Here is a 54,526-nt window from a genome sequence, read left to right as displayed (position 1 = left end):
TACCCGGACCTCGGCGGCTTCATCGGCACCTCCGTCTCGGCCGGCGCGAACTTCGCCGCAGTGCTCAAGGAGAAGAATCTGACCAAGATCGCCACCTCGATGCTCAGCCTGCCGTCCGTTGCCGGCCCGTACCTCGAAGAGGGCGTTGTGGGCTCCGCTCAGGCCTGGAACCCCGCCGGCGCTGGCTACGCGGCCAACGCGGTTGCGCTCAGCGTGCTGCAGAAGAAGGCGCTCAAGACCGGGGCGGACCTCAGCTTCGAGGGGTACGACAGCGTGACGGTCGACGGAAAGCTCATCACCGGTTCGGCGATCCTCATGATCGCGAAGGGGACCTTCCCCGCGGACAACTACCCGTTCTAACCGGATGTCCGGTGGTGGCGTCGTCAGCGATGGCGCCACCACCGGTTCGGTGACCTCGGGGTCACCCCTCCACAGAGCGACCATGGCCGCTCGACTTTTTCACTACTCACGAATAGAGCGATCATGGGAAAACCGATTCTCGTAGCGGAGAACCTCTCCATTGCATTCGGAGGGGTCACCGCCCTCGAAAACATCAACCTCACCATCGGTGAGGGAGAGATCCTCTGCCTGGCCGGGGAGAACGGCTGCGGCAAGTCAACGTTCGTCAAGATCGTCTCCGGCGTGTACGTCCCCGGGTCGGGCACCGTGACGATCGACGGAACCCGCGTCGATCACCAGGGCCCGCGGGCGGCGATCGGCGCCGGGGTGCAGGTGATCTACCAGGATCTCTCCCTCTTCGACCATTTGACCGTCGCAGAGAACATCGCCATGAACCGGATGATGCACGACGGATCCCGGTTCGTTAATGCCAGGGCCATGCGGGCCATTGCAGCGGAGCAGCTCGCCCGGGTGGGCGTGGAACTCCCCCTTGACGATCGGGTCTCCACCCTTTCCGTGGCCAACAAGCAGCTCGTTGCCATCGCCCGCGCGCTCAGCATGGACGCGCGCATCCTTTTCATGGACGAGCCGACGACGTCGTTGACGACGAACGAGGTCAAGCGCCTTCTCGAGATCGTGCTCGAGTTGAAGAAGAGGGGCCTCTCCATCGTCTTCATCAGCCACAAACTCGACGAGGTCTTTGCGATCGCGGACAACATCACGATCTTCCGTGACGGCCGCAAGGTGGGCGACTTCACCGCCGCCGAACTCGATGAGGAGTCGCTGAGCTTCCACATGACCGGCCGCCGCGTTTCCTACGCCCGCTACCACCGGCAGGAGAGCGACAACGCGCCGCTGCTCGAGGTGAAGGGTCTGGGCCGCACCGGCAACTACGCCGATGTGAGCTTCGACGTGCGCAAGGGCGACATCCTCGGTCTGACCGGCCTCCTCGGCGCGGGCCGCACCGAGATCGCGCTCTCGCTCTTCGGGTTGAATCCTCCCGACTCCGGCCAGGTGTTGGTCGGTGGCCGACTCGTGACGATCGGTTCCCCGTGGGAGGCAATGGATCTCGGCATCGCACTGGTGCCAGAGGACCGCAAGACCCAGGGGCTGTTCGGCGCCCAGTCCATCCGCACCAACGTCTCCTCCAACGGCCTCGAATCGGTGCGCACCCGCGCCGGGCTGATCGACGGCACCGCCGAGCGGGCGCTCGCCCAGGCGACCGTGAACGAAATGAACGTCAATAACAAGAACATCGACACTCTCGTCGAGAACCTCTCCGGCGGCAACCAGCAGAAGGTGGTCATCGGCAAGTGGATCGCCCGTAAGCCGACGGTCTTCATTCTCGACAGCCCGACGGTGGGCATCGACATCGGATCCAAGCAGGAGATCTACGACCGCATCCACGCCCTCGCGGCCAGTGGCATCGGCGTCATCCTCATCTCCGACGAGCCGGAAGAGATCATCGCGAACTGCAACCGGGTCATCGTGATGCACGAGGGTGCGGTTCTCGACAGCTTTGAGGAGAACGATCTGCGGGCGCCCGAGTTCAAGGAGCGTCTCGCCACGATCATCGGCGATCCGACCGCCCACGTGAAACACGCCCCAGCCGCCCTCGCGACCGCGGCAACCGGAGGAGAACAGCGATGAAGAAGTCACCATTCCGCGCGGTCTTCAACCGGCCGTCCACCGCGATGGAAAAATACCTGCTCGCCATCATCGTCGCCTACATCGTGATCGTGGCGATCAAGAACCCGCTGTTCTTCAGCGTGGAGACCTTGTTCGACATGCTGCGGAGCGGCTCAGGCGTGATGTTGCTGGCGATCGGCGTGCTGATCGTGCTGGTCTCCGGCGGGATCGACGTCTCGTTCACGGCGATCGCCGTCGTCTCGGGGTACAGCTCGGTGCGGCTGATGATGGCACTCGGCATCGACAACATCCTGTTCGCCTTCGTCGTTGCCGTGGTGGTCGGCTGTCTCCTCGGCGCAATCAATGCCCTGATCATCTACTTCTTCAGCCTTCCGACACTGATCGTGACCCTGGGAACGGCCAGCGCATACCACGGGCTGATGGCCACGGTGCTCGGCACCAAGTCCTTTCCCACTGCCGCGATGCCGAAGTCGCTTGTCGCCTTCGGGTCGAACGACCTCCTGGTCATCGACTCGGACTCCGGCCGCTACGGACTGACCGTGTTCCTGCCGATCGTGATCGCGGTCCTGGTCATCACGTGGTTCATCCTCTACCGCACGATGCTCGGGCGTCAGGTCTTCGCCGTCGGCAGCAATGAGGAATCGGCTTCCCGCCTCGGAATCAACATCTTCCGCACCAAGCTCTTCGTCTACTCCTACTCGGGGGCGCTCTCAGGCCTGATGGGAATCATCTACTTCAGCGAACTGAAGTATGTGAACCCCGTCTCCCTGGTCGGCACGGAACTCATGATCATCGCCGCGGTCGTCATCGGTGGCGCGAAGCTCACCGGCGGCGAGGGAACCCTCCTCGGCACCATCCTGGGCGTCGCCGTCGTGCAGCTGTTCCAGTCGACGCTCGTGTTCCTGGGTCTCGGCTCATCCTGGAACGACCTCTTCTTCGGAGGTGTGCTGCTGGTGAGCCTCGGCGTCATGTACTACCGCCAACGTCTGCAAGACAAGAAGAACCTCGTCTTTGCGACGAGCTAACGACCGCAGGGAAGAGAAATCATGAACGCAATCGCTCGCCTTGTCGAGAAGGACAAGAACCTCTCCGTGCTGATCCTGATGACCGTCGCGACCCTGCTGGTGCTCGTGTCGCTGCTCGGCGGGCGGTTTCTCTCCGCCGGAAACCTGCAGTCGATGTCGTCGCAGGTCAGCGAGTTCGGCTTCCTCGCGCTGGCCATGGGTATCGCCATGCTCACGGCCGGAATCGATCTCTCGATCGTCGCCGCGGCGGTGCTGGCCGGGATCATGGGGGCGCAGGTCATGAGCGGCCAGCTCGTGCCGGTTACCGCCGCCAATGCGCCCGTCCTAATGGTCGTCGGCATCGTCGTCTCGCTCGTCACCGGTCTGCTCTGCGGACTGCTGAACGGCATCCTGATCGCCAAGCTGTCCGTCCCGCCGATCCTCGCGACGCTCGGCACCATGATCTTGTTCACGGGTGTCAGCATGGTCGTCACCAACGGGCAGAGTGTCCCGGTCGCCGTGACCGCCTTCTCCAACCTCGGGGCGTCCACAGTAGCGAACGTGCCGCTCATCTTCATCCTGATGGTCGCGGCCTACCTCGTCGTCGGCTTCGTGCTGAAGCGCACGCGGTTCGGTCGCCAGGTCTACCTCTTCGGAGAGAACAGCGCTGCGCTGCGTTTCTCCGGGGTCAGGAACGACCGCGTCATCATCATGACGTACATGCTGATCGGCCTTCTGGTCGGTATCGCTGCGATCATCATGGTCTCGCGGGTCAACTCGGCCCGGGTCGGGTTCGGCGAGTCCTATCTGTTGCAAGCGATCCTGGTGGTCGTGCTCGCCGGCTTCAACCCCTACGGCGGCCGGGGTCGCGTCATCAGTGTCGCGCTTGGACTTGTCCTCCTGCAGTCGTTGCAGAGCGCCTTCACGATCCTGCAGTTCAACCCCTATGTCAAGAACCTCATCTGGGGCTCGATGCTGCTCCTGGTGATGATCGTCAACTACTACGTGGCGCGCTGGAATCCGCGGAAGGCCGGCGCGCGAGCCGCCTTGCCCGGCGCGGGAACCGCCGGTGGCACAGGCAGCCCAGACGCAACCGGCGCCATGCCCGCCGTGGCGTCCCCGGCCGGTGAGCGGGCCCCCGACCCCGTCTCCATGGGCGGCACGCGATGAACTCGTTCCCCGGGAACATCGCGACCATCACCACCGAGCTGGCCGACACTCTCGCCCGGGTGGACCCGCATCAGGTCGACCGCGCCGTCGACGCGATCCTCTCCGCGGGAAGCGTCTTCGTCATCGGCGTCGGCCGCGAGGGACTCGCGGCCAGGGGGTTCGCGATGCGACTGGCGCACCTCGGCCTGCGGGTGCACTGGGGCTGGGACGACACGACGCCCGCCGTCACGGCGGATGACACGATGATCATGGTGAACGGATCCGGCTCGATCGGCCACCTCGATTACGTCTTCGCCCGCGTTCGCGCTGTCCGGGCGACCACGGTCGTCGTCACAGCGATCGCCGAGGCCGAGACTCCCCGCGCCGCCGATGTCGCGCTGGTCGTGCCGGCCACCGTGTATCGCGGGGACGGCGACCTCGTCGCATCCATCCAGCCGATGGGAAGCTTGTTCGAGCAGTGCACCCAGCTCGTCTTCGACGCGGCGGTGCTGCAACTGACCGACCGACTGGGCCTCGGCTTCGCCGATCTCGCCGCCCGGCACCGCAATTTCGAGTGATGACTCGATGAGGAGTACAACGTCATGACCAGGATCCACAACGACCCAGCCGACTTCGCCGAGGAGGCACTGGCCGGCTTCGCACTGCTTCACCAGCGCTACGTGCGCCAGGTTCCAGGCGGCGTGGTGCGTCGCCGCCCCGGCGCGAGCGGGAAGACCGCCGTGATCTTCGGCGGTGGGAGTGGCCACTATCCCGCCTTCGCCGGACTGGTCGGGCCGGGCTTCGGAGACGGAGCGGTCGTCGGCAACATCTTCACCTCGCCCTCGGCCCAGTACGCCTACTCCGTCGGGCGCCAGGCGAATCGCGGGGGCGGCGTCATCTTCAGCTTCGGCAACTACGCCGGGGACGTGATGAATTTCGGAATCGCCTGCGAACAGCTCCGCGCTGAGGGAATCGACGCGCGCACAGTGATCGTCACCGACGATGTGCTGAGCGCCTCCGTCGACGAAGCGCACAAGCGCCGCGGCATCGCCGGCGACTTCGCGGTGTTCAAGGTTCTCGCGGCGGCGGCGGAAACCGGCGCGGGCATCGACGATGTCGAGCGTCTCGGCGTCAAGGCCAACCAACGCACCCGCACGGCGGGGATCGCCTTCTCCGGCTGCACCTTCCCCGGTGCAACCCAGCCGCTCTTCACGGTCGACGCCGGGTCGATGGCCGTCGGCCTCGGCATCCACGGCGAACCGGGGCTCGAAACCGTGCCGCTTCGCTCCGCGCGGGAGATCGCCGAGCTTCTGGTTCGTACCGTCCTCGCCGAATGCCCCGACCAGCACGACGGACGGGTCGGTGTCATCCTGAACGGCCTCGGGTCCACCAAATATGAAGAGCTGTTCCTGCTCTGGGGGGAAGTGGCACCGCTCCTGGCCGCGGCCGGGCTGGAGCTGGTCGACCCGGAGGTCGGGGAGCTCGTGACGAGCCTCGACATGGCCGGCGTCTCGCTCAGCCTGGTCTGGCTCGACGAGGAGCTCGAAGAACTCTGGCGTGCACCCGTCGACACGCCCGCGTATCGAAAGGGGTCCACGCTCACCCCGGTCGGCGACGCGGATGACGACGGGCTCCAGGTGGATGGTGCGGCGGACCTCGTGCAGCCCGGCAGCGAGCTCTCGCGCGAAGCCGCGGCGGCCGTCGTCGATCTGGTCGCGGTGGCGCTGGCCACCGTGCGCGAGCACGAGGAGACGCTCGCCCAGATGGATGCCATCGCCGGCGATGGTGACCACGGGCGCGGCATGGTCCGCGGCCTCGACGCGGCCTTCTCGGCCGCGGCCGGCACCGCGGAACGAGGTGCCGGCGCCGGAACGACGCTGGCCCGGGCGGGCGATGCCTGGGCGGAGCACGCCGGCGGCACCTCAGGGGTGCTGTGGGGGTCGGCGTTGCGGGCGGCAGGCCAGCGCCTCGGCGACGTGGACGCCGTCGACGCGAAATCGCTCGTGGCGGCCTTCGACGCATTCTCAGCCACCTTGACCCGGCTCGGCAAAGCGACCGTGGGCGATAAGACCATGGTCGACGCGGTCCAGCCGTTCGGCGACGTCCTGCGCGGAGCCGTGGACCGCGGCCTTGGCGCTGAACCGGCGCTCGAACTGGCCGCGCTGGCCGCCTCCAACGCGGCTGCCGGCACTGCGGGCATCCTCCCGAAGCTTGGCCGAGCCCGGCCTCACGCCCAGAAGAGCCTCGGGACACCGGACCCCGGCGCCACCTCGTTCGCGCTCATCATGACCGCCCTCGCCGCCTCCGCGGCCCCAGACAAATAGGATCGGCTACCCATGACCACCCAACCCCTCAGAATCATCATCGGCGCCGATGACGCCGGCTTCGCCTACAAGGAGGCGCTGAAACGCGATCTCGAAGCCAGCCCGCTCGTTGCATCAGTCGTGGACATCGGCGTTGACGAGAACAGCCACACCCCCTACCCGAGCGTCGCCATCGAAGCGGCGACCCTCGTGGCCGACGGCGCCGCCGATCGTGCCCTGCTCATCTGCGGCACCGGTCTCGGCATGGCGATCGCCGCCAACAAGGTCCCGTCGATCCGCGCTGTCACGGCCCACGACGGCTACTCGGTCGAACGTGCGGTGATGAGCAACAATGCCCAGGTGCTCGCCTTCGGCCAGCGCGTCGTCGGACTGGAGGTCGCCCGCCGACTGACCCAGGAATGGCTGGGATACCGTTTCGACGAGTCCTCGGCTTCGGCAGGCAAGGTGCAGCTCATCACCGATTTCGACTCCGCGACCGCTTGATCCGAGGCGGCCTTTCCGGCGATGCGGTCGTGAAGGCGTCCGAATGAAACTGGCCGGCTGAGACGCTTCACACCGCCCGCCGCTGGGCAGTAGCGTGGACCTGAACCAGCGTCGGCGTGAATCGTCGACTCCGTCCCCCTCTCGCCCGGTGAGGCGCCGTGACCACTTCCCCCGACCGAACCGAGGGCCGACGTGCGCCACGGTTTCCCCGGCTGAACCGCTTCCTCCCCCGGCGCAGCGGCATCGCCGAGTCGGAGAAGGCCTCGGCAGCGCTGCTGCTGGCCTTCACGGTCGCCGCGGTCGCCTGGGCCAACTCCCCGTTGGCCTCCGGCTATGTCGAGTTCTGGGACTCCCTCATCCGGCTGCGCGTCGCGGACGCCAGCATTGAACTCACCTTCCGCGCCCTGGTCAACGACGGCCTGATGGCGTTCTTCTTCTTCACCGTCGGGCTCGAGGTCAAGCGCGAGGTCACGATCGGCGAGCTCACCGACCGGTCACGGGCCCTCGTCCCCGTGGTCGCGGCAGTTGCCGGCCTCCTCATTCCGGCCGGCATCTTCCTGCTGATCAACCAGAACACCGAAAGCGCGCATGCCTGGGGTGTGGTCATCTCCACCGACACCGCGTTCCTGGTCGGTGCCCTCGCCGTGGTCGGCCCGAGGTTTCCCGCCCGGCTCCGAATCTTCCTGCTCACCCTTGCTGTCGTCGATGACATTGGCGCGCTCACTGTCATCGCCGTCTTCTACACGGATGACCTGGTCGTCGGGCCACTGCTTGTCGCCCTGGTCCTCCTGGTCGCGGTTGCGTTCGTCCGGCACCTCCGTGCCGGACGGGGGCCGGCCTATGCGGTCCTCGCGGTGGCCGTCTGGGTCTCGCTCTACGCGGCCCACGTGCACCCGACGCTGGCCGGCGTCGCCATCGCCCTGCTGGTCCCGGTGTTCCCGCCGAAACGAGTGGCGGTGGAACGGGCGTTGGAGCTCACCCAGGTGTTCCGGCAGTCGCCGAGCCCGGTCTACGCCCGCGCCGCAACGCGAGGCCTCCGGGATTCGATCTCAATCAACGAGCGCCTCCAGACCGCCTACGGCCCCTACACCCGGTTCCTGGTCCTGCCGCTCTTCGCGCTGGCCAACGCGGGTGTTCCGTTGGACGGCCCGACGCTCACCGCCGCGCTGGCTTCCCCCCTGGCCTGGGGAATCGTTGCCGGCCTGGTGATCGGCAAGCTCGTCGGCATCACCGGCGCCACGGCCATCGTGCGTGCGACGCGCCTCGGCGCACTCGCCCCCGGCCTCACCATGGGGCGAATCGCCGGCGGTGCTGCGCTCTCGGGCATCGGATTCACGATCGCGTTGTTCATCGCCGACATCGCCCTCCCCGACCCGCAAGTGCGTGATGAGGCAAAGGTGGGCGTGCTCGCGGCATCCGCTCTGGCCTTCGTCCTGGGGTGGGCGATCTTCCGGCTCGTCGACTACCTCAGGCCGCCGGTGGCGATCGGCGCAACGCTGCTGCGGCCCATCGACCCGGTGCGGGACCACATCGGCGGCAACCCGGATGCCCCGCTGACGCTCGTGGAATACGGCGACTTCGAATGCCCCTTCTGCAGTCGCGCGACGGGGTCGATCGACGAGGTGCGTGCCTACTTCGGTACCGAATTGCGCTACATCTGGCGGCATCTGCCGCTCGAGCGGGTGCACCCGCACGCCCGGGAAGCCGCGGAGGCCAGCGAGGCGGCAGCGCTGCAGGGCAAATTCTTTGAATTCATGCCGGTGCTCTTCGACAACCAGGACGAACTCGGCACCGACGACGTCATCGAATACGCCGTGCTGATCGGGCTCGACATCGAACGCTTCACCCGCGACCTCCGATCGGCGAACGTGATCAACCGGGTCAACGACGATGTGCTCGATGCGCAGGTGATGGACCTGCACTCCACGCCGACCTTCTTCATCGGTCAGAAGCGCCACATCGGCCCCTACGATTCGCCGAGCCTGATTCGGGCGCTGGCCGCTTCCCGCCCGGACCCGACTCCGCCGGGGGCATGATGCGCCTGCTCCTGATCAGGCACGGCCAGACTCCGTCGAACGTCCGCGGCGCGCTGGACACCCTCGTGCCCGGTCCCCGGTTGACCCGCCTCGGCCGCCGCCAGGCCGCTGCCATTCCGAAAGCCCTGGCCGATGAACAGGTCGGCGCCGTTTACGCGTCGGTGCAGACCCGCGCCCAGCTGACGGCCGCACCGCTCGCCCGTGCACTCGGCCTGCCCGTGCTGGTGCGCGCGGGCCTCCGTGAGATCAGTGCGGGAACCCTGGAGATGAACACCGACGCCGCGTCGGTCCAGCAGTATCACTCGATCTCGTTCGGCTGGTCGACCGGTCAGCTCGAGCAGCGGATGCCGGGAGGCGAGAACGGTGCGGAGGTGTTCGGCCGGTTCGACGAGGTGATCGAGGAGATCGCGTCTGCCGGCGCCCCGACCGTGGCCTGTGTGGCGCATGGCCAGATCATCCGGGCCTGGGTCGCCGCCCGTTCGGCCAATGTCGACGCCGAGTTCGCCCTGAGGCACGTGCTGCACAACACCGGCGTCGTGGTGGTGGAAGGCTCACCGGCCGCCGGGTGGACGACCGTCTCCTGGACGGGCATCGCCCTCGGCGGCGCCCCGGTCGACGAGGGGGCGACGACCGGGCCGGGCGGCGCCACCGACTAGTTGACACCACCCGAAGGTGAGGTATCCTTACGTATTCTGTGCCGCGAGACCCCCGCCACAGGCATGTTCGGGTGCCTGGACGGGAAAGGCCTTCCCGAGAGGGATTGCCTCGGTGGGGCGGGGGGTAGGGCCCTCGTCCCATCGCACGATGCTCCGTTCTAGCGGGATCCGGTGCGCAGTCGGTCGCAGAGATCGGTCAGTTGCTTGAGTTCCTCGTCGCTGAGAGCCTCGCCGATGCGGTCGGTGATGGAGACCATGTGCAGCAGCGCGACCCTGCGGAACAGCGCGTAACCGGCATCCGTCAACCCGATGATCGCGCCCCGCCCGTCGGCCGGGTCGGTCTCTTTTTCGACATAACCGCGTGAAACCAGCCGGTCGACCAGCCGGCTCACGCTCGGCTGGGTGAGGAGCACGTGCTGGTTGAGGTCGCGGAGACGGATGCGGCGATCAGGCTGGCGGGACAGGTTGAACAAGACGTCGTACTCGTTCAGCGAGATCTCTCGTGACGGAAAGTTGGCGGCGAGGCTGCGCATTACGGCGACCTGGGCGCGGAACAGCGACTCCCAGGCGTCGACGGCCACTTGTCGATTCGACACCCGCGCTCCTTCCACTGATTTCCTAGGATAGGACTTCTGAGCCCGAGAGTAACCCATGCGGAAGTATGAATCTCGCTGACTCGGCAGTGTGGTACTCGCCGCGACCGCGGCTTCTCTGACGCGGTGTGGAAAACTCGTTGGAAAAATAACGATCAGATAACTAGCGCCCGTTACCTCTTCGTTATATATTCGTAGTGCGTCAACCGTTTGCTGTGGCGGAAGGCGTGAATGTGATTGCAGGACACTCTTGGTGCAAGGGAAGAGGGTCGGTCGTTAGCCTCTACGACCGGCCCTCAATCACGTTAAGCGGATGGCCACGTTAAACGGATGTCCACGTTGAGCGGCCGTCCGCGTCGAGCGGATGGCGGGGTTCCGCAGCGGCGCGAATAGAGTTGGGCACATGGGCACTGAACCGAACGAGACCACCGGAAAGACCAAGGACGCGGGCTGGGAAGTCGGCGTCCGGAAGACGGTGTCCGCCCCGGTGTCGGCGGTCTGGGAGTTCCTGGTCGGGGACGGGCTGCCGCTCTGGCTGGGGGAAGGCGCCCTTCCCACGGAGAAGGGCGCGTCATACCAGACGGCGGATGGTGTTCGCGGCCAGGTGCGCGGGTACACCGCCGGGGTGCGGGTGCGGCTGACCTGGCAGCCGGAAGACTGGCCCCACGACACCACCCTGCAGGTGACGGTGAAGGAGGCGGCCGGCGGGACCACGATCGGCTTCCACCACGATCAACTCGCGGACCGCGACGAGCGCCGCATGATGCTCGGTCACTGGAAGAACGTGGTCGCCGACCTGGCCGAGGCGCTCGCGCGCCGCTAAGCGTTCACGACGGGTCAGTACAGGTCGGGGCTCGGCGTCGACGCCTGGCGGATCGACACATCGGCGTGCCGGTCGAACCGGTAGCCGATGCCGCGCACCGTGCGCACGATGTCCTCATAGCGGCCGAGCTTGGCGCGCAGGCGGCGCACGTGCACGTCGATGGTGCGCTCGTTCGGCGCGTCATCCTCGTCGGCGGAGCTCCACAGCGACGAAATCAGCTCCGAGCGGTCGATCGTGCGGCCTTCGCGCAGCACGAGGTACTGCAGCAACTCGAATTCCTTGTAGGTCAGGGCCGCGGTCTCGTTGTCGAGGATGACGCGCTTGCGCGAGATGTCCACCACCACGCCGCCGGCAGCCTTGTCGGGGTCGTCCTCGACAGCGCGGTGCTTGGCCAGGGCCGAGGGGTCCTGGAGGGCCAGGCGCACGACGTCGACGTCGCGGCCGCCGGCTCCCTCGGGGGCGAGGGCGACCGCGGCGTAGGTCTCCGCGCTCGGGGCGATGTCGGCGGCGAGGGACTTCAGCGCCTCGACCAGGCGGTGCAGGTTGGTGCCGGCCGCCGCGGCCTTGGCCTCGTCGATGCCGACGTAGAGCACGAAACCGCGGGCTTCCGTGCCTTCCGGGACGGCGCGAATCCGGGGGGCCGGAGCGGAAGGGGCCGGGGCGAAGTCCGGCCGCACGTTGCGGGTGTGGCGAGCGGTGTCGATGTGTGCCAGGGACATGGGACGAATCCTTTGCGAAGATGATGCGGTGAACCCGACGCGTGGTCGCCTCAAGGGTTCGATGAGGGGTGGCCGGTGAGGCCGTGCTGCGGATGCTGGCATCCGGGAGGGCCAGGCGGCTGATTATCAGCGGCTGTGGCGCTCGGCGATGGTGTCTGGGGTTAGCGACACATTCGGCAACACATGGCCGCGCGCATGCCGGGCATCATCATGCCGGCATTCCCAGGAGCCTCGAGGGAGGTCGGGGTGTGCGCGTAGTCGGTCATAACAGTGAGTAAAGCCGAGTGTTACGTGGCATGTCAATTCAGTGCCAGCGGATGACGCGGTGTGACGCGCACCACGTCCCGGAGCCCGGCGCAGTTGTTGCAGCATCCGCGCCAAAAACCGCATCCGTCAAATATTCCGTGACCAAAGTGGAATCCATCAAAGATCATCGAAATTCTGGCGGGCTGGCGTGTCGTCGCTCGCAGAAGCTGCGCCCAGGAAGCTCGGGGTCAGACCAACCCATAGAGGCGGTCACCGGCGTCGCCGAGACCGGGCACGATGTACCCGAGCTCGTTCAGGCGTTCGTCCACGGCACCGAGCACGATCGTCACCTCTCGACCGGCCAGCGCCTTCTCGACCGCCGCGAGGCCCTCGGGCGCGGCCAGGATGCAGATCGCCGTGACGTCAACAGCACCCCGCTGGAACAGGAACTCGATGGCGGCGATCAGGGAACCGCCGGTCGCCAGCATCGGGTCGAGCACGAAGCACTGTCGATCCGAGAGGTCCTCCGGCAGCCGCTCGGCGTACGTGGTGGGCTGGAGCGTCTCCTCGTTGCGGGCCATGCCGAGGAACCCGACCTCCGCGGTGGGCAGCAGCTTCACCATGCCCTCCAGCATCCCGAGCCCGGCGCGCAGGATCGGGACCACGAGCGGCTTCGGGTCGCTGATCTTCACGCCACGGGCCTGGGCCACCGGGGTGTCAACGGTGACTTCCTCCACCCGCACGCCGCGGGTTCCTTCGTACGCGAGAAGCGTCATCAGCTCTTCGACCAGGGCGCGGAACATCGGCGACGAGGTGGTCTTGTCGCGGAGCACCGTGAGCTTGTGGGTGATGAGCGGGTGGTCGGCAACGTGGACTCGCATAGGCTCAATACTACGAGGCGGGAGGTAGTGGCGTGGGTCTGGACGGTGGCCGGCGCGAAGCCTGGATGCGGCTCGCTCTCGACGAGGCTCGTGCCGCCCTGGCCACAGCGGATGTGCCGGTGGGGGCCGTGGTCGTGGATGCCGCCGGCCGGGTGATCGGCCGGGGGAGGAACGAGCGGGAACTCAGCCACGACCCGACCGCCCATGCCGAGATCGTCGCGATGCGGCAGGCCGCCGCGGCAACCGCGGACTGGCACCTCACCGGCTGCACGCTCGTGGTCACCCTGGAGCCGTGCGTCATGTGCGCCGGCGCCATCGTCGCCGCCCGGGTCCCGGTCGTGGTGTTCGGGGCGTGGGACGAGAAGGCGGGCGCGTCGGGTTCGGTCTACGACGTTCTGCGCGACCGCAGGCTCAACCACCGGGCGGAGGTTATCGCCGGGGTGCTCGAGGTCGAGTGCGGGGAGATGCTCAGGGAGTTCTTCGAGGACCCAGCCCGTCGAGCCATTCGCTGAACATCAGCCTGGACGCTTCCTGCATTCCCCTCGAGTACCGCTCCCGGTCCGCTCGGAGCCGGTCCACGTCGAGGCCTTCGGCTTCCAACTCGCTCGCCGACGACGCCATCCAGTCCTCGTGCATCTCGTCGGTGACCTCCGGGTGGAATTGCACGGCGAGGGCCCAGTTGCCGATGCCGAAGGCCTCATTGCCGTACTCCGGCGACCCGGCCAGGCGGGTCACGCCCTCCGGCAGGTCGAAGGTGTCGCTGTGCCACTGCATGACCGGGACCCCGGAGACATGCCGCACCGGCGACGAGGCGCCGGCATCCGTCGGTTCAACGGACCGGTAGCCGATCTCGTTGCTCGGACCGCGGTAGACCGGTGAGCCGAGGGCGCTGGCCATCAGCTGCGCGCCCAGGCACACGCCGAACACCGGGCGTTCGGCGGCAAGGCGCCGGCGGAGCAACTCGATCTCCTGGAGGAGCGACGGATACCGGTCTGCCTCGTACACGCCCATCTCACCGCCGAGGACGACCACGAGGTCGGCCTCCACCGGGTCGAGCGTGCCCACGTCGCCCAGCTCGGTGTCGACGATGGTGAGTTCGAAACCGTGTTCGCGCAGCACCGGTTCGAGGTTGCCGAGGTGGATCTTGGCGTCGTGCCGCAGGACGAGCGCGGTGCGGCTCACTCGAGGCCCTTGATGACGATGGCGTCGGTGGGCGGGTTGGCCGTGTTCGGGTCGACGTACACGTCGGGCTCGATGTAGACGGTGCGTGCCAGCGGGACTGCCGCTCGGATGCGGGTCTCGACGCTGTTGATGGCGGCGGCGATGTCGGAGAACCGGCTGGACGAGTCAAACGCGAGCTTGGTGGCGACAAGGAGCTCGTCCGGGCCGAGGTACAGCGTCTTCATGTGGATGATGCGCCGGGTCTCCGGGCCGTCGAGGATGGCCGCGGTGATGGCGTTCAGGTCGGCTTCGCTGGCCCCCTCGCCAACCAGGAGGCTCTTGGTCTCGATGCCGAGGATGACCGCGACGGCCACCAGCAGCACGCCGATGCCGAGCGTCCCGATGCCGTCCCAGAGCGGGTTGCCGGTGACGATGGTGAGGCCGACGCCGAGGAACGCCAGCACCAGGCCGATCAGCGCGGCGACGTCCTCGAGCAGGACGACGGGGAGCTCAGGGGCCTTGGCCCGGCGCACGAACTGCACCCAGGTCTGGGTGCCGCGCAGCGGGTTCGATTCCTTGATGGCGGTGCGGAGCGAGTACGACTCGAGCACGATGGCGATCACCAGGACCGCGATCGGCAGCCACGGAACCTCCAGCGGATGCGGGTGTTGCACCTTGTCGATGCCCTCGTAGATGGAGAATATGCCGCCGACCGAGAACAGGATGATCGACACCACAAACGCGTACACGTACCGTTCACGGCCGTAACCGAACGGATGCTCGGCATCCGCTTTCTTCCTGGCTTTCCGTCCGCCGAGCAGCAGCAACAACTGGTTGCCGGAGTCGGCGATCGAGTGCACGCCCTCGGCCAGCATCGAGGAGGAGCCGGAGAATGCCCATGCGATCAACTTGGTGATGGCGATGCCGAGGTTGGCCGAGAATGCCGCGATGATTGCCTTGTTTCCACCCGATGCGCTCATGCTGTAATCCTAGAGCCGCACCAGACCGGCCATCCGGCGCGAAACTAGACTGGCGCCATGACCTCCAGCGCACCCGTGTCCCTGCCCGCGATCGCCTTCCTCGGGGCAGGCTCGATGGCCAGGGCGATCCTCTCCGGCCTCCTCGCACCGGGAGTGACGGTGGACGGCGGCATCCGCGCCACCAACCGGTCGGCTGCCAAAGCCGGAGAGCTCAGCGGCCTCGACGGCATCACCGCCTGGGCGACCGAGGTCGACGCCGACGCCAACCACCGGGCGGTGACCGGCGCGCGCATCGTCGTGGTCGCGGTCAAGCCGGCGATGGTCCCCGACCTGCTGCGGGAGATCGGCGACAGCCTGGAGCCCGGCACGCTCGTGGTCAGCGTGGCGGCCGGCGTGACCATTTCAACGTTCGAGTCGCTGCTGCCCAGCTCGGTGGCCGTCATCCGCTCCATGCCGAACACCCCCGCGACAGTGGGCAAGGGCGTCACCGGGCTGAGCGCGGGCACTCGCTCCACCGCGCGGGACCTGGACCTTGCCACCGCCCTCTTCGAGACGGTCGGCGAGGTGCTGGTGGTGCCGGAGGAGAAGCTCGACGCACTGAGCTCGATTTCCGGCTCCGGCCCCGCATACGTGTTCTACCTCATCGAACAGCTGACCGCATCGGCGGTGTCGAAGGGCTTCTCGCCGGAGGAAGCGGCGACACTGGTCAACGGCACCTTCCTCGGCGCGAGCACCCTGCTGGTGTCCTCCGGCGAAGCCCCGGCCGAACTGCGGCGCCGGGTGACCAGCCCTAATGGCACCACGGAGCGCGCCGTGCAGGTGCTCGAGTCGGCCGGCCTGAAGGCGCTGTTCGACACCGCGACGGATGCTGCGCTCGCCCGCTCGCGCGAGCTCGCTGCCGGCAAATAGGTTCGGTCGCGGTCGTCTCCGGGGGCCCGTTGAACGGTGCCGGCATCCGTCGTCGATTCGCGCAACTCGACGAGATCTAGGAGCCGAGCGCCGCGAACCGTTCGATGTCGCCCTCGGTGCCGGACACGATGATGAGGTCGTGGTTGGAGACCACGGTGTCGGCCGTCGCGTAGGTGAACGGCTTGCCGGGGCTCTTCACGCCGACCACGGTGATGTGGTACTTCACCCGCACCCCCGACTCGGTCAGGGTCTTGCCGCGGATCGGTTTCGGCGGGTACATCTTGACCAGGGCGAAGTCGTCGTCGAACTCGATGAAATCGAGCATCCGCCCGGAAACAAGGTGGGCCGTGCGTTCGCCGGCTTCTGCTTCCGGGTAGATCACGTGGTTCGCACCGATGCGTTCGAGGATCTTGCCGTGGGACTGCGAAATCGCCTTGGCCCAGATCTGCGGCACCTTGAGGTCGACCAGGTTGGCGACGATCAGGACGCTGGCCTCAACGGATGACCCCACGGCGCAGACGGCGATGGAGAAGTCCTGCGCGCCGACCTGGCGCAGGGCGTCGATCGACCGGGCATCGGCCTGGACGGCGTGGGTGACCCGCTCTGACCACTTCTGCACCAGGGCTTCGCTGTCGTCGACGACGAGCACCTCACGGCCCAGCCGGTCGAGCTGCCCGGCCGTCGCCGCGCCGAACCGGCCGAGGCCGATCACCAGGACGGGGGCATCATGCTTGATCCGGTCAACCAACGATGGGCCTCTCTTCAGGACGTTTGAACAGTTGCCTGCTCTGGCTTGCTGCCAGTGCTGCGGCGAGAGTCACTGTACCAATGCGGCCCATGAACATGATCGCCGACATGACGTAGACGCCCTCCGGCGGAAGGCTGGCTGTGAGCCCGGTGGACAGTCCGCAGGTGGCGAACGCGCTGATCACGTCGAAGAGCACCAGGTCGAGCGGTGCCTTGGAGATCTGCAGCAGCAGGATGCTTCCCACCGCGACGGTGGTCGCACCCCACAGCACGACGCTGACCGCGAGGCGGAGCATGTCGCGCGGGATCCGGCGGCCGAACGCCTCCATGCTCTGCTTTCCGCGCGCTTCGGCGAACGCGGCCAGGAACAGCACCGCGAGGGTGGTGACCTTGATGCCGCCCGCTGTGGAGGCCGAGCCGCCGCCAATGAACATCAGCATGTCGGTCACCAGCAGGCTGGAACCGTTCAGGCTGTTCATATCCACGGTGGCGAAGCCGCCGGAACGGGTCATCACCGACATGAACAGCGATTGGAAGACGGTATCCCCGGCGCCGAGTTTGCCGAACGTGTCGGGATTGTTGAACTCGAGCACGATGAACATCAGCATGCCGAGGATCATGAGCACGATCGTGGTGAGCAGGGTCAGCTTCACGTGCACCGACCAGCGGTGCGGGTTCCGCCAGCCGCGCGCGAACGCATAGATCACGGGAAAGCCGAGGCTGCCGAGGAAGACGCCGATCATCAGCGCGCCGAGGAACCAGTAGTCGCCCTCGAACTGGCCGATCCCGAGTTCGTTGGGGTTGAAGCCGGTGTTGGTGAACGCCATCGCCGAGTAGTAGAGACTGTGCCAGATGGCGTCGCCCGGTGGGACGCCGTCGATCAGCATCCGTGGGAACAACAGCGCGGCCACCGCGGCCTCGATGACGAGGGCGCTCACGGCGACGGTGAGGAGCAGGTTGCCCACCTCCCCGAGTCGTACCGCCTGCCCCTCGTTGACCGGGCCGACGTGCAGCCGCGACGGGTTGGAGTCGCTGGCGGCCATGAGCTTGGCCCGCAAGCCGAGCCGGCGGGAGATGACCATGCCCATGATCGAGGCCAGTGTGAGCACGCCGACTCCGCCGATGTTCACCCCGATATAGACCAGGGTGTTGCCGAAGACCGACCAGTGGGTGGCCATGTCGACGGTCGCAAGGCCGGTCACGCAGATCACCGAGACCGCGGTGAACAAGGCGTCGTGGAGTGGGGTGACGATCCTCTCGGCCGAGGAGATCGGAAGCGAGAACAGCAGGGTGAACAGCATGATCAACGCCACGAAGACGAGGATGGCGAAGCGAGACGGCGACGAGCGCACCAGGGCATCGATCAGGTCGCGGATGCGGCCGTACCAGGTTGTCGAATGGGCGACAGCGCGGGTGTTGCTGGCCTTGCTCGGCACTTGCACCCCCGTGTTGTAGCGACCCGTGACGAGTTGTCATGGTACTCCTCATCCGGAGTGACTAGCCTTGAGCCCATGGCAGACATCTTTGACGTGATCGCGGACGCCACGCGGCGCGACATCCTTCACATTCTTCTGGAGCGATATAACCAGGCCAGGGATGCCGGCGGGGAGATCAGCGTCTCGGATATCGTCATCCAGCTCGCCCTCAGCCAGCCGACCGTCTCCAAGCACCTCAAGGTCTTGCGCGAAGCGGGCCTGGTAGCGGTGCGCGAGGAGGGCCAACATCGGTACTACCGGTTGGACTACGCCCCCCTCGAGGAGATCGAGGACTGGCTGATCCCCTTCCTCAGTGTCGACTTCGACGTCGAGGCGGAGCGGGCGGCCGCGGAGTTTGAAGCCGGCCTCAAAGACGAGCAGCGTGCGTTCGCGGCATCCATCGGCAAGGCCCTCGCCGACACTTCATTCCAAATGGCGCATGCAGTCAAGGACGCGACGAGCCGGAAGTGGCGCAAGAGCGACTAGACGGGCACCGGCGTTGCCCCTAGAGTTACCAACAAATGACACGGAATCTTTCGGAAGTACGTTTTCTCACGGTCGCCGAGGTGGCTGAGATGATGCGCGTCTCCAAGATGACCGTCTACCGGCTGGTGCACTCCGGTGAGCTCCCGGCGATCCGTTTCGGACGCTCGTTCCGGGTGCCTGAGTCGGCCGTCGCAGAGGTCATCGACCAGCATGTCGCCGACTCCGCGTAGGGCGGGCAAGTTTTTCCGGTAGAATGGGGCTTTCGTGTGAGCCGCGAATTACGCGGCTCAACCAATTTCTTGTGAGGTCTGTGTGGGTTCTGTAATTAAGAAGCGACGCAAGCGCATGGCGAAGAAGAAGCACCGCAAGTTGCTTCGCAAGACTCGCCACCAGCGTCGCAATAAGAAGTAGCCGGTCTGCCGGTTTACATGGCGTGAGCGTTAGGCCGTTGGCCTAGCGCTTTTTGCTTGCCCGCACCGCTGCCTTGATGCTGGCCGGCCGCATGAGCATGACCGGCCAGTGCCGTTCCGTCGCGTACCGGCGGAGCACCGTATCGGGGTTCACCACGACCGGGTGTCCGACCAGGCTGAGCAGCGGAATGTCGTTGTGGGAGTCGGAATAGGCCCAACAGTCGGCGAGATCGGCGTCGGCGGCGCGCGCCAACCCTGCAGCGGCTTCAGCCTTGTGTGCGCCGTGCATCACCGGCCCGGACAGGGCGCCGGTGAAGACGCCGTCGACGCACTCCAGCACTGTTCCGATCGCGCCGGTGAGCCCGAGGCGCTCGGCGATGACGTCGGCGACCTCCTGTGCGGTGGCGGTGACGAGCCACACCTCCCGGCCCTCCGCCAGGTGCCGTGCGGCGACGGCGACGGTCTCCGGCCAGAGTCGGCGCATCAGGCGGCTGTCGAAGATCTGGTGGCTCAGCGCCACGAGTTCGTCACGGCTGCGCCCGACGACGACGTCGAGGGCGCGCCGCCTGGCCTGCTCGATATGGGATCGGTTCTCGCCCACCGCGACGAAGCGGGCCTGCTTCCAGACGAATCCGGCGATGTCGCGACCCGAGATGTACCGGCTCCGCCAGGCGCCGATTCCCACGTGGTACAGGCTGGCCCCGCGCAGGAGCGTGTTGTCGACGTCGAAGAACGCGATTGCGGGTCCGTGGGGCGCATCAGGCATGTTCTGACTGAGTCTATTGTCGAGTCCCACCCAGCCGTGCGCGTTTAGGCTGGACTAATGCCTACCGCACACCTCACCCTGATCGGCAAGCCCGGCTGCCACCTTTGCGACGATGCCCGCGACGTGGTCGCGAGCGTGATCGGCAAGGTCCGGGACGAGCCCGGCGCTCCCGAGATCCTGCTCGAGGAGCGCTCCATCCTCGACGACGCGGCGCTCGCCGAGTTGTATGTCGAAGACATCCCGGTTCTGCTGCTGAACGGAACCGTGCACAATTACTGGCGCATCGACCCGCTGCAGCTGCGCACGGCGCTGCTGGACGTCTCATGATCCGCCACGTGGTGTCCTGGCAGCTGGCGGCGACCGACCCCGACGAGAGGGCCGCCCACGCCACCCGCATCGCGGCCGGCCTGAGCGGCCTCGTCGGTGTGGTGGACGACATCCGCTCGCTCGAGGTCGGAGCGGATGTTGTCGGTGGCGGCAACTGGGACGTCGCCCTGGTCGCCGACTTCGATGACGTGGATGCGCTGGAGCGCTACGCGGCGCACCCTGAGCACCAGAAGCTGGTCGGCTTCATCCGCTCGGTCACGGCACAGCGGATGGCCGTCGACTTCGAGCTCTGACCCCTCCGCAGCCCCACAGCAGGCACGCCTTGCTTCGCTGAACCCGCAGTTGTTGGGCTTAAGACGCGCTCATAACCCCAACAAGTGCGGGTTCGCGGGGAAGGGAGGCGGACTCGGGTGGCGGGACAGGGCGCGAAAACAGCAGGTAACCCGCACGAGGACGCGATCCATGATGTTTTCGCGTCGAATCAGCGGATTACTGATGTTTTGGCGTTTCAGCCGCCCGACCGCCCCACAGCAGGCACGCCTTGCTTCGCCGAACCCGCAGTTGTTGGGCTTAAGACGCGCTCATAACCCCAACAAGTGCGGTTTCGCGGCGGAAGGGAGGCGGACGGGCGGGGCTAGGGGAGCAGGCGGGTCGGGCCGCGGAACAGGTAGGTGACCTCGCGGATGGACGCCTGGTGCAGCATCAGCATCAGCACCCGGGCCAGGCCCATGCCGAAACCGCCGTGCGACGGCACGCCGTAGCGGAAGAAGTCGAGGTAGAAGTCGAGCTCCTCCGGCTCCAGCCCCTTCTCCTTCGCCTGCTCCACCAGCACGTCGATGCGGTGCTCGCGCTGGGCGCCGGTGGAGATCTCGGTGCCGTTGTAGATCAGGTCGTAGCTGTTGGTGAGGCCAGCGTCGCCGTCGTGGCGCATGTGGTAGAACGGGCGGATGCTCGACGCGTAGTCGGTGAGGAACACGAATTCGTGGCCGTACTTCTCCAGGACGTAGGCGGCGATCTGGCGCTCGCCCTCCGGGTCCATGTCGTCGTCGTCGCGCGGCACCTCGTAGCCGCGCTCCTTGACGATCTCCTTGGCCTCGGCCAACGGGATGCGCGGGAACGGCGTGGTCGGCACGGTCACCTCGACGTCGAACAACGCCTTCACCTCGTCGCCGTGCTTCTCCTTCACCGCGCTGAAGCCGGCGACCATGAGCTCTTCGTGCAGCTTCATCACGTCTTCGTGGCTGTCGATCCAGCTGATCTCAGAGTCGATGCTGGTGAACTCGGTGGAGTGGCGGCTGGTGAACGACGGGTCGGCGCGGAATGCCGGGCCCACCTCGAAGATCTTGCCGAAACCGGCCGACTGGGCCATCTGCTTGAAGAACTGCGGGCTCTGCGCCAGGTACGCCTTGGTGTCGAAGTACTCCACCTCGAACAGTTCGGCGCGGGACTCGCTGGCGCTGGCCATGAGCTTCGGGGTGTGGATCTCGATGAAGTCGTGTTCGATCCAGTAGGTCCGCAGTGCGTGCTCGAACGTGGTCTGGATGCGGAAGATCAGGTTCTGCTTCGGGTTGCGGAGGTCCAGGAACCGCCAGTCCATCCGCTTGTCGAGGCTGGAGTCGGCGGCGATCGGCGTCTCCGGGATGGCGTGGCTGAGAACGTCCACAGTGGCGAGCTTCACCTCGATCCCGCCGAGTTTCACCCGCTCGTCATGCTTGAGGTCACCGGTCACGGTGATGAAGCTGCCCTGCGAGAGTCCGGAGATGGTGGTCGCGGGCTCGTCGGCGATCACCACACCGTCGTCACCCGTGGTGCGGGGGTTGACCAGCTGCACGGCGCCCGACTCGTCACGGAGCACGACGAACTGCACCTTCTTCTGGTCGCGCACAGTGTCGACCCAGCCCGACACCGAAACGGGGCCGTCGTCGAGGGCGGAAAGGTCTTTGATTAATACGCGTCCAGTCACCCGCCAAGTTTAGCCGCAGCCACTCTCGGCGAATTCGCGGCTCTACGCTACGTAGACTGGGTGCCGTGGTAGCTAGCCAGGTGCATCTCGTGCGTCACGGCGAGGTCTTTAACCCCGAGCGGGTGCTCTACGGGCGACTCTCCGGCTACGGCCTCTCCGCACTGGGCGTCCAGATGGCAGGGGCCGCGGCAGCCGATCTCCTCCAACGGGGACGCCCGGTGGTGCGCATCGTCGCCTCCCCGCTGCAACGGGCGCAGGAGTCCGCCGAACCCATCGCATCCGCTTTCAACCTGCCGGTGTCCATCGACGAACGCCTCATCGAACCGACGAACAGGTTCGAGGGCAAGCGGATGCGCGGCCCGCAGGGCGCGCTCCGCGATGCCCGCAATTGGCCGGCGCTGGCCAACCCGCTGCGGCCCAGCTGGGGAGAGCCATACCGGCTGATCGCCGAGCGGATGCTCGCCGCGATCGACGACGCGTTCCAGTCTGTCGGCGACGAGGAGCACGGCGATGTCGTGCTGGTGAGCCACCAGCTGCCGATCTGGATGGTGCACTGTGCCCTGGCCGGCACCCGGTTCGCCCACGATCCGCGGAAACGCCGCTGCGCCCTGTCGAGCGTCACCACCCTGTCCCTCCGCGGGAGCGGCGTCGCCGAAATCGGCTACGCGGACCCGGCGGCGCCGCTCAGCGTCGGTGCGACGGATGTGGGCGCGGTATGAGACGCCGCATCGGCCCGGCGCTCATTGCCGGGCTCTTCATCTCCGCCGTGGTGCTCTCCGGCTGTAGCGCGGACCCGCTGGCCGAGCAGTACCGGGAAGGCAGCAACAAGGGCTACATCGCCGGTGACGGCAGCGTCACGGAGATCGCCGCCGGCCAGCGCGGACCGGCGGTCGAGTTCAGCGGCACCACGGAGGACGGCGACACGGTGACGTCCGCCGACTTCGCCGGCCGGGTGCTGGTGGTCAACTTCTGGTACGCCGGATGCGCGCCGTGCCGCGCCGAAGCACCCGACCTGCAGAAGCTGAACCAGGAGTTCGACGGTAAGGGCGCCAGTTTCCTCGGTGTCAACGTGCGCGACCAGGCCGCCAATGCGATCTCGTTCAACGAGGGCTACGGCATCACCTACCCGTCGGTGATGGACGTGAACGACGGCAGCATGCAGCTGGCGTTCAGCGGCAGCATCCCGCCGAACGCGGTGCCGACCACGCTGGTGCTCGACGCCGAGGGCCGCGTCGCGGCGCGCATCCTCGGCCAGGTCACGGCGCCGTCCATCCTGGAAACCCTGGTCAGGGACACGATTGCCGAGGCCGGGTAGCCGTGGGCAATCCCTTCGGCGAAATCGTCTTTTCCGGCCAGCTCCTCCTCGCGATTCCCGTCGCGATCCTGGCCGGACTGGTGTCGTTCGCCTCCCCGTGCATCCTGCCGCTGGTACCCGGCTATCTCGCCTACATCGGCGGCTTCACCGACGGCAGTTCCACTGCACGCCGCGGCGACAAGCGCGGCCAGCGGCGATTGCTGGCCGGGGTCGGATTGTTCGTGCTCGGCTTCGCACTGGTGTTCGTGCTCACCGGCGTCGTGTTCGGGTTCGCCGGATTCTGGCTGAACCAATACCGGGACCTGATCACCCGGCTGGCCGGCGTGCTGGTGATGCTGATGGGCCTGGTCTTCGTCGGCGCGTTCGGCTTCTCCCAGCGCACCGTGAAGACGCAGTGGCGCCCGCGGATGGGCCTGGCCGGTGCCCCGCTCCTCGGAGCGGTCTTCGCTGTCGGCTGGACCCCGTGCACCGGTCCTACCCTCACCGCCATCAACTCGCTCAGCCTCAGCACCGGCTCACCCTGGCAGGGCGGCCTGCTGGCGCTGTTCTATGCGCTCGGCCTCGGCATCCCGTTCCTGCTGATCGCACTCGGGTTCGGCTGGGCCACCGGCGCCGTCGCATTCTTGAAGCGGCATGTTCGCGCGATCAACCTACTCGGAGGGCTGCTGCTCATTGTCATCGGTCTGCTCATGGTCAGTGGCGTCTGGAACGCCTGGATGCTCGACCTGCAGGGGGTGATCGGCGGTTATGTCCCGGCCATCTGACCACATCGACTCCCGGCCGATGGTCGCCGAACCTCAAGGTGACGGCGTCACCCAGCCCAAACTCGGCTTCGTCGGCTGGCTCCGCTTCCTCTGGCGCCAGCTCACCAGCATGCGCACCGCGCTGTTCCTGCTCCTCCTGCTCGCCATCGCCGCCGTGCCCGGCTCGCTGGTGCCGCAACGGAGTTCAGACCCCAACGGTGTCGCCCAGTACTTCACCGACAACCCGGACCTGGCGCCGGTGCTCGACAAGGTGCAGGCGTTCGACGTGTATTCGTCAGCCTGGTTCTCGGCCATCTATCTGTTGTTGTTCGTGTCCCTGATCGGATGCGTCGTGCCGCGAACCAAGCACCACCTGGCGGCATTACGCGCCAAGCCCCCGAAGACGCCGGCCCGACTGGCCCGGCTGGCCGGCTTCACCACGCGCGACGCCGCGGAAGGCACCGACGCGCAGGCCGCGATCGTAGAGGCCCGCACCCTGCTGAAGAGCAGCGGCTACCGGGTCGCCAGCTTCGACAACGCCACCGGCGGCAACCGCGAGTTCTCGGTGTCCGCCGAACGGGGCTACCTGCGCGAAACCGGCAACCTGGTCTTCCACTCCGCCCTGGTCGGAGTGCTGATCACGGTCGGCTTCGGCAGCGGCTTCGGGTTCGCCGGCCAGCGCGTGCTGGTGGAGGGCCAGGCGTTCGTCAACACGATCAGCGCCTACGACTCGTTCAACCCCGGCCGGTTCTTCGACGACGCCAGCCTCGACCCGTACAAACTCGCCCTCGACGACTTCACGGTGAAGTACGAGACCAAGAACCTGAAGGCATACGGCCAGCCGCTCGACTTCGGCGCGCATGTCACCGTCACCCATCGCGGCGAGAAGCCCGAAACCGGCGAGGTCAAGGTGAACGGCCCACTGCGCACCGGCGGCACCGACATCTACCTGCTCGGCAACGGATACGCTCCGACCATCACGGTGAAAGACCCGAACGGCAACGTCGTCTTCACGGACTCCATTCCCTTCCTGCCGCAGGACGCGAACCTCACCTCCCTCGGCATCGTCAAGGTGCCGGACGGCCTCGCCAAACAGCTCGGCATGGTGGGATTCTTCTACCCGACCCAGGCCACCGCGGCCTCCGGCGCCTACTACTCCACCTACCCGGACCTCGAGTTCCCGCTGCTCACCCTGAACGTCTACACCGGAGACCTCGGCCTGAACGCCGGCGTGCCGACATCCGTCTACGCGCTCGACACCGACAAGATGACACAGCTGACCGGGGGGACCACCGGCCAGGAGTCGCTCGAGCTGAAGCCGGGTGAGTCGCAGCAACTGCCGAACGGGCTCGGTTCGGTGACGTTCGAGAACGCCGACCCGACCGCGGCGGCGGGTGACTTCTCCGGTTCGGTGCTGCGGTTCGCCTCGTTCGACATCCACCACGACCCCACCCAGGGCTGGGTGCTGTTGTTCGCGGTCCTCGTGCTGCTGGGGCTGCTCACCTCACTGTTCGTGCCCCGCCGCCGGGTATGGGTGAAGGCCGTCGAACGGGCCGACGGCACGGTGCGGTTCGAGTACGCCGGCCTCGCCCGCGGTGAGGACCCCGCCCTCGAAGACGCCGTTTCCGCCCTCGCCGACCGCCATAGTGCCGCACTCTCCCCGCAGAACCTCGCCGCCACACCCCGACAGACTTAGGCTTACACCGTGAATCCCAACGACCTTTCCGTCCTCAGCCTGTACTCGGCCATGGCGGTGTACGCGCTCGCGTTCATCGCATTCGCCATCGACCTGGCCCGGCGGTCGTCGACCGTGAAGGCCGTGAGCGAGCTCGGGGCGGATGCCGCGGGTGCGGCGGTCGCCACGGCATCCGCCGGAATGACGGCCGGGTCCGGCGGCACGACCACCCTTACCCGGCTGAGCGCCAGGATCGCGAACGACGCGGTGACCCCCTACGGGCGCTCGAAGAGCCTGCGGGTGGGTGTGTCGCTCACCGTGCTGGCGTGGCTGCTGCACCTCGCCGCCGATGTGTTGCGCGGCATTGCCGCGGGCCGGGTGCCGTGGGCCAACATGTACGAATTCGCGATGACCGGCACGTTGATCATCATGACCGTGTTCCTGGTCGTGCTGACCCGGGTGGACCTGCGCTTCCTCGGCACCTTCGTCACCGGCCTGGTCCTGGTGCTGCTCGGCATCGCCTCGCTCAACTATTACGTCGACGTGTCGCCGCTCCCGCCGGCGCTGCAGTCGGTCTGGCTGGTCATCCACGTGTTCGTGGCCACGCTCGGCACCGGCTTCTTCGCGCTCGGTTTCGCGCTCTCCGTGGTGCAATTGCTGCAGTTCAAGCGAGAGAGCGTGGCCGCCGGGTTCACGGCAACGAAACTCCGGCTGCTCTCCACCCTCCCGTCGTCGGCAACACTGGAGAACCTGGCCTACCGGGTGAGCATCGTCGGCTTCATTCTCTGGACCTTCACCCTGATGGCCGGTTCAATCTGGGCCGAGAAAGCCTGGGGCCGGTACTGGGGCTGGGACACCAAGGAAGTGTGGACCTTCATCATCTGGGTGATCTACGCCGGTTACATCCATGCCAGGGCCACCCGCGGCTGGCGTGGATCGCGGTCGGCGTGGTTGGCGATCATCGGTTTCGTCGCCGTGATGTTCAACTTCGGCATCGTCAACGTCTTCTTCAAGGGACTACACGCCTACTCCGGGCTCTGACGGGTCTGGACAGGCTCGACCACCGGGTCTCGACAGGCTCGACCACCAGGTCTCGACAGGCTCGACCACCGGGTCTCGACAGGCTCGACCACCGGGTCTGGACAGGCTCGACCACCGGGTCTGGACAGGCTCGACCACCGGGTCTGGACAGGCTCGACCACCGGTGATCGGCTTGTCGAGATCAGCCGGCAAGCAGCGCATGGCTGCGTGTGAGCCGCGCCAGCCACCAGTCACGACGGTCCACGGATGCCCGGTGTCGCTCGAGCAGGCCGGCATCCGCTGTGACCCGGCGCACCGGGATCGCGCCGTCCTGTGGGACCAGCGGCGACGATGTCACGTCTGCCGCCAGCAGGGAGGCCGTTCCGAGGCCACAGTCGAATTGGAGCTCGGGGATCGCGGCAGCCAGGTGCGCCCCCATCGCGATGCCAACGGAGGTCTCGAGCGCGCTGGAGACGACAACCGGCAACCCGGCCTGCCCGACGATGTCCAATGCCGCCCTGATGCCGCCGAGCGGTTGCGCCTTGATCACGAGGAGGTCGGCGGCGCCGGCCCTTGCCACCGCGAGCGGGTCACTCGCTTTGCGCACGCTTTCGTCGGCGGCGATCGGCACATCCAGGTACCGGGTGCGCCGCCGGATCTCTGCCAGGTCCTCGATCGACTCCACCGGCTGCTCGACGTATTCGAGGTCGAACCCGGCCAGGGCGTGGATTGCGTGCTCCGCCTCGTCGAGGGTCCAGAGTCCGTTGGCGTCGAGACGGATTCGGCCGGTCGGGCCGAGCGCGTCGCGCACGGCCCGCACGCGGCCCACGTCGTCGGCGAGGGTCTGGTCGCCGGCGGCCACCTTCACCTTCGCGGTTCGGCAGCCGGGGAAACGGTCCAGGACGCCCTGCACCGCCTCCGCCGGGACGGCCGGGACGGTGGCGTTGACCGGGATCTCGTCACGATACCCCGGCGGGGTCGCATTCCAGCCGAAATCGATCGCGGCTGACAGCCAGGATGACGCCTCGGCGTCGCCGTATTCGATGAACGGGGAGAATTCGGTCCAGCCGTGCGGCCCTTCCAGCAGCAACGCCTCGCGGGTGTCGATGCCGCGGAAGCGGGTCGCCATCGGGAGGGAGACCACGCGGGCCGTGGCGAGCAGGTCAGCCAGGGAAGGGAACATGACGCCAGTCTGGCACCGTTGGCGGTTCGAGGCCGTGGAGAGTGCTGTGCCTACAGGCCGCTGCCGACGTCGAGGCCGATCGTCTCGGTGGCATCGAGTTCGGTCACGTTGCCCTTCTCCGCTTCGACGTCCACCAGGACCACCGGAACCCCCTCGGCGAGCAGCAGGTACGCGCTTTCCGCCCGGCCCTCGCCGCTGTTCACCTTCAACCACTTCGGCGCGCCGGACGCCACACCGGCGCTGATCTCTGACTGCACGTCATCCAGGGTGCGTCCGCCGATCGAGTACGGTTTTCCGGCGTACACGATGTCGATTCGGTTCATCATTCCTCCTGCGATCTGGCCGGCGCCGAGCCGGCGTGGCCTGCCTGCGGTTCGGGCACGATGCGCAGCCCGCTGGACGAGTTCGCCGTGTCCATCAGCGCTTCGATCCACTCCCGATTGAGCGTCGGCGTGCGCCCGCCGAAGTACTTGAAGGCCACCGGTATCCCCGGATGCAACCAGATCGTGCTGCGGCCATTACCCGACGCCGGGTCGTCTCGCCAGGAGAAATAAAAGGATTCCCCTCGTCGCAGCTTTGCGCCGATGACCACCTGGACGTGGGCGAGCACACGGTCGTCAAAGTCCGCCGTCATTGTGGAATCGTAGGTCAGCTTGCCCATCGCACCTCTCCGATCGCCGTCTGGGTCTGCGAGCCGTTGGCAGCCACGCGGGCCTTCGTCACGCCTGTCGCTACGTCCGTGATGCGCTGCGGGCTCGTGACCCGACGCGCGACCTGTCAGTGGACGACCGGCGCAACTGCGCTCCGGCTGCCACGCCGGCGCGTTCCTTGGCTGCAACCTTATCGCTGGCGCGTGTGTCGCGCGGGGGCAACTGCACGGTGCTCTCTGCCGGGATGCCTCCCTGCAGTTCGCGCCCGCGTTCCAGCTCCGAGTTGAATTCCGCTCCGAACAGCAGCGCCAGGTTGACGATCCACAGCCACAACAGGAAGACGATGACCCCGCCAAGCGAGCCGTAGGTGCGATCGTAGTTGCCGAAGTTCGCGACGTAGAAGCCGAAACCGACCGTTGCGATCCCGAGGACGAGTACGGCGAGGGCGCCACCCACGCTGATCCAGCGGAATCGTGGTTGGCGGATGTTCGGTGTCGCGTAGTAGAGCACGGCAACGATGATGATGACGATGATGGCCAGCACGGGCCACTTCGCGATCGACCAGATCAGCACTGCGGTGTCACCGAGTCCGACGACATTGCCGATCGCCTGGGCGACCGGGCCGGATACGACGAGGATGATCGCGCTGGCGACGACCAGGACGAGGGTGATGAGCGTGACGAGCAGTTGCACCGGGCGGAGCTTCCAGACCGGGCGACCCTCGTCCACTTCGTACATCCGGTTCAATGCGCGGCCGAAAGCGCCCACGTATCCCGAAGCCGACCAGACGGCGCCGACGATGCCGATCACGAGGCCCCAGCCGACGGCCGGTGAGCTGGTGAACCCCTGGATGCTGTCACGGAGGAAACCGACCGATCCACCCGGCGCAAGCTGCTCGACCACGCCGAGCAAGGCATCCGTGCCCTTCTTCGCCTGGCCGACGAGCCCCAGGAGGGAGACCAGGGCGAGCAGCCCGGGGAAGATGGAGAGCACCAGGTAGTAGGTGAGCGCCGCCGCCAGGTCGGTGCACTGGTCCGCGCTGAACTCGCGCAGGGTGCGTTTGGCCAGGTAGCCCCAGGTGGGTTTCTTCAGGTCGGTCGGACTCTTCGGCTTGAGTGGGCTGTCCGGCTGCCGCTCAACCTGGAGTTGCGCGGCCTTGCTTGCTGCCTGGTCCCGTTCCCGGGCCTGGATGAAACTGGTCGCGCCCATCGCGGCGATGACGGCAGCCGGGATGACAGCAACGATTCCGTGCGCCGCGACGCGTCGGGGAGAGGATCGCGTTCGCGGGGAGGGGGATGGTTTGGGCATGGGGTGGTCGGCGTCAGCCGTGGCCACCGCTCGAGGAGCCCGGGGTGGAGTCGGCACCCGGGGAATTCGTGTCCGGGGCGGAATCAGGGCTCGGCGGCGTACTCGTGCCGTCAGCACCGACCGTTGCCGCGGTCGACGGGGCAGACGGGGAATCGGACTTCGAGGCGTCCTCCATCGCATCCGACGCGTGATCCATCGCGTGTGACACCTTGCTCTGGGCGAGGTTGGCGGCATCCTTTGCGACCTGGCCGGCCTGCGACACCGTCTTCTGCACCGGCGGGCTGCCCCACACCTCGCGCGCCTTGGTCCGGATCTGTTCGTAGGCCTGACGTCCGGCCTTGGAACCGAGCACGTAGCCGGCCGCTGCACCTGCCAGGAAGAGAAGTTTTCCCCTCATGACCGCACCTCCTGTTGTCGAATCGAGTGTGGACTGATCTTGACCCTATGCCCCCTTGGCAGGGGACAAAAGGGGGTTAGCATGGCGGAAACAGACTGTCACGAGAGAAAGGAAGGCCTGCGATGAGCGGTGCTGACAAGATCCAGAACGCAGCTGAAGAAGCAATGGGAAAGGGCAAGGAAGCAGTCGGGGACGCCACCGATAACGAAAAGCTCCAAGCCGAGGGCAAGGGTGACCAGGCAAAGGCCAACCTGAAGCAAGCCGGCGAGAAGGTCAAGGACGCCTTCAAGGATTAGTCCCGCATGACGCGAGAGCCCCGCCTGCACGCAGGCGGGGCTTTCGCATGCGGGGCTTTCGCATGCGGCGCGCTCGCACGGTCACGCGCTGGCACGGCGATGCGCCCCGCGTAGGCTGGAGCGATGACTGATCAGGTGTCCGAGATATTCGATCCCAGCCAATGGCGGCAGGCCCCGGGCTTCGATGCCATCACCGACATCACCTACCACCACGACCTCACCGGTCGCATCGCACGCATCGCGTTCAATCGCCCCGAGGTGCGGAACGCCTTCCGCCCGCACACCGTCGACGAGCTCTACGCCGCCCTCGAGGACGCGCGCACCAACCCCCGCATCGGTGTCGTGCTGCTGACCGGCAACGGGCCGAGCGCCAAAGACGGCGGCTGGGCCTTCTGCTCCGGCGGCGACCAGCGCATCCGGGGCCGCGACGGCTACAAGTACGCCGACGGTGAGACCGCGACCGGCATCGACGCCGCGCGAGGTGGACGCCTGCACATCCTCGAGGTGCAGCGCCTGATCCGGTTCATGCCCAAAGTCGTCATCGCGGTCATCCCCGGCTGGGCGGCCGGCGGCGGGCACTCGCTGCACGTGGTCTGCGACCTCAGCATCGCCAGCGCAGAGCACGGGAAGTTCAAGCAGACGGATGCCGACGTCGGCTCCTTCGACGGAGGTTACGGCAGCGCTTACTTCGCCCGCCAGATCGGCCAGAAGTTCGCCCGCGAGGTGTTCTTCCTCGCCCGCGAGTACTCCGCCCGGCGCGCCTACGAGATGGGAGCGGTCAACGCCGTGGTGCCGCACCAGGACCTCGAGGCGACGGCACTTGATTGGGCCCGGGACATTCTGACCAAGTCGCCCACCGCCATCCGGATGCTCAAATTCTCCTTCAACGCGCTCGATGACGGGCTGGTCGGGCAGCAGGTGTTCGCCGGTGAGGCGACGCGCCTGGCCTACGGCACCGATGAGGCCGTCGAGGGCCGCGATGCCTTCCTCGAGAAGCGTGAACCGGACTGGGCGCCGTACCCCTGGCAGTACTGATGCCGCCGCCCTCGGGTGCGAACGCGCGGCATCCGCTTGCGCGGTATCCGCTCACGCTGAGGAAACCTGCTCGCGCGCATGGCAGGCCCGCCGCGCGTGGCGAAATCGTCAGCGCGACCGGGCCGGGAAGTCGGATCAGGGCGGGAGCACCGCGGTGACCCGACCGCTCCGCATCCTGCCCGCTGGCGACCCGGCACTCGTCCTGGCCGCCCTGCGCGAGGCGCTGGCCGGTGACGGTCCGGCCATCCTGCCGGTCACCGGGACCCTCCCCGGCGCCGAGTACGGGCCGGTGCCGCGAAGCGTCGCCGTGGTGATCGAAACCTCGGGATCGACGGATGCGCCCAAACGCGTGATGCTCAGCACCGACGCGCTGCTCGCGGGCGCGGCGGCATCGAGCGTGGCCCTCGGCGGACCCGGCCAGTGGCTGCTCTGCCTGCCCGCGCACTACATCGCGGGCGTGCAGGTACTGGTTCGGTCGATCGCTGCGGAAACCAAGCCCGTGCTCATGCCGGCTGGTCATTTCGACCCGGAGCGCTTCATCGAGTGCGCGGAGCAGCTCGCCGAGCCGCTCCGCTATACGTCCCTGGTTCCGGTGCAGTTCGCGCGGCTGTTGGAACACGCCGACTCGGATCCGCGCACGCTCGCGGTGCTGCAGCGGTTCACCGGCATCCTGGTGGGAGGGCAGGCGATCCGGCCGCAGCTTGTCGAGCGTGCGGGCGAGCAGGGCGTCACGCTGGTGCGCACCTACGGGTCCTCCGAGACGGCCGGCGGATGCGTCTACAACGGCGTGCCGATCGGCAACACCCGGGTGCGGGCCACCGCCGGGCAGCTGGAGCTCTCCGGGTCGGTGCTGGCGGAGGGCTACCTCGGCGACCCGGCCCGGACCGCCGACCGTTTCATCACCGAACACGGGGTGCGCTGGTACCGCACCGGCGACCTCGGCGAGGTCGACGCATCCGTCGGACTGGTGCGGGTGCTCGGCCGTGCGGACAACGTGATCATCTCCGGCGGCGAGAAGGTGTCGCTAGACGCCGTCGAACGCGTGGTGCGCTCGCTGCCCGGGCTCGCCGAGGCCGTGGTGGTAGCCGGCGCCGACCGCGCGTGGGGGCAGGTGCCGATCGTCGTGGCGGTGGGCGGGAGTGCTCCCGACCGCGACGCGGTGCGGGCGGCCGTCGCATCCGCCCTGGGCAACGCGGCGCGTCCGGCGCGCATCGCCATGGTCGAGCGGATGCCGCTGCTCCCCTCGGGCAAGCCCGACCGGCAGGCGTTGCGCGGCCTGTAGCCCGACCGGGAGGCTCTGCGCGGCCTGTAGCCCGAACGGGAGGCTCTGCGCGGCCTGTAGCCCGAACGGGAGGCTCTGCGCGGCCTGTAGCCCGTGCTGGGCCTCGTGCCGGCCCCGCGCCGCCTGTGTCCCGCTGGCCCTGCGCTGCCTGTAGCCACGCTGCTCTCGCGCGGCCCGTGCCCCACGCCGGGCTTGCTTCGCGCTGAGGATTCTGCCACGCGCGGCGGGCCTGCCATCCGCGCGTGGCAAAATCCTCAGCGTGAACGGACGGACGGACGGGGGCTGGCGGACCGACGGGTGGACGGACGGGGCGGGCCGGACGGACGTGGCGGGCCGGACCGACGGGCAGACGGACGGGGCGGGCCGGACCGACGGACGGGCCGACCGGCGAACGGGCCAGCCGACGGGCGAAACGGGTCGCGGCGGATAGCATGAAGGCGTGGCACAGGGAGCACGGCCGGCACGGCCGAAACAGCAGCGGATGAATCCAGCCGAGAAGCTCGGCACGGTGAAGAAGCCGGCGACCGGCAACGGCGACGCGAAACGGCCCACCGGCAACGGCACGTCGAAGAGCACGTCGAAGAACACGTCGCCGAACGGGTCGAAGAAATCGGGCAACCCGGCCGCCCGGGCCGGCGTCCGCCGTACCGGGCCGGGAAAGGTCAAGCCGGCCACCTTCGCCGACTGGGTCTCCGGTGCACGCCTTCGCACCCTGCCCCTTGCGATCGCCCCCGTCGTGCTCGGCACCGCCGCTGCCATTGTGGCCAGTGGCCCCGGGGTCTACCACTGGGTGCGCGCCGTGCTGGCGCTCGTGGTCGCCGTCGGCCTCCAGATCGGTGTCAACTACGCCAACGACTACTCCGACGGCATCCGCGGGACCGACGCGCACCGGGTCGGCCCGGCGCGGCTCACCGGATCCGGCAAGGCCAGCCCGCGCTCGGTTCTCATCGTCGCCCTGGTGTTCTTCGGCCTCGCCGCCGTGGCCGGACTGGTGCTGGTGATCCTCACCCAGCAGTGGTGGTTGCTCGTTGTGGGGGCAGTGGCGATCGTTGCAGCGTGGTTCTACACCGGCGGCGACAAGCCCTACGGGTACTTCGGGCTCGGCGAGCTGTTCGTCTTCGTGTTCTTCGGGCTGGTGGCCACCCTCGGCACCACGTTCGTGCAGGTGGGCCGGGTCAACACCGAGAGCTGGTTCTCCGGCGTCGGGATCGGCCTGATTTCCTGCGCGGTCCTGATGGTTAACAACCTGCGCGACCTCGAGCCCGACAAGGCGGCCGGCAAGCGCACCCTCGCGGTGCTCATCGGGCGCACGGCCTCACGCGTGGTGTTCTGCGTGTTCGTGCTGGTGCCGTTCCTGATCGTCGGGTTCTTCAACTTGTTCTACCCGGCGGCGTACCTGACCTACTTCGTCCTGCTGCTGGCGTTGCCGGCCTGCCTGATCACGGTGACGGCGAAGACCTCACGGGAGCTGATCCTGGCCCTGAAGCTCACCAGTTTCGCCGGCCTCGGCTACGGGATCCTGCTGGCCCTGGCCTTCGTGCTCTAAACCAGGCCGTCCCGCTCCGCGCGGTCCACGGCGGCGTCCTCGGTGTCAGCATCGGAGGCAGCGGATGCCGCCGGTGCGGCAGTGCGGTTCCGCGCCGCGTACAGGTTCCGGGCCACACTCTCCCGCGGCTTCCGAAGGAAGATGTAGGACAGGCAGAGACCGATGACAGCAGCGACCAGCGTGGCCACCCAGGGCTCAATTCCCAGCACCAGCAGCACGACGAGCGGCACCACGAACATCAGCACTCTGAGCACCGAGAAATACACCCACACGGGAACAGCCTTCATGCACTCAGCTTAGGTCGCCCGCCTGAACGGTTGCACACCGCAACCCCGGTTACCGTGCCTACAATGAGGGCATGGCTCGGCTCTGGTTCGTACTCGGTTTGGTGGTCGTCATCCTGACCATCTATACACTCGTGGAGTGCGCCATGTTCGACCGTGGTCGCATCCGTGGGCTTCCCCGCTGGGTCTGGTTGTTCGTGATCGTGCTGGTCCCGGTCATCGGCCCGCTCCTCTGGCTGGTCGTGGGACGCGGACGTCGCGAGACGCCGGGCCTCCGCGCGAGCCGTTCGTTCGCGCCGGACGACGATCCTGACTTCCTCAAACAGCTCGATCGCGAGAAGAACCAGGCCGAACGCATCCGCCAGATGGAGCGGGAACTGGCCGACCTCGACTCGGACAGCCCGCTCGGCGGCACGCCGCCGGGTTCCTCGGGCGGCAAGACCGCCGGCACCCCTGGTGGCAAGGCCTCCGGCACCGCCGGTGGCGGCGCGGCCGGAGCCGCCGGCATCCCGCCGCAGAAGAACGACCCCGGTGAGGGCGACCTGCCGGGCCGCCGGGATGCCTGACGCCGGACTGCCTGAAGCCGGACTGCCCGTAGCGGGGACCACTGTCGGCACGGCCGGAACCGCCTCCGCGACGCGCGACGCCGGCACCACCCCGGCCACCGCTGCCATCGCTGCCATCGCTGTCGGCGAGCCCGGAACTGCCGCTTCGGCCGAAAGCGGCAGCCCGGCCACTGATTTCAGCGTCGCCCTGCTCCGGGAGCTCGTGCGGCTCGGCTTGCGGGACGTGGTACTCGCACCCGGCTCCCGGTCGCAGGCCCTCGCCCTTGCCGCCGCCGAACTGGAACGGCTGGGCGAGATCCGCCTGCACGTGCGGATCGACGAGCGCGGCGCCGGCTTCCTCGCGCTCGGGCTCGCCGTCGAGTCCGGGCTGCCGGCCCTGGTCGTCACCACCTCCGGCACGGCCGTGGCCAACCTGCATCCCGCGGTGCTGGAGGCGCACCACTCCGGTGTTCCGCTGATCCTGCTGACGGCCGACCGACCGGCGGAGCTCCGCGGCATCCGCTCCAACCAGACCACCGTGCAGCCGGGGATCTTCGGCGGCGCGGTCCGCTTCAGCGACGACGTCCCGGCTCCTGTCGGGGCGCCAGGTGAGGCCGGCCAGGCCGCCGTACTGGCCCGCCGGGCAGCGGATGCCGCCCGCGGCAGCACAACCCCGGATCCCGGCCCGGTGCACCTGAACCTGGCGTTCCGGGAACCGCTGTCTGCTGCCGTGGTTCTCGAGCCGGTCGAAGAGACCCGCCCCGGGCTGGAGTCCCTTCACGGGCTGGAGGCCCAGGCCAGCGCCCTGCCGTCTGTGGCAGGCGCCGTCGAAGCCGGGGACACGGCGGACGGCCCTGCCGGTTCCGGGGCACCGCGGGTGGCCGACCGATCCGAGAGCCGCGAGCCGGCCGACGCGCATCCGCTGTTCTTCCTCACGCACGGCCCACGCACCATCGTCATCGCCGGCCACGGTGCCGGCCCGGCAGCCGAGGAGCTCGCCCGCACCGCCGGCTGGCCGCTGATCGCCGAGGTCTCCAGCGGCTCGCATTTCGGCCCGAACCTCGTCGTCTCCTACCGCGAATTGCTGGCCGAACCGGAGTGGGGCGGCCGCGTCGAACGCGCCGTCGTGTTCGGGCACCCGACCCTCAGCCGGGAGGTGCCGCAGCTCGTCCAACGCGACGACGTGGACGCCATCGTCGTGTCGCCGACGGGAAGCGAGTGGTACAACCCCGGCCGGCACGTACGTGTCTTCGCCCGCGCGGTCGCCGCGGATGCGGCATCCGTTGCCGATGCCGGAAGCCGGGTGTCACGGGAGTGGGTCGGTCGGTGGGTCGCTGCCAGCCGGCTGGTGCGCGACGCGCTCGACGAGGCCGACACGCCCCCCGACGTTGAAGCGGCCGCCTCCACGGACTACCGGGTTCGCGGCGGCTTCGCGAAGTCCGAGCTGGCCGCACTGCGGGCGCCGGTGACCCGGGGAATGCTCGTCGACTTCGTCTGGCGGGCCACCTGGCCGCACGACCGGCTGGTGTTCGGGGCGTCGCGCCTGATCCGTGACGCCGACCGGCGCGTGCCGGGCAAGAAGATCGCCGTGCACTCCAACCGCGGCCTGGCCGGTATCGACGGCACCATCGCGACGGCCCTCGGCATCGCACTGGCGAGCCAGGCGCCGACAACGGATGCCGCCGGCCGCGAGGTCCCGCCGCGCGGGGCCGGCACCACCCGGCTCCTGGTCGGCGACCTCACCCTGCTTCACGACGTCGGCTCGCTGCTGATCCCGCCAGGGGAGACGCGGCCCCGGCTGCAGGTGATCGTGGGCAACGACGGTGGCGGCACCATCTTCGACGGACTCGAGGTGGCATCCGTTGCCCCGGCCTCGGCGATGGACCGGGTTTTGTTCACCCCGCAGCGGGTTGACTTCGCGGCGCTGGCAGCCGCGTACGGCTGGGAGTACAGCCGGGCGTCCACGCGCAGCGAATTGGAGACTGCCCTGACCGCGCCGCCCGCGGGGCCGTCGATTCTCGAAGTTCCGCTGGGTCGCTGAGCCGGCGCCGCGCCGACCGCCCTTCAGGCACCGGAAAACGCGCTGGGCACCCATGCTCTCGAGGGGACCTTCTCCGGCGCGCAAGAATGCGCTGGGCACCCGATATCGCGCGCGCCCAGCGCGTTTTCGCACGCCCGGCCGCTCGGCTACAGCCCGTGCCGCTCGAGCGCCGGCCGCTCCGCTACAGCGCCGGCGCGCTCACCGCGCCACCCAGGCGACCAGCAGCATCGTCACCACGAATCCGCTGAAGAAGTTGAGCCAGAGGAACTTCTTCCAGCCCGCATTCGCTGCCTCCGAGTCCGCGTCGCTCACCGACCGCCACGGCCAGGCGGCGGCGATGTAGGGCAGCGCGAGCAGCCCGGCCAGCGCGCCCGGCCAGCCGGCCACGAGCATCAGCAGCCCGCTGAGCGCCCACACCATGATCGCCAGCCGGACGGTTCGTGCCGCGCCCAGCACGGTTGCGATCGACTCGATGCCGCCCTCCCGGTCTGGCCCGACATCCTGCACGGCACCGAACGCGTGGCTCGCCATCCCCCAGAGGAAGAACGCCGCCAGCAGTGCCACCAGGCCCGGCGTGAACGCTGCGCCGGCCAGGACCAGGCCGAACACGGCGGGGCTCACGAAATGGGTGCTCGAAGTGATCGAGTCCAGCACCGGCCGTTCCTTGAACCGCAGTCCGGGCACGGAGTACGCCACCACCGCGAACAGGCTCACCGCCAGCACCAGCCAGGCCGGCGGATGCGACGCGCCGGTGAGGAATAGTAGCGCGACCAGGAAGGGAATCGCGGCGACGACCCCGGACACCAGGACGGTACGGTGCAGCGCCGGGTCGAGCATCGCTCCCTCCGCCCCGCCCTTGCGCGGGTTGTGAAGGTCGGACTCGTAGTCGAAGACGTCGTTGACCCCGTACATCAGGAGGTTGTATGGCACCAGGAAGAACACCGTGCCCACCACGAGGACGGCATCCACCCGGCCGGTGGTGACGAGGTAGGCGGCAGCGAACGGGAAGGCGGTGTTGATCCAGCTCAAGGGGCGGGAAGAGAGCAGCACCTGCCGGACAGTCCACGACGCGGTGCGCCGGCCGGTGTGAGAACGGATGCCGGTCATGACGCCCTGCCGTCGGCGTCGGGAGGGGCCGGTGCGTCCGCGGCGGAGGAAGCTGCAGGCGCGACCGACCGCTGCGGCTGGCGTGGTGCCAGCAGCGCCCACAGGGCCGGCAGCCCGATCACCGCCGCGAGCGGGTAGCCGAAGTCTTCGAGGGGGGCCAGTCCGATTTTCACACCGAGGATCCGATCCGGGTCATAGCTGAACAATCCCACGGCGATCATGACGTTGTCGAAGACCGCCGTCAACAGCAGAACCGCAACCAGGGCGATTCCGGCGGCCGAGAGCATCCGTCGGTCGATGCGGCCTCGCAGCCAGGCAAGACCGGCCGTCGCGAGGGCGACCGCCAGGAACACCGTGTTGAGGGCGAGGTAGGTCATCAGTGGCGCCGCCGACCCGGGGCACGGCCCGGTGCGCGACGCGGTGCACGACCCAGTGCACGACCCAGTGCGCGGTACACCCCGGTGACCAGGTTCATGGTCAGGTAGCAGAGGAAGACGAGGAAGAAAAGCTCCTCCAGCGGCAGCTCAGGGGCCAGGTGCAGGCCGGTCATGAATTCGGTCTCGCCGCGGCGGAAGATGCCCAGCCCGATTCCGAACAGGTCCCAGGCCAGGAAGAACACCAGCCCGACGCCGAGCACGACGACCGCGCGGCCCGGACCGGCCCAGAAGAACAACCGGTACCGCCGGTCGAGCAGGACCATCGCCCCGAGGGAGGCCAGCAATGCGCCGAGGTAGAGGAAATTCATAGCGGCTCCGGCAGCGGGCCGGTGCTGGTGTCGCCGCGCAGGCGTTTCAGGAGGATCTCGGCGCTGATCAGGCACATCGGCAGGCCGATGCCGGGGATGGTGGTGCCACCGGCGTAGTGCAGGCCGTTCACCCGCGCCGAGGCGTTAGAGCCGCGGAAGAAGGCGCTCTGGCGCAGCGTGTGCGCCGGGCCCAGGGCGCTTCCCCGCCAGGAGTTGAGGTCGTCGGCGAAGTCGGCGGGCCCGACCGTGCGCCGCAGCACGATGCGCCCGGCGAGGTCTGGCACTCCCGCCCAGTCCGCCAGCTGCGCGATGGTGGCGTCGGCGATGGCCTCGACAGCGGCCGATCCGGCGCCGTCGACCCCGCCGTGCCCGATCGAGGGGTCAGCCGGGATCGGCACCAACAGGAACAGGTTGGAGAAACCCGGCGGGGCGACGGATGCGTCGGTGGCGCTGGGCATGCAGGCGTAGAACGACGCCGGTGAGGGAACCGTCGGTCTCCTGGCGAAGATGCGGCGGAAATTCTGCTTCCAGTCGGTAGTGAAGAACAGGGTGTGGTGCCGAAGCTCGGGCAGGTCGCCCCTGACTCCGAGCATCACCAGCACCGCGCCCGGCCCGGCGACCCGGTGGCGCCACCACGCCTCCGGGTAGCTTCGACGATCCTCCGGCAGCAGTTCGGTCTCGGTGTGGTGCAGGTCGGCGGCCGACACCACCTCGTCGGCGTCGAGATCGACCAGCGCGCCGTCGACGGTGCGGTACTGGATGCCGCTGACGACGCTTGCTGAGCCGGAGGTGCTCCGGATCGCGGTGACCGTCGCCCCGGTCATGATGGTCACCCCCTCGGCTCGCGCGAGAGACGCGATGCTCTCGATCACCCGGCCGAATCCGCCCTGCGGGTACAGCACGCCGTCGGCCAGGTCCAGGTGGCTCATCAGGTGATACATCGACGGGGTCTGGTCGGGGGAGGAGCCGAGGAACACCGCGGGGTAGCCGAGGATCTGCCGGAGGCGCGGATCGCGGACGAAACCGGCGACGAAACGGTCCAGCGGCTGCAGCAGGAGCCGGCCCAGCCGGCCCAGGCGCCGGGTGATCTCCGGCACCAGCAGCGGCCGGAACGATTCGAAACTCGTGTAGAGGAAGCGGCTGACGGCCATGCGGTAGGTATCCTCGGCGGAGTCGAGGTAACGGTCCAGCGCCGGTCCGGCCCCCGGCTCGAGGGATTCGAACGTGGCCAGGTTGACCTCCCGGTCGGCCGCAATGTCGACGGGCAGCGGGTCGGATTCGAAGTAGACGCGGTAGCCGGGGTCGAGCCGCACGAGGTCGAGCTGCTCGGCCGCGCTGCTGCCCAGCAGCCGGTAGAAGTGGTCGAAGACGTCGGGCATCAGGTACCACGACGGCCCGGTGTCGAACCGGAAACCCTGGCACTCCCAGCTGCCGGCACGCCCGCCGAGTTCATCGCGGGCCTCGACAAGGGTCACCGTGTGGCCGTCGCGTGCCAGCAGGGCTGCGCTGGCGAGGCCCGCGATACCCCCGCCGATGACGACCGTACGCCGGGATGCGGCGGTGTCGCTCACCTGGTGCGTACCCGGGAGGCGAGTGTCGCGCTCAGCAGGACCCCCAGCTTTTCGGCCGTTGGCACGCTGGTGCGGCGGGCCAGGAGTTGTTCAGCCGGGGTCTGCCGCAATCGGTCCGATAGCCGTGCGAAGAGGTGATGCGCGGTCGTGACCGCAGTGCGGCATCCGCTGGGCAACCGGGGCAGGGCCCGGGCGGCGGCATCGAGGTCGGAATCGATGTCATCGAGGATCCGGTGTTTGTCGGACTCGGTGAGGTGGGCGGGATCGTAGGCCGGAAAATAGTTGCGCCCGAGGTCCTGGCTGTCCCCCGCGAGATCGCGCAGGAAGTTGATCTTCTGGAAGGCGGCGCCCAGGCGCCGGGCTCCGTCCTCGAGGTCGGCGTCGGCCTCCTGGGTGGAGTGGCAGAGGAACGCGCGCAGGCACATCAGCCCGATGACCTCAGCCGATCCGTAGATGTACTCCGCCACCCCGGCCACGGTGAACGGTGCCGGGTCGAGGTCACGCCGCATCGATGCGAAGAACGGCGCGGTCAGGGCGCTGTCGATTCCCGCCTGCCGGGCGGTCACGGCGAAGGCGTGCACGACCAGGTTGGTGCTGTACCCGCGTTCCACGGCCCGCTCGGCCTCGTCTTCGAGCTCGTCCAGCAGTTCGCGCTGCACCCGGGCGTCCAGCCCGGCTCCGGCGGCAGCGCCGTCGACGATTTCATCGGCGATGCGCACGAGCGCGTAGATCGCCCGGACTTGCACCCGGACCCGCGGCTCCAGCAGGCGGGCGGCCAGGCCGAAGGAGGTGGAGTAGTTCTCGATCACGACGGCCGCGCTGGCCTCCGCGGCCTGGGTGTACAACTCGATTCCGGTGGCGCTCGCCGCGGAAGTGCGATTCGTACCCTGCCTCAGCGACATCGGGACACCGCCGCCTCGGCGAGCACGGTGAGCGACTGGCGGAGGCCGGCGGGCACGACGGGGGCCTCGAGCGCCTCGAGCGCCTGCGCCGCGTAGGCGCGGGTGAGGTCGTCGGCCGCCTGGGGGGCCCCACAGGCCCGCAGGTGCGCGCGCACCAGTTCCGCGCCGGTCTCGTCGAGGTCGGCGTCCCCGATGAACGGTTCGATCGTGGGCCAGCAGTCAGTGGTCCGGGCGTGCGCGATCAGCGCGGTCAGCTTGCCCTCGCGCAGGTCGGCGAGGGCGCTCTTGCCTGTTTCCTCCGGGTCCCCGAACACGCCGAGGGTGTCGTCGGTGAGCTGGAAGGCGACCCCGATCAGCCGGCCGAAGCATCCCACCACATTCAGAGCCTCCGGGGTCGCGCCGGCGAGGATGGCACCGGCAAGCAGGGGCGCCTCGAACGAATAGATCGCCGTCTTCTGTTCCAGGGTCGCCAGCACCGCCTCAAGCGATGCCGGCGCACCGCCGCTCGAGTTCGTGACGTCGGCGAGTTCGCCCGCGGCCGAGACGAAGATCGAGCGGTCGAGCAGGTCGAGCAATCGCGCGCGAGTGGTCGAGTCGACGTCAAGTGTGCCGAGAGTACGGTGCGCTTCGCTGAGGGCGAGGTCCCCGGCGAGGATGCCGGCGGCGGCGGCCCAGCTGCCCGACCGTCGGTCGTCGCCGCCGTGGGCGCGCCCACGGGCCTGGAATGCGCCGGCGACGTTCGGGATGCCGCGCCGGGTGAGGTCGCCGTCGATCAGGTCGTCATGGATGATGAACGCGGTGTGCAGCAGCTCGAAGGCGACGCCGACCCGGATGGCCGCAACGCTGTTGCGGCCCCCGAAACCCGCATAGGCGGCCAGTACCAGGGCCGGCCGCATCCGCTTCCCGCCGGCCGCCGCCAGCGCGAGGCTGTCCCAGAGCGCGACGTAGTGTTCACCGTAGTCGCTCGCGCGGAGCCGGGAGGCAGCGAAGAAGCGCTCCAGTTCGGTTTCGACGGTGGCAACCGTGGTTTCAATCACGGAAGGCCTCCAGCTGTTCGACTTGCAGCACCATCCACGGGCTGAACGCCCACGGCGTCGCCCGCACCATGGCTCCCAGGGTGGACGTGGCCACCCAGGCGTGATCGCCGACCTCGCGTGGGTTGGGGTCGGGTTCGCCGCTCGCCATGGCGAGGTACACCGGGCAGATCTCGTTCTCCACGATCCCGTTCGCATCCGTTGCGCGATACCGGAACAGGGGCAGCGCGACGTCGATGTCGCGGATGTCGATGCCCAGTTCGTAGCGGGCACGTCGTTTCACCGCGTCGGGGAGGGACTCTGCCGGCAACGGGTGGCCGCAGAACGAGTTGGTCCAGACCCCGGGCCAGGTCTTCTTGGTGCCGGCGCGGCGAGTGAGGAGGACCTCCCCGGCCGGGTTGAAGAGGTAACACGAGAACGCGAGATGCAGCGAGGTGTCAGCGCCGTGCACGCTCGCCTTGGGGGCCGTGCCGATGGGATCTCCCGCCTCGTCAACCAGGACAACGAGTTCCTCGGCCGACGCCGGCGCCGCCTGTCGCGTCGTGTCGCTGGGAGCCGCTTCGGTGAGATCCGCTTCGACGAGATCCATGCGCACGATCATATCCTTTCCGTGATTAAAATTACCTAACTAAGTTAGCTTTATTCACGGTATCATTGCACCATGGCATTGTCGATACGGCATTTTGGTTGTTCGCTGTGAGGTATTGGTACCCCGCAGACGATGAAGAGACCGGCCGCGCCGTCGAGGTGCTGCAGGCGTTGCGGCGATTCCACGCGGCGGATTTCGACATGCGCCAGCGCCTGCGGACTGACATGGACATGAACGAGACGGACCTCCGAGCCCTCCGGCACCTGATCAGGGCCGAGCAGGCCGGCGAGTCCATCGGGCCGACCGACCTCACCCGGCTGCTGGGGGTCTCGTCGGCGGCCACGGCGAAGCTGCTCGCGCGGATGGTGGCCTCCGGCCACATCCGTCGGGTGCCCAACCCCTCAGACCACCGCGCCCAGCATTTGTACGCGACCCATGCGGCACACCACGAGGTGCGGGCGACGCTGAATGCCATGCACGCCCGGATGCTCGGGGTGGCGGAGTCGCTCACCCCGGCGGAGCAGACCACGGTCATCCGCTTCCTGGATTTATTGAGCGCCACCGTGGGCGTTCCCCCAGAGGTCGCAGGGCCCCGTGCCCTGCTCCCAGCCGTGCCCATCGGCCCGGAATCACCGAATCGAAAGGAATCTGACCATGGCCCGAGTAATTGAGACTGTCGATGTCGACGTTCCCGTGCGCGCCGCGTACAACCAGTGGACCCAGTTCGAGTCATTCCCGCATTTCCTCGACTTCGTCGAGTCGATTACCCAGACCGACGACACCCACACCCACTGGAAGGTGAAGATCGCCGGGGTCGAGCGTGAATTCGACGCCGAGATCACGGAACAGCACCCCGACGAGCGGGTGGCCTGGAACAGCACCGGGGGAGACGAGAACCACGCCGGGGTCGTCACATTCCACAAACTGTCAGACGCGCAGACCCGCGTGACGGTGCAACTCGACTGGACGGCCGAGGGGTTCCTGGAGAAAGTCGGGGCCGTCTTCGGCGTCGACGACCACGTCATCAAGAAGGACCTCGCCGAATTCAAGAAATTCATCGAGAACCCGGCCAACCAGAATGAGGGATGGCGCGGAAACGTCGGCTGACCGGCTCACCCCGAAATGGAACTGACTATGGACCAGAATTCCGCGAGGCCCGCCGGCGAAACCGGCGCTCACACCGGCGCTCACACCGGCGCCCGGACCGTCACTGGCGCCACGCGCGGCGACCTGGTGCGCCAGGTCGTCGTGGTCCTGACCGCGGTGCTGGCCATAGTCGGTTCCTTCATCGGTTCAGGAGCTGCCGGCGGCACCCCGATCCAGGATGCGTCGGACGGCGCGCTCGCCGCTGACGCGACGCTCATCGCGCCCGGGGGTCCGGCCTTCTCCATCTGGAGCGTCATCTATGCCGGCCTGGTCGCCTACGCGATCTGGCAGGCGCTGCCCGCCCAGCGAGCGGATGCCCGACAGCGCCGGCTGGGTTACCTGGTCGCGGCGTCGCTGGTGTTGAACGCCGCGTGGATCCTCAGCGTCCAGGTGGGCCTCGTCGGATTCAGCGTGCCAGTGATCGTGCTGCTCCTGGCCGACCTTGCGTGGATGTTCATGATCCTGGTGCGGTCCCGTCCGAAGAACCTCATCGAAGCCGTCGTCACCGACGGCACGATGGGCCTCTACCTGGGTTGGGTCTGCGTGGCGACTGCCGCCAACATCAGCGCAGTACTCGTCGCCATCGGGTTCCGTGGGTTCGGTCTCGACCCTGGGGTCTGGGCGATCATCGTGATCGCTGTCGCGGGACTCGCCGGCATCGGCCTCGCGTTCTTCGGCCGCGGGCGGCTCGCGCCGGCCGCCGCCCTGGTCTGGGGTCTGGTGTGGGTCGGCGTGGCCAGGCTGACCGGTGACCTGCTCTCCACACCGACCGCGATCGCCGCGCTCGTTGCAGCCGCCGCAGTGCTGGTCATCACCGTGGCACTGCGCGTCCGCACCGGTATCCGGGCACGATGACGCGTCGGTATCGTCGGCACCCCGCTTCCGCCCTCCTGCTGGTGCGGGCTGCGATGTTCGGGGCGGCCATAGGCGGGCGAGGGACCCTCGTCTTCGCCGGCCCGGTGCTTGCCCGACTTCTGGCCCGGCCCACCGGGGTTGCGCCGTCGACACGGGCGGCATCCGGCGGCGGCATCGCCACCATTGCGGCGGTCGCGGGACTCGGGGGAGAACTGGTCGGGGACACATCACCTGCCGCACCGAGTCGGCTCGAGCCTCTCGCTCTGGCGGGCCGGGTGGCGGCGGCCGTTGCGGGCGCCGTCGTGCTCGCCCGCCGGGAACGCGCCGGTGTGGCGCTGCCGGTCGTCGCGGCTGTGCTGGGCGCTGTCACGGAAATCAACGTCGGCGTGCGGTGGCGGGGCTTCACGCTGAAGCGCGGCCGGGCACTGGGCGGCGCCCTGGCCGAGGACGCCGTCGTCGTCGCCCTGGCGGCGATCGCCTGCTGGCCGGGAAGCGGGACCGGGCGGCGTCGTCGCTCCTGACCGACCTGGCCGACCTGGGCCGGCTGTGCCGGCCGGCGAATCGTGCCGATGATGGCGCGCCGGGGCAACCCGGAGCAGAATGGCGAGCAACGAAAGGTGCACCGTGGCCAAGAAACGTGGGAAGAACACCAAGAAGTCAGGGTCTCCGAAGCCGAACGCCGGGAGCGCTTACGCCGAGAAGTTCTGGTCCCAGGACCCGATCGACCTGCTCCGGGTGAAGAAGGGATTCCAGCTCGCGGGGGTCGACACCGGCAGCACCCCGGGCTTCCTCGGCAAGAAGAAGGATTCGACCGGCGCACTCGACGAGGGCGCCGGCGTCTTCTCCCACCTGCAGGAGATGTTCTACGCGAACAGCCGGGACGGTGATCCGCGGAAGATCCTGCTGGTCCTGCAGGCGATGGACACGGCGGGCAAGGGCGGAATCGTGCGGCACGTGGTCGGTTCCGTCGACCCGCAGGGGATCCAGTACACGTCGTTCAAGGCGCCGACGAAGGCGGAGCTCACCCACGACTTCCTCTGGCGCATCCGCAGGCACGCACCGCGTAACGGCATGATCGGCGTCTTCGACCGCTCCCACTATGAAGACGTCCTCATCGCCCGGGTGCGTTCACTCGCCCCGGCAGCGGAGATCGAGAAGCGGTACGACCAGATCAACCAGTTCGAGCAGGAGCTGGCCGACGACAGCACCACCATCGTCAAGGTCATGCTGCACATCAGCTCCGACGAGCAGAAGTCGCGGCTGGCCGAGCGTCTCGCCCGGCCCGACAAGTACTGGAAGTACAACCCGGGCGATGTCGACGAGCGGATGCGATGGGACGGCTATCAGGAGGCTTACCAGGTCGCGATCGACCGCACCTCGACGGGCGCCGCGCCCTGGTTCGTCGTGCCGGCCGACCACAAATGGTATGCGCGGCTGGCCGTGCAACACCTGCTGATCGACGCACTCCAGCGGATGCACCTGGACTGGCCGGCCGCGACATTCGACGTGGCCGCTGAGCAGGCGCGCCTCGCCGCCTCCTAGCCGCCACAGTCCGGTCCCACCCTCTCCGGAGTCGTTTTCTTCGCTGCCGCCCTTCTCCGCGCCGGCCACTCGCCCTACGGTGGGACAGGCCGCGGCGTCGAGAGAGAAGGGTGGTCATGACAACCGACACAACCGAGGCGACAAGCGATCTCGCAGCGCCAGCAAAGCTCAAGCGGGCGATCACCGGCCCGCTGCTCTACCTGTTCATCCTGGGCGATGTCCTCGGCGCTGGTATTTACGCACTCATGGGGGTGCTGTCCGCCGAAGTCGGGGGCGCGCTGTGGGCGCCGCTCATCCTGGCGTTGCTGCTGGCGTTGCTCACCGCCGGCTCCTATGCGGAGCTCGTGACCAAGTATCCGAAGGCCGGCGGCGCCGCCGTCTTCGCCGAGCGCGCGTTCAAGCGACCCCTGGTCTCCTTCCTGGTGGGGTTCAGCATGCTCGCAGCGGGAGTGACGAGCGCTGCGGGCCTCTCGCTGGCTTTTGCGGGGGAATACCTGGGCACCTTCCTTGACGTGCCGGCGATTCCGGCCGCCACCGCCTTCCTGGCCCTGGTCGGGTGCCTGAATGCGCGGGGCATCAGAGAATCGGTGCGAAGCAATGTCGTGATGACGGTGATCGAAGTCTCCGGCCTCGTCATCGTCATCGTCGCCGTCGCGCTGATGCTGGGCGGGGGAGGCGGCGATCTCAGCCGTATCGGCGAGTTCCGGAGCGGCGCCTCACCGGCCGTCGCGACCCTCGGCGCCGCCATTATCGCGTACTACTCCTTCGTGGGCTTTGAGACCTCCGCCAACATCGCCGAAGAGATCAGAGCCCCCAGCCGCGTCTACCCGCGCGCCCTCTTCGGAGCGCTCATCACCGCCGGTGTGGTCTACGTCCTGGTCGGTCTCGCCAGCTCGATCGCCCTCCCACCGGCCGAGCTTGCGAATTCGACCGGCCCCCTGCTCGCTGTCGTCTCGGCCAGCGGGGTTGCCATCCCCGACTGGATCTTCAGCCTGATCGCCCTCGTCGCCGTCGCCAACGGCGCCCTGCTGACGATGATCATGTCGAGCCGCCTCGCTTACGGAATGGCGGAGCACCGGCTCCTGCCGAGCGCCCTGGCACGAGTGCTTCCCGGGCGCCGCACCCCGCTGGTCGCAATCATTGCGACGACGGTCGTCGCGATGCTCCTGACGCTCGTCGGCGACCTGAGCCTCCTCGCCTCGACCGTCGTGCTGCTCCTGCTTTTCGTCTTCCTCAGCACCAACATCGCCGTGCTGGTGCTGCGCCGGCAGGCCGTGGAGCACAGCCACTTCCGCGTCTGGACGTTCGTGCCGGTGCTGGGGGTGCTGTCCTGCGTGTTGCTCCTGGTCCAGCAGAGCGCGGAAGTGTGGCTGTACGGGGCGATCCTGCTTCTGGCCGGAACGGTGCTGTACTTCCTCGCACAGCTCACCCGGCGGCGCGCTGCCGGCCGCGAGGGCCGCGCCGGAACCGGAGGGTAGGCCGGGGCCCGTCGCCTAGCTGAACGCTTCGACGATCGGTCGGAACTTCATTCGGGTTTCGGCGAGCTCCCGGTCCGGGTCGGAGTCCAGCACGATTCCGCAGCCGGCGTATGCGGTGATGTCGCCGTTGGGGGCGACCTGCGCACTGCGGAGGGCGATCGCCCACTCCCCGTCGCCGTCCGCGCCGACCCAGCCCACCGGACCGGCGTACCGCCCGCGGTCGAACGGCTCAAGTTCGCGAATCAGGGCGAGGGCGTCCTGGGTGGGAGTCCCCGCCACCGCCGCGGTCGGGTGCAGCGCCGCGATGAGGTCGAGTGATGTCGATCCGTCGCTCAGGGTGCCCTCGAGGTCGGTGGCCAGGTGCCAGAGGTTCGGTAGCTTCAACGTGAACGGCACCTCACTCGCAATGATGTGCGAGGTGTGCGGCCGCAACGATTCGAGCACGCTCTGCACCGCGAACTCGTGCTCGTCGCCGTCCTTGGGGGAGGTGGCCAGGGCGAGCGCGGCCTCGGTGTCAGCGACCGCGTCCCTGCCGCGGGACATCGTACCGGCCAGCACCCTGGCGTTGACTTCACCGTGGTCGGCACGGATCAGGGTCTCGGGGCTGGAGCCGATCAGGCCGTCGACCGCGTACGTCCAGCAGTCCGGGTAGCCGAGCGCGAGTTCGCTGAGGGCGCGGCGCACGTCCGACTCCGCCGGCAGGTGCCCGACCAGGTCGCGGGCGAGCACCACTTTGCTGAGGTCCCGCTTCGCGATGTGGTCGACGGCGTCCGCGACTGCAGTGCGGTAGCCGTCCGGGTCGAGCGCACCGGGCAGGAGGGAGATCCGGTACTCGCTACCGAGCGGATGCAGGGTGAGCGGAGTATTCGGAGCCGACGATCCGGTCGCCCAGACGCGGGTCACCCAGCACTCGCCGTTCTCCCGGCCGACGATGACCTCCGGCACGATCAGCACGCTGGTCTCGGCCGATGACTCGTCGAACGCGAACGCGCCGAACGCGAGCAGCCCGGTTCCGGTGCGCGCGAGCGGGTCTGTCACCGTCGCGGCGGCGACCACCTGCCGCCACGCTGCCGCGGCATCCGTCATGCGGGTGGGGCCGGAGAACTCGAGCCGCAGGGCGGTGCCCACACCGGCCAGCCCCTGGTTGCGCCGCATCCAGAGCAGCGGCTCCTGCCGGTCGAGCAACAGGATCAGTTGGCGAATGTCGGTGATCGGGGTGGTCTCGACCGTCAACGCCTGTACATTCACGGTTTCAGCCTACGCCGCGCCGCGCCCGCGGCCTGCCGGCGGGGATGGACAGCAGTCCGGCCGAGTCCCGGGAGCGCACCCGGCAATCTAGACTAGGGGAGTGAACAGAGCAGACCTCAGCAAGCAGCCGGCGCAGGTCGCCGCCATGTTCGACGAGGTCTCCACCCATTACGACCGCACCAACGCTGTGCTGTCCGTTGGCAACGCGGCGCTCTGGCGCGTGGCGACCACGCGCGCGGTGGCCCCGCGGCCCGGGGAACGCATCCTCGACATCGCTGCCGGAACCGGCACCTCGAGCGTGGCACTGACCGGCACCGGCGCCCACGTCGTCGCGGCTGACTTCTCAGATGGCATGATCAACGTCGGCCGGAGTCGCCACGCCGGCAACCCGCTGCTCGAGTTCGTGCAGGCGGATGCGACCGCACTCCCGTTCGGCGACGATGAGTTCGACGCGGTCACGATCTCGTTCGGGCTGCGCAACGTGGTTGAACCGAAGAAGGCGCTCGCCGAGTTCTACCGGGTGACCAAGCCCGGCGGGCGAGTGGTGATCTGCGAATTCTCCACCCCGCCGTTCGCACCGATCCGGGCCGGCTACTTCGCCTACCTGAACCACATCATGCCCGGCGTGGTCAGGCTCGCGTCCTCGAACGCCGAGGCGTACGACTACCTGGGTGAGTCGATCGCGGCCTGGCCGAACCAGAAAACCCTCAGCGGGTGGCTGCGAGATGCCGGTTTCAGCATGGTCGCCTACCGCAATCTCACCTTCGGGATCGTCGCGCTGCACCGCGGTGTCAAGGCCCCTGTCGTCCGGGGGCATTCCGACCGTTCCCCCTTCGTCTGAGCCCGCATCGTTCCTCATCGTTAGGCTGACACAGTGAAACCGAGCGCCCCCGTGGTCCGTCGCAGCGCGTCGATGACGTCGCAACTGGGCCTCACCGACCGCATCTTCTCCACGGCCGCCGACCGCGGCCTGGCGGCGGACATCGATGCGGGCATCGACCAGGTCGAAGCGATGCTGCTGGCCGAAGTCACCTTCACCGACGACATCGCCGACGTGACCGGCCGCTACCTGCTGAACGCGGGCGGCAAGCGGGTGCGTCCGATGCTGGCCCTCCTCACGGCGCACCTCGGCAACGGAGCCATTCCCGATGTCGTGACGGCGGCGACGGCGATCGAGATCACCCACCTCGCCTCGCTGTACCACGACGACGTCATGGATGACTCTGACCGCCGCCGCGGTGTTCCGAGCGCGCAGACCGTGTGGGGCAACTCCGTCGCCATCCTCACCGGGGACCTGCTGTTCGCCCGGGCGAGCCAGCTGATGGCCCGCCTCGGGGAGCGCGCCATCCGCTTGCAGGCCAACACGTTCGAACGCCTGGTGCTCGGCCAGCTGCACGAAACCGTCGGCCCGCGCCCGGGCGAAGACGCGGTGCAGCACTACATCCAGGTGCTGGCGGACAAGACCGGCTCGCTGATCGCGGCGGCGGCGCAGGCCGGCGTCGTCTTCTCCGACGCGCCCGACGAATTCGAGCAGCCGGTGATCGCTTTCGGCGAGAAGATCGGCGTGGCCTTCCAGCTCATCGACGACGTCATCGACCTGTCGCCGCAGCCGGAGGAGACCGGCAAAGTCCCCGGCACCGACCTCCGCGCCGGCGTGGCGACGCTGCCCCTGCTGAAGCTGCGCGCCCTCGCACCAACGGATGCCGCTGCCGGCGACCTGCTCGCCCGGCTCGAACGCGACGTGCTGGCACGGGTGGGGCAGCCGAACACGCCGGACGACGTGACGGCCGCCGACGCGGCCATCACCGCGTTGCGCCAGCATCCCGTGACCAGCCAGACACTGTCCGAAGCCCACCGGTGGGCGGGGGACGCGGTCGACGCGCTCGACTCGCTTCCGAAGGGCTCAGTGAAGAAGGCGTTGACCCGCTTCGCCGAAACCATCGTTGAACGATCCAGCTAGAGAGACCTCATCCATGACCAAGTTGCGACTGGCCATCATCGGCGCAGGCCCCGCCGGCATCTATGCCGCTGACATCCTCCTGAAGTCGGAGCGGAACTTCGACGTCTCGATCGACCTGTTCGACCACCTCCCCGCCCCGTACGGCCTCGTGCGCTACGGGGTCGCTCCCGACCACCCTCGGATCAAGGGCATCATCACCGCACTGCGCGAGGTGCTGGACCGGGGGGACATCCGCTTGTTCGGCAACGTGCGCTTCGGCACCGACATCACCCTGGACGACCTGAAGAAGCACTACAACGCGGTCATTTTCGCCACCGGTGCGGTGCAGGACGCCGACCTCAGGATCCCCGGCATCGAGCTGGACGGTTCATACGGCGCGGCGGAATTCGTGAGCTGGTTCGACGGCCACCCGGACTTCCCCCGCAGCTGGCCGCTGGACGCCAGGGAGGTGGCGGTGATCGGCAACGGCAACGTCGCCCTGGACGTCTCCCGCATCCTCGCCAAGCACGCCGACGACCTGCTGTCCACCGAGATCCCCGACAATGTGTACCAGGGCCTGGCCGAATCTCCCATCACCGACGTCCACGTCTTCGGACGCCGGGGTCCGACATCCGTCAAATTCACCCCGCTCGAGCTGCGCGAACTCGGGCAGTTGCGCGACGTGGACATGATCGTCTACGACGAGGACTTCGACTACGACGACGCCGCCCGCGCCGCCGTGGCCAGCAACAAGCAGGTCTTCGTGATCGACAAGGTGCTGAACCAGTGGCGGCAGCGTGAGGTGGGCCAGGCCAGCCGTCGGCTGCACCTGCACTTCTTCGCCAAGCCGCTCGAGGTGCTCGACGACGGCACCGGCCGGGTCGGCGGATTCCGTTGGGAGCGCACCGCGCCCGACGGCGAGGGCGGCGTGGTCGGCACCGGGGAAATCCGCGAACTGCCGATCCAGGCGATCTACCGCGCGGTCGGCTACTTCGGGTCACCGCTGCCCGGCGTTCCATTCGACAAGAAGCGCGGCGTGATCCCCAACCGTGAAGGCCAGGTGCTGCGGAAGGCCGACCCGTCCAGCGGCACGCCGACCTGGACCGAGCAGATGTACGGCGTCTACGCCACCGGCTGGATCAAGCGCGGCCCGGTCGGCCTGATCGGGCACACCAAATCGGACGCCATGGAGACCGTGCGGCACCTGATCAACGACCTCGGCAACTGGTGGCGGCCGGAGTCGCCGACGGAGGCCAGCGTGCTGGAACTCCTCGACTCGCGCGGTATCAAGTACACCGACCTGTCCGGCTGGCACAACCTGGACCAGCACGAACTCGCCCTCGGCGAATCCTCCGGCCGCACCCGGATCAAGGTCGTGCCGCGCGAGGACATGGTGGAGATCTCCCGCGACGAGAGCTGACCCTCGCCGCGCGGCGGAGTCAGCGGGACAGGAGCTCGCTGACGGCGCCCTCGAACACGTCGAGGTGGGCTTCGACGTCGGCCGCGCTGGTCTGCGGCGACATCAGCGCCATGTTGTGGAACGGCGTCAGCAGGATGCCGCGGTTGGCCAGGTACAGGTGCAGGAAGTCCTCGAGTTCCGGGTCGGCCGCGGCGTGCGCCTCGGTGCCGGTTCGCGGATACGGGCTCGCGAACCGGTACTCAGCCCTGGCGCCCAGCTGGTTGATCGCCCACGGCAGGCGGTACTCGTCGATGACGCGCTGGATGCCCGCGGTGAATCGAGACGCGGCGGCGATCATGCCGTCGAAGGCGGCATCCGTCAACACGTGCTCGAGGGTGGCTCGGGTGGCGGCGATCGAGAGCGGGTTGCCGGCGAGAGTGCCGCCGACGCCGCCCATGTCGATGAGGTCCAGGTCGGTACGGGCCAGCGCCTGCTCGGCCAGCTCGGCCGAGAGGCCGTATGCCGCGCTCGGAATACCTCCACCGATGGCCTTGCCGATCACCACGATGTCGGGCTCGAGGCCCCACGCGCGGGTGGCTCCGCCCGGCCCGGCAGAGAAGGTGTGGGTTTCGTCGATGATCAGCAGCGCCCCGTATTCCCGGCAGAGACGCCGTACGGCGTCGTGGTAGCCGGGCTCCGGGAGCACGATACCGATGTTCGTCAGGGCCGGCTCGATCAGCACGGCAGCCACGTCGCCGTGCGCGAGTTGGCGTTCGAGGCCCTCGATGTCGTTGAACTCGGCGACCCGGCTGGTGACGGTGACGTCGGTCGGGGCGCCGACGTTGCCCGGGCGGCTGACGCCCTCGTCCGTGGCGCCGACCACGATCAGCGATTCGTCGACGCTGCCGTGATAGCAGTAGCTGTGGAACAGGATCTTCGGTTTTCCGGACAACGCTCGCACCAGCCGGATGGCCCAGCGGTTCGCATCCGTCGCGGTGAGCGCGAAACTCCACTCGGCCATGCCGAACCGGCGGCTGAGCTCTGCGCCGACCCATTCCGCGTCCTCTGTCGGCAGCATCGTGGTCAACCCGCCCGACGTGACCCGCCGGGTGACCGCCTCGACCACCGCCGCGGGCGAATGCCCGGCCATCGCGCCGGTGTCACCCAGGGCGAAGTCGATGTACTCGTGACCGTCGATGTCGGTGAGCCGGTTGCCGCGGGCGTGGTCGAAATACACCGGGAAACCGCCGGCCTTCTTGTTCATCCAGGTCATCGGCACGCCGCCGAACAGGTGCGCCGCGTTAGCGTAGGCCGCGGCGGACTTCGGGTGGGTGCGGGCGAAGGCGCGCCTCTCGCGCCCGGTGAGTTCCGCGAGCCGATGGCGGTCGATCATGACGCTCCTTTGCGTTGGCTGACCTGGATTGAGCGACGGATGCCGCGGCATCCGTTCGCGGGCGGCTAGCG

Annotated in this window: 62 protein-coding genes (2 of these 62 cut by a window edge); 37 read left to right on the top strand and 25 right to left on the bottom strand. The window is 68.1% G+C overall.

Annotated elements, in window-relative coordinates:
* The 9 genes from AB4Y94_RS04190 to AB4Y94_RS04150 all read left to right on the top strand — a co-directional run.
* Positions 1-360, top strand: the end of a protein-coding gene (locus AB4Y94_RS04190) for a substrate-binding domain-containing protein (protein WP_441725140.1). It extends 690 nt beyond the left edge of the window; the window shows 360 of its 1,050 coding nt (coding positions 691-1,050); its start codon lies off the left edge, out of view; the stop codon is at positions 358-360.
* Positions 361-483: 123 nt separating this feature from the next.
* Positions 484-2,049 carry a sugar ABC transporter ATP-binding protein gene (locus tag AB4Y94_RS04185; protein ID WP_441725137.1) on the top strand — a complete coding sequence of 522 codons (1,566 nt, stop codon included), beginning with the start codon at positions 484-486 and terminating at the stop codon, positions 2,047-2,049.
* Positions 2,046-3,074, top strand: coding sequence for an ABC transporter permease (locus tag AB4Y94_RS04180; protein WP_441725135.1), 1,029 nt, complete (start codon positions 2,046-2,048; stop codon positions 3,072-3,074). The genes AB4Y94_RS04185 and AB4Y94_RS04180 overlap by 4 nt, the downstream gene beginning before the upstream one ends.
* A 21-nt stretch (positions 3,075-3,095) precedes the next feature.
* Positions 3,096-4,223: an ABC transporter permease gene (locus AB4Y94_RS04175; protein ID WP_441725132.1), complete on the top strand. Its 1,128-nt coding sequence runs from the start codon at positions 3,096-3,098 to the stop codon at positions 4,221-4,223.
* Positions 4,220-4,780, top strand: coding sequence for an SIS domain-containing protein (locus tag AB4Y94_RS04170; RefSeq protein WP_441725129.1), 561 nt, complete (start codon positions 4,220-4,222; stop codon positions 4,778-4,780). Before AB4Y94_RS04175 ends, AB4Y94_RS04170 begins: the two co-directional genes overlap by 4 nt.
* Positions 4,781-4,804: 24 nt before the next feature.
* Complete coding sequence (locus tag AB4Y94_RS04165; RefSeq protein WP_441725127.1) at positions 4,805-6,526, top strand: dihydroxyacetone kinase family protein; 1,722 nt, start codon at positions 4,805-4,807, stop codon at positions 6,524-6,526.
* 12 nt (positions 6,527-6,538) lie between these two features.
* Positions 6,539-7,009, top strand: coding sequence for a ribose-5-phosphate isomerase (locus AB4Y94_RS04160; protein WP_441725124.1), 471 nt, complete (start codon positions 6,539-6,541; stop codon positions 7,007-7,009).
* A gap of 158 nt (positions 7,010-7,167) precedes the next feature.
* A complete protein-coding gene (nhaA, locus tag AB4Y94_RS04155; RefSeq protein WP_441725122.1) occupies positions 7,168-9,045 on the top strand; it encodes a Na+/H+ antiporter NhaA in 1,878 nt (625 codons plus the stop codon).
* Positions 9,042-9,701 carry a histidine phosphatase family protein gene (locus AB4Y94_RS04150; RefSeq protein ID WP_441725119.1) on the top strand — a complete coding sequence of 220 codons (660 nt, stop codon included), beginning with the start codon at positions 9,042-9,044 and terminating at the stop codon, positions 9,699-9,701. Before nhaA ends, AB4Y94_RS04150 begins: the two co-directional genes overlap by 4 nt.
* Positions 9,702-9,859: 158 nt before the next feature.
* Here AB4Y94_RS04150 and AB4Y94_RS04145 read toward each other — a convergent pair whose 3' ends face one another.
* Positions 9,860-10,354, bottom strand: coding sequence for a MarR family winged helix-turn-helix transcriptional regulator (locus AB4Y94_RS04145; protein WP_441725116.1), 495 nt, complete (start codon positions 10,352-10,354; stop codon positions 9,860-9,862).
* Between the two features lie 343 nt (positions 10,355-10,697).
* Here AB4Y94_RS04145 and AB4Y94_RS04140 point away from each other — a divergent pair, with 343 nt between their 5' ends.
* Positions 10,698-11,117 carry an SRPBCC domain-containing protein gene (locus AB4Y94_RS04140; protein ID WP_441725114.1) on the top strand — a complete coding sequence of 140 codons (420 nt, stop codon included), beginning with the start codon at positions 10,698-10,700 and terminating at the stop codon, positions 11,115-11,117.
* A 14-nt stretch (positions 11,118-11,131) separates the two neighbouring features.
* On the opposite strand, the gene AB4Y94_RS04135 is transcribed toward AB4Y94_RS04140, so the two are convergent.
* Positions 11,132-11,836: a winged helix-turn-helix domain-containing protein gene (locus tag AB4Y94_RS04135; RefSeq protein WP_441725111.1), complete on the bottom strand. Its 705-nt coding sequence runs from the start codon at positions 11,834-11,836 to the stop codon at positions 11,132-11,134.
* A gap of 494 nt (positions 11,837-12,330) precedes the next feature.
* Positions 12,331-12,963, bottom strand: coding sequence for a uracil phosphoribosyltransferase (gene upp / locus AB4Y94_RS04130; protein WP_441725109.1), 633 nt, complete (start codon positions 12,961-12,963; stop codon positions 12,331-12,333).
* A gap of 65 nt (positions 12,964-13,028) precedes the next feature.
* Here upp and tadA point away from each other — a divergent pair, with 65 nt between their 5' ends.
* A complete protein-coding gene (tadA, locus tag AB4Y94_RS04125; protein ID WP_441725199.1) occupies positions 13,029-13,475 on the top strand; it encodes a tRNA adenosine(34) deaminase TadA in 447 nt (148 codons plus the stop codon).
* Here tadA and AB4Y94_RS04120 read toward each other — a convergent pair.
* Both AB4Y94_RS04120 and AB4Y94_RS04115 read right to left on the bottom strand, forming a co-directional pair.
* On the bottom strand, positions 13,432-14,145 hold the full coding sequence (locus AB4Y94_RS04120) for a glutamine amidotransferase (RefSeq protein WP_441725106.1): 714 nt from the start codon (positions 14,143-14,145) through the stop codon (positions 13,432-13,434). The genes tadA and AB4Y94_RS04120 overlap by 44 nt on opposite strands.
* Positions 14,142-15,104, bottom strand: coding sequence for a cation diffusion facilitator family transporter (locus AB4Y94_RS04115; protein WP_441725104.1), 963 nt, complete (start codon positions 15,102-15,104; stop codon positions 14,142-14,144). Before AB4Y94_RS04115 ends, AB4Y94_RS04120 begins: the two co-directional genes overlap by 4 nt.
* Positions 15,105-15,161: 57 nt before the next feature.
* Here AB4Y94_RS04115 and proC point away from each other — a divergent pair, with 57 nt between their 5' ends.
* Positions 15,162-16,013 carry a pyrroline-5-carboxylate reductase gene (proC, locus tag AB4Y94_RS04110; RefSeq protein ID WP_441725101.1) on the top strand — a complete coding sequence of 284 codons (852 nt, stop codon included), beginning with the start codon at positions 15,162-15,164 and terminating at the stop codon, positions 16,011-16,013.
* Between the two features lie 76 nt (positions 16,014-16,089).
* Here proC and AB4Y94_RS04105 read toward each other — a convergent pair whose 3' ends face one another.
* Together AB4Y94_RS04105 and AB4Y94_RS04100 are read right to left on the bottom strand one after the other, a co-directional pair.
* Positions 16,090-16,761: a potassium channel family protein gene (locus AB4Y94_RS04105; protein WP_441725098.1), complete on the bottom strand. Its 672-nt coding sequence runs from the start codon at positions 16,759-16,761 to the stop codon at positions 16,090-16,092.
* Positions 16,754-18,196 (bottom strand): TrkH family potassium uptake protein, encoded by a 1,443-nt coding sequence (locus tag AB4Y94_RS04100; RefSeq protein WP_441725197.1) that lies wholly within the window; start codon positions 18,194-18,196, stop codon positions 16,754-16,756. Before AB4Y94_RS04100 ends, AB4Y94_RS04105 begins: the two co-directional genes overlap by 8 nt.
* 75 nt (positions 18,197-18,271) lie before the next feature.
* On the opposite strand from AB4Y94_RS04100, the gene AB4Y94_RS04095 reads away from it, so the two are divergent.
* From AB4Y94_RS04095 to AB4Y94_RS04085, 3 genes are all read left to right on the top strand, one after another.
* A complete protein-coding gene (locus AB4Y94_RS04095) occupies positions 18,272-18,721 on the top strand; it encodes an ArsR/SmtB family transcription factor (protein ID WP_441725095.1) in 450 nt (149 codons plus the stop codon).
* A gap of 35 nt (positions 18,722-18,756) precedes the next feature.
* Complete coding sequence (locus AB4Y94_RS04090) at positions 18,757-18,951, top strand: helix-turn-helix domain-containing protein (protein WP_441725092.1); 195 nt, start codon at positions 18,757-18,759, stop codon at positions 18,949-18,951.
* Between the two features lie 82 nt (positions 18,952-19,033).
* Positions 19,034-19,132 (top strand): 30S ribosomal protein bS22, encoded by a 99-nt coding sequence (locus tag AB4Y94_RS04085; RefSeq protein WP_003792170.1) that lies wholly within the window; start codon positions 19,034-19,036, stop codon positions 19,130-19,132.
* Between the two features lie 42 nt (positions 19,133-19,174).
* On the opposite strand, the gene AB4Y94_RS04080 is transcribed toward AB4Y94_RS04085, so the two are convergent.
* Positions 19,175-19,897, bottom strand: a complete 723-nt coding sequence (locus AB4Y94_RS04080; RefSeq protein WP_441725088.1) for an HAD family hydrolase — start codon at positions 19,895-19,897, stop codon at positions 19,175-19,177.
* Positions 19,898-19,954: 57 nt separating this feature from the next.
* Between AB4Y94_RS04080 and AB4Y94_RS04075 the strand changes: the two genes are divergently transcribed.
* The gene (locus AB4Y94_RS04075; RefSeq protein WP_441725085.1) at positions 19,955-20,224 is read left to right on the top strand and encodes a glutaredoxin family protein; all 270 of its coding nucleotides are present in this window, start codon (positions 19,955-19,957) and stop codon (positions 20,222-20,224) included.
* Positions 20,221-20,517, top strand: a complete 297-nt coding sequence (locus AB4Y94_RS04070; RefSeq protein WP_441725083.1) for a Dabb family protein — start codon at positions 20,221-20,223, stop codon at positions 20,515-20,517. Before AB4Y94_RS04075 ends, AB4Y94_RS04070 begins: the two co-directional genes overlap by 4 nt.
* A 341-nt stretch (positions 20,518-20,858) precedes the next feature.
* On the opposite strand, the gene aspS is transcribed toward AB4Y94_RS04070, so the two are convergent.
* Entirely contained in the window at positions 20,859-22,187 is a 1,329-nt protein-coding gene (aspS, locus tag AB4Y94_RS04065) for an aspartate--tRNA(Asn) ligase (RefSeq protein WP_441725082.1), read from the bottom strand.
* A gap of 65 nt (positions 22,188-22,252) precedes the next feature.
* Between aspS and AB4Y94_RS04060 the strand changes: the two genes are divergently transcribed.
* Genes AB4Y94_RS04060 through ccsB form a run of 5 tightly spaced genes read left to right on the top strand, consistent with a single transcriptional unit; the run spans position 22,253 to position 26,961 of the window.
* Entirely contained in the window at positions 22,253-22,906 is a 654-nt protein-coding gene (locus AB4Y94_RS04060) for a histidine phosphatase family protein (RefSeq protein WP_441725079.1), read from the top strand.
* Complete coding sequence (locus tag AB4Y94_RS04055) at positions 22,903-23,502, top strand: TlpA family protein disulfide reductase (RefSeq protein ID WP_441725076.1); 600 nt, start codon at positions 22,903-22,905, stop codon at positions 23,500-23,502. The genes AB4Y94_RS04060 and AB4Y94_RS04055 overlap by 4 nt, the downstream gene beginning before the upstream one ends.
* 2 nt (positions 23,503-23,504) lie before the next feature.
* Positions 23,505-24,266, top strand: a complete 762-nt coding sequence (locus AB4Y94_RS04050; protein WP_441725074.1) for a cytochrome c biogenesis CcdA family protein — start codon at positions 23,505-23,507, stop codon at positions 24,264-24,266.
* On the top strand, positions 24,250-25,941 hold the full coding sequence (gene resB / locus AB4Y94_RS04045) for a cytochrome c biogenesis protein ResB (RefSeq protein ID WP_441725071.1): 1,692 nt from the start codon (positions 24,250-24,252) through the stop codon (positions 25,939-25,941). Before AB4Y94_RS04050 ends, resB begins: the two co-directional genes overlap by 17 nt.
* A 51-nt stretch (positions 25,942-25,992) precedes the next feature.
* Positions 25,993-26,961, top strand: a complete 969-nt coding sequence (ccsB, locus tag AB4Y94_RS04040) for a c-type cytochrome biogenesis protein CcsB (protein ID WP_441725194.1) — start codon at positions 25,993-25,995, stop codon at positions 26,959-26,961.
* Between the two features lie 181 nt (positions 26,962-27,142).
* Here ccsB and AB4Y94_RS04035 read toward each other — a convergent pair whose 3' ends face one another.
* The 5 genes from AB4Y94_RS04035 to AB4Y94_RS04015 form a co-directional block, all read right to left on the bottom strand.
* Complete coding sequence (locus tag AB4Y94_RS04035) at positions 27,143-28,123, bottom strand: o-succinylbenzoate synthase (RefSeq protein WP_441725068.1); 981 nt, start codon at positions 28,121-28,123, stop codon at positions 27,143-27,145.
* Between the two features lie 50 nt (positions 28,124-28,173).
* Complete coding sequence (locus tag AB4Y94_RS04030) at positions 28,174-28,446, bottom strand: hypothetical protein (RefSeq protein WP_441725065.1); 273 nt, start codon at positions 28,444-28,446, stop codon at positions 28,174-28,176.
* Complete coding sequence (locus AB4Y94_RS04025) at positions 28,446-28,784, bottom strand: DUF7882 family protein (protein WP_441725062.1); 339 nt, start codon at positions 28,782-28,784, stop codon at positions 28,446-28,448. The genes AB4Y94_RS04030 and AB4Y94_RS04025 overlap by 1 nt, the downstream gene beginning before the upstream one ends.
* Before the next feature lie 70 nt (positions 28,785-28,854).
* Positions 28,855-30,081 carry a YihY/virulence factor BrkB family protein gene (locus tag AB4Y94_RS04020; RefSeq protein ID WP_441725059.1) on the bottom strand — a complete coding sequence of 409 codons (1,227 nt, stop codon included), beginning with the start codon at positions 30,079-30,081 and terminating at the stop codon, positions 28,855-28,857.
* A gap of 13 nt (positions 30,082-30,094) precedes the next feature.
* Complete coding sequence (locus AB4Y94_RS04015) at positions 30,095-30,478, bottom strand: YtxH domain-containing protein (protein ID WP_441725056.1); 384 nt, start codon at positions 30,476-30,478, stop codon at positions 30,095-30,097.
* Between the two features lie 122 nt (positions 30,479-30,600).
* Between AB4Y94_RS04015 and AB4Y94_RS04010 the strand changes: the two genes are divergently transcribed.
* The 4 genes from AB4Y94_RS04010 to AB4Y94_RS03995 all read left to right on the top strand — a co-directional run bounded on the left by AB4Y94_RS04010 (position 30,601) and on the right by AB4Y94_RS03995 (position 34,637).
* The gene (locus tag AB4Y94_RS04010) at positions 30,601-30,774 is read left to right on the top strand and encodes a CsbD family protein (protein WP_441725054.1); all 174 of its coding nucleotides are present in this window, start codon (positions 30,601-30,603) and stop codon (positions 30,772-30,774) included.
* 123 nt (positions 30,775-30,897) lie between these two features.
* Entirely contained in the window at positions 30,898-31,809 is a 912-nt protein-coding gene (locus tag AB4Y94_RS04005; protein WP_441725051.1) for a 1,4-dihydroxy-2-naphthoyl-CoA synthase, read from the top strand.
* 154 nt (positions 31,810-31,963) lie between these two features.
* On the top strand, positions 31,964-33,091 hold the full coding sequence (locus AB4Y94_RS04000; RefSeq protein ID WP_441725048.1) for an AMP-binding protein: 1,128 nt from the start codon (positions 31,964-31,966) through the stop codon (positions 33,089-33,091).
* 439 nt (positions 33,092-33,530) lie between these two features.
* Positions 33,531-34,637: a 1,4-dihydroxy-2-naphthoate polyprenyltransferase gene (locus tag AB4Y94_RS03995; protein WP_441725045.1), complete on the top strand. Its 1,107-nt coding sequence runs from the start codon at positions 33,531-33,533 to the stop codon at positions 34,635-34,637.
* On the opposite strand, the gene AB4Y94_RS03990 is transcribed toward AB4Y94_RS03995, so the two are convergent.
* A complete protein-coding gene (locus tag AB4Y94_RS03990; RefSeq protein ID WP_441725042.1) occupies positions 34,634-34,924 on the bottom strand; it encodes a DUF4229 domain-containing protein in 291 nt (96 codons plus the stop codon). The genes AB4Y94_RS03995 and AB4Y94_RS03990 overlap by 4 nt on opposite strands.
* 71 nt (positions 34,925-34,995) lie before the next feature.
* Here AB4Y94_RS03990 and AB4Y94_RS03985 point away from each other — a divergent pair, with 71 nt between their 5' ends.
* Positions 34,996-35,487 (top strand): PLD nuclease N-terminal domain-containing protein, encoded by a 492-nt coding sequence (locus tag AB4Y94_RS03985; protein WP_441725040.1) that lies wholly within the window; start codon positions 34,996-34,998, stop codon positions 35,485-35,487.
* Positions 35,480-37,507 (top strand): 2-succinyl-5-enolpyruvyl-6-hydroxy-3-cyclohexene-1-carboxylic-acid synthase, encoded by a 2,028-nt coding sequence (menD, locus tag AB4Y94_RS03980; protein ID WP_441725038.1) that lies wholly within the window; start codon positions 35,480-35,482, stop codon positions 37,505-37,507. The genes AB4Y94_RS03985 and menD overlap by 8 nt, the downstream gene beginning before the upstream one ends.
* Before the next feature lie 198 nt (positions 37,508-37,705).
* Here the strand turns inward: menD and AB4Y94_RS03975 are convergent, their stop codons facing one another.
* The 7 genes from AB4Y94_RS03975 to idi are packed head-to-tail and all read right to left on the bottom strand — an operon-like array spanning position 37,706 to position 43,467.
* Positions 37,706-38,614 (bottom strand): prenyltransferase, encoded by a 909-nt coding sequence (locus AB4Y94_RS03975; protein WP_441725036.1) that lies wholly within the window; start codon positions 38,612-38,614, stop codon positions 37,706-37,708.
* Positions 38,611-38,991: a lycopene cyclase domain-containing protein gene (locus tag AB4Y94_RS03970; protein ID WP_441725033.1), complete on the bottom strand. Its 381-nt coding sequence runs from the start codon at positions 38,989-38,991 to the stop codon at positions 38,611-38,613. The genes AB4Y94_RS03975 and AB4Y94_RS03970 overlap by 4 nt, the downstream gene beginning before the upstream one ends.
* A complete protein-coding gene (locus AB4Y94_RS03965; protein ID WP_441725031.1) occupies positions 38,991-39,359 on the bottom strand; it encodes a lycopene cyclase domain-containing protein in 369 nt (122 codons plus the stop codon). Before AB4Y94_RS03965 ends, AB4Y94_RS03970 begins: the two co-directional genes overlap by 1 nt.
* Complete coding sequence (crtI, locus tag AB4Y94_RS03960; protein WP_441725030.1) at positions 39,356-40,930, bottom strand: phytoene desaturase family protein; 1,575 nt, start codon at positions 40,928-40,930, stop codon at positions 39,356-39,358. Before crtI ends, AB4Y94_RS03965 begins: the two co-directional genes overlap by 4 nt.
* The gene (locus tag AB4Y94_RS03955; RefSeq protein ID WP_441725027.1) at positions 40,927-41,832 is read right to left on the bottom strand and encodes a phytoene/squalene synthase family protein; all 906 of its coding nucleotides are present in this window, start codon (positions 41,830-41,832) and stop codon (positions 40,927-40,929) included. Before AB4Y94_RS03955 ends, crtI begins: the two co-directional genes overlap by 4 nt.
* Positions 41,823-42,869 (bottom strand): polyprenyl synthetase family protein, encoded by a 1,047-nt coding sequence (locus AB4Y94_RS03950; RefSeq protein WP_441725025.1) that lies wholly within the window; start codon positions 42,867-42,869, stop codon positions 41,823-41,825. The genes AB4Y94_RS03955 and AB4Y94_RS03950 overlap by 10 nt, the downstream gene beginning before the upstream one ends.
* Positions 42,862-43,467 carry an isopentenyl-diphosphate Delta-isomerase gene (gene idi / locus AB4Y94_RS03945; RefSeq protein ID WP_441725023.1) on the bottom strand — a complete coding sequence of 202 codons (606 nt, stop codon included), beginning with the start codon at positions 43,465-43,467 and terminating at the stop codon, positions 42,862-42,864. Before idi ends, AB4Y94_RS03950 begins: the two co-directional genes overlap by 8 nt.
* A gap of 95 nt (positions 43,468-43,562) precedes the next feature.
* Here idi and AB4Y94_RS03940 point away from each other — a divergent pair, with 95 nt between their 5' ends.
* From AB4Y94_RS03940 to AB4Y94_RS03915, 6 genes are all read left to right on the top strand, one after another.
* Positions 43,563-44,126: a MarR family winged helix-turn-helix transcriptional regulator gene (locus AB4Y94_RS03940; RefSeq protein ID WP_441725021.1), complete on the top strand. Its 564-nt coding sequence runs from the start codon at positions 43,563-43,565 to the stop codon at positions 44,124-44,126.
* A complete protein-coding gene (locus AB4Y94_RS03935; RefSeq protein WP_441725018.1) occupies positions 44,110-44,562 on the top strand; it encodes an SRPBCC family protein in 453 nt (150 codons plus the stop codon). Before AB4Y94_RS03940 ends, AB4Y94_RS03935 begins: the two co-directional genes overlap by 17 nt.
* 27 nt (positions 44,563-44,589) lie before the next feature.
* Complete coding sequence (locus tag AB4Y94_RS03930) at positions 44,590-45,456, top strand: TspO/MBR family protein (RefSeq protein WP_441725015.1); 867 nt, start codon at positions 44,590-44,592, stop codon at positions 45,454-45,456.
* On the top strand, positions 45,453-45,977 hold the full coding sequence (locus tag AB4Y94_RS03925; protein ID WP_441725012.1) for a hypothetical protein: 525 nt from the start codon (positions 45,453-45,455) through the stop codon (positions 45,975-45,977). The genes AB4Y94_RS03930 and AB4Y94_RS03925 overlap by 4 nt, the downstream gene beginning before the upstream one ends.
* Positions 45,978-46,176: 199 nt before the next feature.
* Positions 46,177-46,998 (top strand): PPK2 family polyphosphate kinase, encoded by an 822-nt coding sequence (locus AB4Y94_RS03920; protein ID WP_441725192.1) that lies wholly within the window; start codon positions 46,177-46,179, stop codon positions 46,996-46,998.
* 116 nt (positions 46,999-47,114) lie between these two features.
* Positions 47,115-48,476, top strand: coding sequence for an APC family permease (locus tag AB4Y94_RS03915; protein WP_441725010.1), 1,362 nt, complete (start codon positions 47,115-47,117; stop codon positions 48,474-48,476).
* A 15-nt stretch (positions 48,477-48,491) separates the two neighbouring features.
* Here the strand turns inward: AB4Y94_RS03915 and AB4Y94_RS03910 are convergent, their stop codons facing one another.
* A complete protein-coding gene (locus AB4Y94_RS03910) occupies positions 48,492-49,724 on the bottom strand; it encodes an isochorismate synthase (protein ID WP_441725007.1) in 1,233 nt (410 codons plus the stop codon).
* Positions 49,725-49,824: 100 nt separating this feature from the next.
* On the opposite strand from AB4Y94_RS03910, the gene AB4Y94_RS03905 reads away from it, so the two are divergent.
* From AB4Y94_RS03905 to AB4Y94_RS03895, 3 genes are read left to right on the top strand one after another with little or no spacing between them, the layout of a single operon-like run.
* A complete protein-coding gene (locus AB4Y94_RS03905; RefSeq protein WP_441725004.1) occupies positions 49,825-50,565 on the top strand; it encodes a class I SAM-dependent methyltransferase in 741 nt (246 codons plus the stop codon).
* Positions 50,566-50,598: 33 nt separating this feature from the next.
* The gene (locus AB4Y94_RS03900; RefSeq protein WP_441725001.1) at positions 50,599-51,684 is read left to right on the top strand and encodes a polyprenyl synthetase family protein; all 1,086 of its coding nucleotides are present in this window, start codon (positions 50,599-50,601) and stop codon (positions 51,682-51,684) included.
* Positions 51,685-51,697: 13 nt separating this feature from the next.
* Positions 51,698-53,083 carry an FAD-dependent oxidoreductase gene (locus tag AB4Y94_RS03895; RefSeq protein ID WP_441724998.1) on the top strand — a complete coding sequence of 462 codons (1,386 nt, stop codon included), beginning with the start codon at positions 51,698-51,700 and terminating at the stop codon, positions 53,081-53,083.
* Positions 53,084-53,102: 19 nt separating this feature from the next.
* Here the strand turns inward: AB4Y94_RS03895 and AB4Y94_RS03890 are convergent, their stop codons facing one another.
* Entirely contained in the window at positions 53,103-54,455 is a 1,353-nt protein-coding gene (locus AB4Y94_RS03890; protein WP_441724996.1) for a transaminase, read from the bottom strand.
* 65 nt (positions 54,456-54,520) lie between these two features.
* On the bottom strand, positions 54,521-54,526 hold the final stretch of the coding sequence (locus tag AB4Y94_RS03885) for a YajQ family cyclic di-GMP-binding protein (protein WP_441724994.1). It continues 483 nt past the right edge of the window; 6 of the gene's 489 nt are visible here — the last part of the coding sequence; its start codon lies beyond the right edge, outside the window — the gene reads right to left on this strand; it ends in the stop codon at positions 54,521-54,523.

Origin of the sequence: Glaciibacter sp. 2TAF33, assembly GCF_052114945.1 — a bacterium.
Classification (GTDB): Bacteria; Actinomycetota; Actinomycetes; order Actinomycetales; family Microbacteriaceae; genus Cryobacterium.
This window is presented reverse-complemented; position numbering and strand designations above follow the sequence as displayed.

Bases quoted from the DNA above. Each gene is read 5' to 3' on its own strand.
- AB4Y94_RS04185 (WP_441725137.1), top strand. From the start codon at position 484: ATGGGAAAACCGATTCTCGTAGCGGAGAACCTCTCCATTGCATTCGGA.
- AB4Y94_RS04180 (WP_441725135.1), top strand. From the start codon at position 2,046: ATGAAGAAGTCACCATTCCGCGCGGTCTTCAACCGGCCGTCCACCGCG.
- AB4Y94_RS04175 (WP_441725132.1), top strand. From the start codon at position 3,096: ATGAACGCAATCGCTCGCCTTGTCGAGAAGGACAAGAACCTCTCCGTG.
- AB4Y94_RS04170 (WP_441725129.1), top strand. From the start codon at position 4,220: ATGAACTCGTTCCCCGGGAACATCGCGACCATCACCACCGAGCTGGCC.
- AB4Y94_RS04165 (WP_441725127.1), top strand. From the start codon at position 4,805: ATGACCAGGATCCACAACGACCCAGCCGACTTCGCCGAGGAGGCACTG.
- AB4Y94_RS04160 (WP_441725124.1), top strand. From the start codon at position 6,539: ATGACCACCCAACCCCTCAGAATCATCATCGGCGCCGATGACGCCGGC.
- AB4Y94_RS04150 (WP_441725119.1), top strand. From the start codon at position 9,042: ATGATGCGCCTGCTCCTGATCAGGCACGGCCAGACTCCGTCGAACGTC.
- AB4Y94_RS04145 (WP_441725116.1), bottom strand. From the start codon at position 10,354: ATGGGTTACTCTCGGGCTCAGAAGTCCTATCCTAGGAAATCAGTGGAA.
- AB4Y94_RS04140 (WP_441725114.1), top strand. From the start codon at position 10,698: ATGGGCACTGAACCGAACGAGACCACCGGAAAGACCAAGGACGCGGGC.
- AB4Y94_RS04135 (WP_441725111.1), bottom strand. From the start codon at position 11,836: ATGTCCCTGGCACACATCGACACCGCTCGCCACACCCGCAACGTGCGG.
- upp (WP_441725109.1), bottom strand. From the start codon at position 12,963: ATGCGAGTCCACGTTGCCGACCACCCGCTCATCACCCACAAGCTCACG.
- tadA (WP_441725199.1), top strand. From the start codon at position 13,029: ATGCGGCTCGCTCTCGACGAGGCTCGTGCCGCCCTGGCCACAGCGGAT.
- AB4Y94_RS04115 (WP_441725104.1), bottom strand. From the start codon at position 15,104: ATGAGCGCATCGGGTGGAAACAAGGCAATCATCGCGGCATTCTCGGCC.
- proC (WP_441725101.1), top strand. From the start codon at position 15,162: ATGACCTCCAGCGCACCCGTGTCCCTGCCCGCGATCGCCTTCCTCGGG.
- AB4Y94_RS04095 (WP_441725095.1), top strand. From the start codon at position 18,272: ATGGCAGACATCTTTGACGTGATCGCGGACGCCACGCGGCGCGACATC.
- AB4Y94_RS04090 (WP_441725092.1), top strand. From the start codon at position 18,757: ATGACACGGAATCTTTCGGAAGTACGTTTTCTCACGGTCGCCGAGGTG.
- AB4Y94_RS04080 (WP_441725088.1), bottom strand. From the start codon at position 19,897: ATGCCTGATGCGCCCCACGGACCCGCAATCGCGTTCTTCGACGTCGAC.
- AB4Y94_RS04075 (WP_441725085.1), top strand. From the start codon at position 19,955: ATGCCTACCGCACACCTCACCCTGATCGGCAAGCCCGGCTGCCACCTT.
- AB4Y94_RS04070 (WP_441725083.1), top strand. From the start codon at position 20,221: ATGATCCGCCACGTGGTGTCCTGGCAGCTGGCGGCGACCGACCCCGAC.
- AB4Y94_RS04055 (WP_441725076.1), top strand. From the start codon at position 22,903: ATGAGACGCCGCATCGGCCCGGCGCTCATTGCCGGGCTCTTCATCTCC.
- resB (WP_441725071.1), top strand. From the start codon at position 24,250: ATGTCCCGGCCATCTGACCACATCGACTCCCGGCCGATGGTCGCCGAA.
- ccsB (WP_441725194.1), top strand. From the start codon at position 25,993: ATGGCGGTGTACGCGCTCGCGTTCATCGCATTCGCCATCGACCTGGCC.
- AB4Y94_RS04035 (WP_441725068.1), bottom strand. From the start codon at position 28,123: ATGTTCCCTTCCCTGGCTGACCTGCTCGCCACGGCCCGCGTGGTCTCC.
- AB4Y94_RS04030 (WP_441725065.1), bottom strand. From the start codon at position 28,446: ATGAACCGAATCGACATCGTGTACGCCGGAAAACCGTACTCGATCGGC.
- AB4Y94_RS04025 (WP_441725062.1), bottom strand. From the start codon at position 28,784: ATGGGCAAGCTGACCTACGATTCCACAATGACGGCGGACTTTGACGAC.
- AB4Y94_RS04020 (WP_441725059.1), bottom strand. From the start codon at position 30,081: ATGCCCAAACCATCCCCCTCCCCGCGAACGCGATCCTCTCCCCGACGC.
- AB4Y94_RS04015 (WP_441725056.1), bottom strand. From the start codon at position 30,478: ATGAGGGGAAAACTTCTCTTCCTGGCAGGTGCAGCGGCCGGCTACGTG.
- AB4Y94_RS04010 (WP_441725054.1), top strand. From the start codon at position 30,601: ATGAGCGGTGCTGACAAGATCCAGAACGCAGCTGAAGAAGCAATGGGA.
- AB4Y94_RS04005 (WP_441725051.1), top strand. From the start codon at position 30,898: ATGACTGATCAGGTGTCCGAGATATTCGATCCCAGCCAATGGCGGCAG.
- AB4Y94_RS03990 (WP_441725042.1), bottom strand. From the start codon at position 34,924: ATGAAGGCTGTTCCCGTGTGGGTGTATTTCTCGGTGCTCAGAGTGCTG.
- AB4Y94_RS03985 (WP_441725040.1), top strand. From the start codon at position 34,996: ATGGCTCGGCTCTGGTTCGTACTCGGTTTGGTGGTCGTCATCCTGACC.
- menD (WP_441725038.1), top strand. From the start codon at position 35,480: ATGCCTGACGCCGGACTGCCTGAAGCCGGACTGCCCGTAGCGGGGACC.
- AB4Y94_RS03975 (WP_441725036.1), bottom strand. From the start codon at position 38,614: ATGACCGGCATCCGTTCTCACACCGGCCGGCGCACCGCGTCGTGGACT.
- AB4Y94_RS03970 (WP_441725033.1), bottom strand. From the start codon at position 38,991: ATGACCTACCTCGCCCTCAACACGGTGTTCCTGGCGGTCGCCCTCGCG.
- AB4Y94_RS03965 (WP_441725031.1), bottom strand. From the start codon at position 39,359: ATGAATTTCCTCTACCTCGGCGCATTGCTGGCCTCCCTCGGGGCGATG.
- AB4Y94_RS03955 (WP_441725027.1), bottom strand. From the start codon at position 41,832: ATGTCGCTGAGGCAGGGTACGAATCGCACTTCCGCGGCGAGCGCCACC.
- idi (WP_441725023.1), bottom strand. From the start codon at position 43,467: ATGATCGTGCGCATGGATCTCGTCGAAGCGGATCTCACCGAAGCGGCT.
- AB4Y94_RS03935 (WP_441725018.1), top strand. From the start codon at position 44,110: ATGGCCCGAGTAATTGAGACTGTCGATGTCGACGTTCCCGTGCGCGCC.
- AB4Y94_RS03930 (WP_441725015.1), top strand. From the start codon at position 44,590: ATGGACCAGAATTCCGCGAGGCCCGCCGGCGAAACCGGCGCTCACACC.
- AB4Y94_RS03925 (WP_441725012.1), top strand. From the start codon at position 45,453: ATGACGCGTCGGTATCGTCGGCACCCCGCTTCCGCCCTCCTGCTGGTG.
- AB4Y94_RS03915 (WP_441725010.1), top strand. From the start codon at position 47,115: ATGACAACCGACACAACCGAGGCGACAAGCGATCTCGCAGCGCCAGCA.
- AB4Y94_RS03895 (WP_441724998.1), top strand. From the start codon at position 51,698: ATGACCAAGTTGCGACTGGCCATCATCGGCGCAGGCCCCGCCGGCATC.
- AB4Y94_RS03890 (WP_441724996.1), bottom strand. From the start codon at position 54,455: ATGATCGACCGCCATCGGCTCGCGGAACTCACCGGGCGCGAGAGGCGC.